The 57,286-nt window shown below is 69.0% G+C and carries 50 protein-coding genes and 1 riboswitch (2 of these 51 only partly in view); of the genes, 11 read left to right on the top strand and 39 right to left on the bottom strand.

The window, feature by feature from the left end; genetic code table 11:
- The 8 genes from hrcA to GS424_RS08260 all read right to left on the bottom strand — a co-directional run.
- Positions 1-150 carry the 5' end (the start) of a heat-inducible transcriptional repressor HrcA gene (gene hrcA, locus GS424_RS08295; RefSeq protein WP_160941591.1) on the bottom strand. Its footprint begins 864 nt before the window's first position, so only the first 150 of its 1,014 coding nucleotides appear in the window; the start codon lies at positions 148-150; its stop codon lies off the left edge, out of view.
- Positions 151-352: 202 nt separating this feature from the next.
- Positions 353-1,750 (bottom strand): hypothetical protein, encoded by a 1,398-nt coding sequence (locus GS424_RS08290; protein ID WP_160941592.1) that lies wholly within the window; start codon positions 1,748-1,750, stop codon positions 353-355.
- A 25-nt stretch (positions 1,751-1,775) separates the two neighbouring features.
- Complete coding sequence (gene hemW, locus GS424_RS08285; protein WP_160941593.1) at positions 1,776-2,885, bottom strand: radical SAM family heme chaperone HemW; 1,110 nt, start codon at positions 2,883-2,885, stop codon at positions 1,776-1,778.
- A gap of 14 nt (positions 2,886-2,899) precedes the next feature.
- Entirely contained in the window at positions 2,900-3,889 is a 990-nt protein-coding gene (dusB, locus tag GS424_RS08280) for a tRNA dihydrouridine synthase DusB (RefSeq protein WP_280527520.1), read from the bottom strand.
- A gap of 10 nt (positions 3,890-3,899) precedes the next feature.
- Entirely contained in the window at positions 3,900-4,421 is a 522-nt protein-coding gene (locus GS424_RS08275; protein ID WP_160941594.1) for a nitroreductase family protein, read from the bottom strand.
- A 21-nt stretch (positions 4,422-4,442) separates the two neighbouring features.
- Complete coding sequence (locus GS424_RS08270; RefSeq protein WP_160941595.1) at positions 4,443-4,628, bottom strand: hypothetical protein; 186 nt, start codon at positions 4,626-4,628, stop codon at positions 4,443-4,445.
- A gap of 18 nt (positions 4,629-4,646) precedes the next feature.
- Positions 4,647-6,452: a translation elongation factor 4 gene (gene lepA / locus GS424_RS08265; protein ID WP_160941596.1), complete on the bottom strand. Its 1,806-nt coding sequence runs from the start codon at positions 6,450-6,452 to the stop codon at positions 4,647-4,649.
- 100 nt (positions 6,453-6,552) lie between these two features.
- Positions 6,553-7,005 carry a hypothetical protein gene (locus GS424_RS08260; RefSeq protein ID WP_160941597.1) on the bottom strand — a complete coding sequence of 151 codons (453 nt, stop codon included), beginning with the start codon at positions 7,003-7,005 and terminating at the stop codon, positions 6,553-6,555.
- A gap of 376 nt (positions 7,006-7,381) precedes the next feature.
- Here GS424_RS08260 and rpsT point away from each other — a divergent pair, with 376 nt between their 5' ends.
- Positions 7,382-7,885 carry a 30S ribosomal protein S20 gene (gene rpsT, locus GS424_RS08255; RefSeq protein ID WP_160941598.1) on the top strand — a complete coding sequence of 168 codons (504 nt, stop codon included), beginning with the start codon at positions 7,382-7,384 and terminating at the stop codon, positions 7,883-7,885.
- 110 nt (positions 7,886-7,995) lie between these two features.
- On the opposite strand, the gene GS424_RS08250 is transcribed toward rpsT, so the two are convergent.
- From GS424_RS08250 to GS424_RS08215, 8 genes are all read right to left on the bottom strand, one after another.
- A complete protein-coding gene (locus GS424_RS08250) occupies positions 7,996-13,533 on the bottom strand; it encodes a hypothetical protein (RefSeq protein ID WP_160941599.1) in 5,538 nt (1,845 codons plus the stop codon).
- Entirely contained in the window at positions 13,530-14,222 is a 693-nt protein-coding gene (locus GS424_RS08245) for a hypothetical protein (RefSeq protein WP_160941600.1), read from the bottom strand. The genes GS424_RS08250 and GS424_RS08245 overlap by 4 nt, the downstream gene beginning before the upstream one ends.
- 68 nt (positions 14,223-14,290) lie before the next feature.
- Positions 14,291-14,854: a hypothetical protein gene (locus tag GS424_RS08240; RefSeq protein WP_160941601.1), complete on the bottom strand. Its 564-nt coding sequence runs from the start codon at positions 14,852-14,854 to the stop codon at positions 14,291-14,293.
- Positions 14,855-14,889: 35 nt separating this feature from the next.
- The gene (locus tag GS424_RS08235; protein ID WP_160941602.1) at positions 14,890-16,437 is read right to left on the bottom strand and encodes a carboxypeptidase-like regulatory domain-containing protein; all 1,548 of its coding nucleotides are present in this window, start codon (positions 16,435-16,437) and stop codon (positions 14,890-14,892) included.
- A gap of 85 nt (positions 16,438-16,522) precedes the next feature.
- Complete coding sequence (locus GS424_RS08230) at positions 16,523-17,101, bottom strand: hypothetical protein (RefSeq protein WP_160941603.1); 579 nt, start codon at positions 17,099-17,101, stop codon at positions 16,523-16,525.
- Positions 17,102-17,262: 161 nt separating this feature from the next.
- Positions 17,263-17,874, bottom strand: coding sequence for a signal peptidase I (locus GS424_RS08225; RefSeq protein WP_160941604.1), 612 nt, complete (start codon positions 17,872-17,874; stop codon positions 17,263-17,265).
- Between the two features lie 113 nt (positions 17,875-17,987).
- A riboswitch (cyclic di-GMP riboswitch) is annotated at positions 17,988-18,080 on the bottom strand.
- 237 nt (positions 18,081-18,317) lie between these two features.
- On the bottom strand, positions 18,318-19,166 hold the full coding sequence (locus tag GS424_RS08220; protein ID WP_218958894.1) for a tyrosine-type recombinase/integrase: 849 nt from the start codon (positions 19,164-19,166) through the stop codon (positions 18,318-18,320).
- 99 nt (positions 19,167-19,265) lie between these two features.
- Complete coding sequence (locus GS424_RS08215; protein ID WP_160941605.1) at positions 19,266-21,560, bottom strand: FAD-binding protein; 2,295 nt, start codon at positions 21,558-21,560, stop codon at positions 19,266-19,268.
- Positions 21,561-21,774: 214 nt separating this feature from the next.
- On the opposite strand from GS424_RS08215, the gene GS424_RS08210 reads away from it, so the two are divergent.
- Entirely contained in the window at positions 21,775-22,038 is a 264-nt protein-coding gene (locus GS424_RS08210) for a hypothetical protein (RefSeq protein WP_160941606.1), read from the top strand.
- A 102-nt stretch (positions 22,039-22,140) separates the two neighbouring features.
- The gene (locus GS424_RS08205) at positions 22,141-23,271 is read left to right on the top strand and encodes a helix-turn-helix transcriptional regulator (protein WP_160941607.1); all 1,131 of its coding nucleotides are present in this window, start codon (positions 22,141-22,143) and stop codon (positions 23,269-23,271) included.
- Positions 23,272-23,282: 11 nt separating this feature from the next.
- Here GS424_RS08205 and holA read toward each other — a convergent pair whose 3' ends face one another.
- From holA to GS424_RS08140, 13 genes are all read right to left on the bottom strand, one after another.
- Positions 23,283-24,260 (bottom strand): DNA polymerase III subunit delta, encoded by a 978-nt coding sequence (gene holA, locus GS424_RS08200; protein WP_160941608.1) that lies wholly within the window; start codon positions 24,258-24,260, stop codon positions 23,283-23,285.
- 10 nt (positions 24,261-24,270) lie between these two features.
- Entirely contained in the window at positions 24,271-26,628 is a 2,358-nt protein-coding gene (locus tag GS424_RS08195) for a DNA internalization-related competence protein ComEC/Rec2 (protein WP_160941609.1), read from the bottom strand.
- Positions 26,616-27,293, bottom strand: a complete 678-nt coding sequence (locus GS424_RS08190) for a ComEA family DNA-binding protein (RefSeq protein ID WP_160941610.1) — start codon at positions 27,291-27,293, stop codon at positions 26,616-26,618. The genes GS424_RS08195 and GS424_RS08190 overlap by 13 nt, the downstream gene beginning before the upstream one ends.
- Before the next feature lie 704 nt (positions 27,294-27,997).
- Positions 27,998-29,215 carry a tRNA uracil 4-sulfurtransferase ThiI gene (thiI, locus tag GS424_RS08185; protein WP_160941611.1) on the bottom strand — a complete coding sequence of 406 codons (1,218 nt, stop codon included), beginning with the start codon at positions 29,213-29,215 and terminating at the stop codon, positions 27,998-28,000.
- 99 nt (positions 29,216-29,314) lie between these two features.
- Positions 29,315-29,575 carry a DNA-directed RNA polymerase subunit omega gene (locus tag GS424_RS08180; RefSeq protein ID WP_101722567.1) on the bottom strand — a complete coding sequence of 87 codons (261 nt, stop codon included), beginning with the start codon at positions 29,573-29,575 and terminating at the stop codon, positions 29,315-29,317.
- Between the two features lie 7 nt (positions 29,576-29,582).
- The gene (gene gmk, locus GS424_RS08175) at positions 29,583-30,155 is read right to left on the bottom strand and encodes a guanylate kinase (protein ID WP_160941612.1); all 573 of its coding nucleotides are present in this window, start codon (positions 30,153-30,155) and stop codon (positions 29,583-29,585) included.
- An 8-nt stretch (positions 30,156-30,163) separates the two neighbouring features.
- Positions 30,164-30,472 carry an integration host factor, actinobacterial type gene (mihF, locus tag GS424_RS08170; protein ID WP_009307076.1) on the bottom strand — a complete coding sequence of 103 codons (309 nt, stop codon included), beginning with the start codon at positions 30,470-30,472 and terminating at the stop codon, positions 30,164-30,166.
- A gap of 194 nt (positions 30,473-30,666) precedes the next feature.
- Positions 30,667-31,392, bottom strand: a complete 726-nt coding sequence (gene pyrF, locus GS424_RS08165) for an orotidine-5'-phosphate decarboxylase (RefSeq protein ID WP_160941613.1) — start codon at positions 31,390-31,392, stop codon at positions 30,667-30,669.
- Positions 31,386-32,339 (bottom strand): dihydroorotate dehydrogenase, encoded by a 954-nt coding sequence (locus tag GS424_RS08160; protein ID WP_160941614.1) that lies wholly within the window; start codon positions 32,337-32,339, stop codon positions 31,386-31,388. The genes pyrF and GS424_RS08160 overlap by 7 nt, the downstream gene beginning before the upstream one ends.
- Entirely contained in the window at positions 32,340-33,146 is an 807-nt protein-coding gene (locus GS424_RS08155; RefSeq protein WP_160941615.1) for a dihydroorotate dehydrogenase electron transfer subunit, read from the bottom strand. It lies immediately after the preceding gene.
- Positions 33,147-33,327: 181 nt separating this feature from the next.
- Entirely contained in the window at positions 33,328-33,975 is a 648-nt protein-coding gene (locus GS424_RS08150) for a phosphatase PAP2 family protein (protein ID WP_160941616.1), read from the bottom strand.
- 144 nt (positions 33,976-34,119) lie between these two features.
- The gene (locus GS424_RS08145; protein ID WP_160941617.1) at positions 34,120-34,737 is read right to left on the bottom strand and encodes a helix-turn-helix domain-containing protein; all 618 of its coding nucleotides are present in this window, start codon (positions 34,735-34,737) and stop codon (positions 34,120-34,122) included.
- 67 nt (positions 34,738-34,804) lie between these two features.
- Positions 34,805-35,665: a class I SAM-dependent methyltransferase gene (locus GS424_RS08140; RefSeq protein ID WP_218958893.1), complete on the bottom strand. Its 861-nt coding sequence runs from the start codon at positions 35,663-35,665 to the stop codon at positions 34,805-34,807.
- 104 nt (positions 35,666-35,769) lie between these two features.
- On the opposite strand from GS424_RS08140, the gene GS424_RS08135 reads away from it, so the two are divergent.
- The 4 genes from GS424_RS08135 (at position 35,770) to GS424_RS08120 (ending at position 37,999) form a co-directional block, all read left to right on the top strand.
- Positions 35,770-36,255, top strand: coding sequence for a hypothetical protein (locus tag GS424_RS08135; protein ID WP_160941618.1), 486 nt, complete (start codon positions 35,770-35,772; stop codon positions 36,253-36,255).
- Positions 36,256-36,264: 9 nt separating this feature from the next.
- Positions 36,265-36,906 (top strand): DUF3267 domain-containing protein, encoded by a 642-nt coding sequence (locus GS424_RS08130; RefSeq protein ID WP_160941619.1) that lies wholly within the window; start codon positions 36,265-36,267, stop codon positions 36,904-36,906.
- Positions 36,907-37,150: 244 nt separating this feature from the next.
- A complete protein-coding gene (locus tag GS424_RS08125) occupies positions 37,151-37,561 on the top strand; it encodes a VOC family protein (RefSeq protein ID WP_160941620.1) in 411 nt (136 codons plus the stop codon).
- A 24-nt stretch (positions 37,562-37,585) separates the two neighbouring features.
- Positions 37,586-37,999, top strand: coding sequence for a VOC family protein (locus tag GS424_RS08120; protein ID WP_154331869.1), 414 nt, complete (start codon positions 37,586-37,588; stop codon positions 37,997-37,999).
- Here GS424_RS08120 and GS424_RS08115 read toward each other — a convergent pair.
- Entirely contained in the window at positions 37,983-38,816 is an 834-nt protein-coding gene (locus GS424_RS08115; protein ID WP_160941621.1) for a GNAT family N-acetyltransferase, read from the bottom strand. The genes GS424_RS08120 and GS424_RS08115 overlap by 17 nt on opposite strands.
- 119 nt (positions 38,817-38,935) lie before the next feature.
- Here GS424_RS08115 and GS424_RS08110 point away from each other — a divergent pair, with 119 nt between their 5' ends.
- Positions 38,936-39,688 carry a flavodoxin family protein gene (locus GS424_RS08110; protein WP_160941622.1) on the top strand — a complete coding sequence of 251 codons (753 nt, stop codon included), beginning with the start codon at positions 38,936-38,938 and terminating at the stop codon, positions 39,686-39,688.
- Here the strand turns inward: GS424_RS08110 and carB are convergent.
- The 7 genes from carB to GS424_RS08075 form a co-directional block, all read right to left on the bottom strand.
- Positions 39,639-42,875: a carbamoyl-phosphate synthase large subunit gene (carB, locus tag GS424_RS08105; protein ID WP_160941623.1), complete on the bottom strand. Its 3,237-nt coding sequence runs from the start codon at positions 42,873-42,875 to the stop codon at positions 39,639-39,641. The genes GS424_RS08110 and carB overlap by 50 nt on opposite strands.
- A complete protein-coding gene (gene carA, locus GS424_RS08100) occupies positions 42,868-44,220 on the bottom strand; it encodes a glutamine-hydrolyzing carbamoyl-phosphate synthase small subunit (protein ID WP_160941624.1) in 1,353 nt (450 codons plus the stop codon). Before carA ends, carB begins: the two co-directional genes overlap by 8 nt.
- A gap of 596 nt (positions 44,221-44,816) precedes the next feature.
- Positions 44,817-45,443, bottom strand: a complete 627-nt coding sequence (locus tag GS424_RS08095) for a molecular chaperone TorD family protein (protein ID WP_160941625.1) — start codon at positions 45,441-45,443, stop codon at positions 44,817-44,819.
- Positions 45,444-45,461: 18 nt separating this feature from the next.
- Positions 45,462-46,322, bottom strand: coding sequence for an NrfD/PsrC family molybdoenzyme membrane anchor subunit (gene nrfD / locus GS424_RS08090; protein ID WP_160941626.1), 861 nt, complete (start codon positions 46,320-46,322; stop codon positions 45,462-45,464).
- The gene (locus GS424_RS08085) at positions 46,322-46,951 is read right to left on the bottom strand and encodes a 4Fe-4S dicluster domain-containing protein (protein WP_154331863.1); all 630 of its coding nucleotides are present in this window, start codon (positions 46,949-46,951) and stop codon (positions 46,322-46,324) included. Before GS424_RS08085 ends, nrfD begins: the two co-directional genes overlap by 1 nt.
- Before the next feature lie 15 nt (positions 46,952-46,966).
- Positions 46,967-49,252, bottom strand: coding sequence for a molybdopterin dinucleotide binding domain-containing protein (locus tag GS424_RS08080; protein WP_160941627.1), 2,286 nt, complete (start codon positions 49,250-49,252; stop codon positions 46,967-46,969).
- 30 nt (positions 49,253-49,282) lie between these two features.
- Complete coding sequence (locus tag GS424_RS08075) at positions 49,283-50,056, bottom strand: molybdopterin-binding domain-containing protein (RefSeq protein WP_160941628.1); 774 nt, start codon at positions 50,054-50,056, stop codon at positions 49,283-49,285.
- Between the two features lie 236 nt (positions 50,057-50,292).
- Between GS424_RS08075 and GS424_RS08070 the strand changes: the two genes are divergently transcribed.
- A complete protein-coding gene (locus GS424_RS08070; RefSeq protein WP_160941629.1) occupies positions 50,293-51,813 on the top strand; it encodes a response regulator transcription factor in 1,521 nt (506 codons plus the stop codon).
- Positions 51,814-51,835: 22 nt separating this feature from the next.
- On the opposite strand, the gene GS424_RS08065 is transcribed toward GS424_RS08070, so the two are convergent.
- Positions 51,836-53,278: a helix-turn-helix transcriptional regulator gene (locus GS424_RS08065; protein WP_160941630.1), complete on the bottom strand. Its 1,443-nt coding sequence runs from the start codon at positions 53,276-53,278 to the stop codon at positions 51,836-51,838.
- 242 nt (positions 53,279-53,520) lie between these two features.
- On the opposite strand from GS424_RS08065, the gene GS424_RS08060 reads away from it, so the two are divergent.
- Complete coding sequence (locus GS424_RS08060; RefSeq protein ID WP_160941631.1) at positions 53,521-55,446, top strand: FAD-dependent oxidoreductase; 1,926 nt, start codon at positions 53,521-53,523, stop codon at positions 55,444-55,446.
- Between the two features lie 63 nt (positions 55,447-55,509).
- On the opposite strand, the gene GS424_RS08055 is transcribed toward GS424_RS08060, so the two are convergent.
- Positions 55,510-56,982 carry a LuxR C-terminal-related transcriptional regulator gene (locus tag GS424_RS08055; RefSeq protein WP_160941632.1) on the bottom strand — a complete coding sequence of 491 codons (1,473 nt, stop codon included), beginning with the start codon at positions 56,980-56,982 and terminating at the stop codon, positions 55,510-55,512.
- 299 nt (positions 56,983-57,281) lie between these two features.
- Between GS424_RS08055 and GS424_RS08050 the strand changes: the two genes are divergently transcribed.
- Positions 57,282-57,286: the 5' end (the start) of an oxidoreductase gene (locus GS424_RS08050; RefSeq protein WP_193666558.1), read on the top strand. It continues 2,224 nt past the right edge of the window; only the first 5 of its 2,229 coding nucleotides appear in the window; its start codon is at positions 57,282-57,284; the stop codon falls past the right edge of the window.

Raw genomic sequence — 57,286 nt, 5'->3', positions numbered from 1 at the left:
CTCGAGGACGGACAGCTCGTTGCGCACCGTGGCCGGGCTCACGCCCAGCTGGTAGCGCTCCGTCAGCGTGCGCGACCCCACGGGCAGAGCGCGCGCGACGTATTCTTCAATGAGGGCGCTCAGCACCCGTTGCCTTCGATCCGAAAGCACGCTCCTCCACCTGCCTCTCTCACCAGTCGGTATTCCCCGAACCCGAACCATAGTAACGCATCATATTAGCAGCCGAAAGTCGAGAGTGCTAACAACAGCTTGAAATTGTGAAGAAACTCGCTGTTTCGCCATAGTAGGTGCGCTCAAAAGTACGCACGCTGAGGCGCAATCTACCTTGTCGGGCCAAACGCGAGCATCGGTGTCAATTCCTGCTGTGAGCCATTTCGCCGCAGACGTCAGACAAAAGGTAAAGAGCCATGGACGCCGTTGTGCTCGGCATCGCATCGAACCACTTTCTCGCAACACATCCGCATTCGATTTCGTCGGCTCTACGGAACCTACCGAAGAACCCATCCGGAAACAACGCGAGGTCTTTTGGCTCCGTTTCATCTTGGCGAAGAAAGCGGAGCGAAAAGCCGTCGCACACGAGAGGGTTCCGGCTTTTGCGGCGAAGGGAGTCAAATTTCGCAGAGATCTGTTTTGCGGTAAGGACCGACGAATAGCTGAAGAGCAGCTGAGGTTTGCCCCCTTCAACCCAATCTCGATAGAAAGCAACCATATGATTCTGCGAAGTAGCGTAGGTACAATCGATCAGTTCGTCGGCCTCGATGCCAAGTTCGCCCTCAAGCTCTTTTTCGAGACCATCGAAAACATGTTCGAACCCGATCCTCTCACTTTCGAAACCCCTTAGCTTGTACGCAGCCATCATGCTGATGCCCAGCATGCTCTTTCCAATGGTCACATCCTTACCTCTTAAAACGAATACGTAGAATCCGTCTGAGGTCAGAATAATGCAATGCAATCCCAAATGATTCGAAAGAACCGACTCTCGTAAGGGCGTAAGCCTATTTGCATGGTTTTCTTTGATACGCAATGTAAGCCCCTTCGACAATTCAACATCGAGGGCGCGATTCGTTACGAGGGAATCAAAGTACGTAGTCCTGCTACTCGTAAAAATGATTTGATTTGGCCCGACCAAGCAACTGTCGATTCGCAGCATGGGCGCGTTAATCGTGAAAGAGGTCGAATGCGCATGGAAAAGATCGTCGAAATGAGCGTGTGCGTACTGGGGCAGAGCATACCAAACATCCGGGCGATCGATGATTCGGATCGAAACGTTCTTCGCTACGAGCCTGGCTTTGCATCGAGCGTCGTCTATCGAACGATTCAGGTACATTATTTCTTCGGGGAAAACGCTAATTCCGTCGTTGGATGCATAAAATGAAAGGTTTCCACAAAAATGTGAGAAAGCCCTGCTGTTATAGTAGACAAAGAAGTCCTCTTTAGAATACTCATATTTCGAGATGATCGATTCGTAATTCCTCGTCAGCTTGCAGGCATCTTCAAGACGGTTTCTCAACGTATCCATGACGAGTAGTGTCACGCTCGCACAAAGTGTTGCAGCAAGTACGCCGAGAAACACGCTGGCAATCTCCCTTGTAATGTTATCGAGCCAGCCTTCGTTGCACAGATAGCAAAAAGCCGAGAACAAAACGATCGCGAGAAGTATCCAGATTATTGATTTCGCAAGAACCGACCCACTCGCACGCAGAAAGAGAAGGCACAACGCTTCTTCGTTTTTCTTCGACAGAATAGCCATTGTTCGCTTCTCTCCCTGTCTAACGTTACGCCAGGTCGAACAGGTCGCCGTACAGCTCGTTGCCGCAGAGCCAGCCGCGTTCGGTGGGGCGCCAGCGGCCGCCTGCGTGCTCGACGAGGCCCCGCTCCTCGAGGGCGGCCAAAGTCGCGGGCGCTTCGGGCAGCAGCTCGGCGGCGCGGGCGGCGCGCTCGTCGGACACGCCGTCGGTCATGCGCATGCCCAGCATGAGGTCCTCGGCGGCCATCTGGCGCGGGTCGAGGTCGTCGGTGACCGCGCCGTCCTTGCACCGCATGCGGCGCTGCGCGTTCTGCGTCATCGTGGCGGCGGAGCGGCCGAGCCCCAGGTAGGGCACGCCCGTCCAGTACGCGATGTTGTGGCGGCACCGGTAGCCGGGGCGGGCGTAGCTGGCCACCTCGTAGCGCTCGAAGCCCTCCTCGGCCAGCACGTGCGCGGCGATCTCCATGTGCGCGGCCTCCACGTCGTCGTCGGGCTCCTCGAGCTCGCCCGCCAGCACCGCGGCGTCGAAGGGCGTGTGCGGCTCGATGGTCAACGGGTACACGCTCACGTGCGTCGCGCCGAGGCGCACCGCCTCGCGCACGCCGGCCTCGAAGCTGGCCGCGCTCTGCCCCGGGATGCCGCACATGAGGTCGAGGCTCACGTTGTCGAAGCGCGTGCGCGCCGCCTCGACGGCGCGGCGGGCGTCGTCGGAGGAATGCGCGCGGCCGAGCGTGCGCAGCACCTCGTCGTCGAAGCTCTGCACGCCGATGGACAGGCGGTTCACGCCGAGCGCCCAGATGTCGCGCACCATGCGCTCGGTGAGGCTCTCGGGGTTCGCCTCCATCGTGCACTCCACCTCGGGCGTGAGGTGCATCGACAGCGACAGCGTGTACAGCAGCATCGACAGGCCCGACAAGCCCACGTGGCTCGGGGTGCCGCCGCCGAGGTACACCGTCTCGAGCTCGCCCAGCTCGCCCTCCTTCGCCTTGCGGCGGATCTGCAGGCTGAGGTCCTCCACGTACGCGTCGATCTCAGGGCTTCCGGCGGGCACGGCCGCCGTGGCGAAGTCGCAGTAGGCGCAGCGCTTCACGCAGAACGGAAGATGCAGGTAGAGCGCCTTGTACGGATCGTGCGGCATGTGCTCCTCGCTTCTCACTCGTGAGCCGCGGCGTGCTCGCGCGCGCACGCCAGCAGCTCGTCGAACACCTCGTCGAAATCCTCCACCGACACGCAGCCGTTGATCTTGCCGCGCGCCGCGGCGGCGCCCGGCAGGCCCGACAGGTACCAGGCGGCGTGCTTACGCATGCGCACGATGTTCTTGCCCTCGCGCGCGCCGAGCAGCCGCGCATGGCGCCGCGCGAGCGCGATGCGCTCCTCCACGCCGGGCGCGTCGGGTTCGGGCTCTCCCGCAAGCGCGGCCTTGGCCTGCGCGAACAGCCACGGGTTGCCCTCGGCGCCGCGGGCGATCATCACGGCGTCGCAGCCCGTGCGGGCGACGAGGGCCGCGGCGTCGGCGCCGCGTTTCACGTCGCCGTTGCCGATGACGGGCACGGCCACGGCCTCCTTCACCCGCGCGACGGCGTCCCACTCGGCGCTGCCGCGGTACAGCTGCTCGGCGTAGCGCCCGTGCACGGCCATGGCCATCGCCCCCGCGTCCTCCATGCGGCGCGCGAACTCGGGCGCCGTCTCGACGCCCTCGGACCAGCCGCGGCGGAACTTCACCGTGACCGGGCAGTCCACGGCCCGCGCCACGGCGCGCACGATGGAGGCGGCCAGCGCGGGGTCCTTCATGAGCGCCGAGCCGTCGCCCTTCGACACGATCTTGCGCGCGGGGCAGCCCATGTTGACGTCGAGGTAGGCCAGCGACGCGCCCATCTCGCGCTCGATCCACGCGGCCTGGGCGGCCATCGTGTCGGGCTCGTGGCCGAACAGCTGCACGGCCACCCGGTCCTCCCCCGGCGCGAGGCGCAGCAGGTGCCGCGTCTTCTCGTTCGCGTAGGAAAGGCCCTTGGCCGACACCATCTCGGTATACGTGAGGTCGGCGCCCTGCTCGCGGCAGAGCGCGCGGAAGGCCTCGTCGCTCACGCCCGCCATCGGGGCCAGCAGCAGGCGGTGTGTTTGGAAGAACGCGTGCAGGTCCAAGCCGGGCGCCCTACCCGACCCAGACGACGTCGCTCGTGCGCTCGTGGGAGCGCCCCGCGGCGGCCGCGTAGCCCAGCGCGCAGACGCCGTGCACGACGCTGTCGGCGGGAACGCCCAGCTCGTCGAGCTCGGCGCGCACGGCGGGCTCGTCGCAGACGTCCTGCAGCTGGTTGATCCACACGCTGCCGATGCCCAGCGAGTGCGCGGCCAGCATCATGTTCTCCATCGCGCAGCCGTCGTCCTCGCGGCCGAACGGCGCGTCCTTCGCGTGCGCGACGATCACGATGCTCCGGGGCGCGTACATATCGTACGCTTTGCGGCCGAGCGTCAAGCGCACGGTCTCGGCCAGCCGGGCGATGCGGGCGCGGTCGTCCACGACGACGAACGTCTGCTCCTGGCGGTTGTTCGCCGACGGGGCCCACTGGCCGCAGGCCACGATGGCCTCGAGGTCCTCGCGCGCGATCGGCTCGTCCGAGAAGGCGCGAATGGAGCGGCGGGACAGGATGGCGTCGATGACGGCGTTGGTTTTCATGGAAGCTCCTTTCCCCGGCGCCTATGCGGCCAGGATGTCGATCATGTTGACGGCGGCGAACAGGAGCAGCACGACGATGCCCACGATCGCCAGCAGGCAACCGCAGCCCAGCGCGGCCTTCGCACCGCCGCCCATGCCTCCTTGGCGGCTCGCCTTCTTGTCGTCGAACGGGTCGTCCAACCAGTCGTAGTCGTCTTTACGTGCCATGCTCCAACCTATCCTATGCTAGTCGTCCACCTTCAGGATGGCCATGAACGCTTCCTGCGGGACCTCGACGTTGCCGATGTTCTTCATGCGCTTCTTACCGGCCTTCTGCTTCTCCAGCAGCTTGCGCTTGCGGCTGATGTCGCCGCCGTAGCACTTCGCCAGCACGTCCTTGCGCTTCGCCTTCACCGTCTCGCGGGCCAGCACGCGCCCGCCGATGGCGGCCTGGATGGGCACCTCGAACATCTGGCGCGGGATGATGCTGCGCAGCTTCTCCGTGAGGACGCGGCCGCGATCGTATGCCTTGTCCTTGTGGATGATGAACGACAGCGCGTCCACCGGCTTGCCCGACAGCAGGATGTCCAGCTTCACCAGCTTCGAGGGCTTGTAGTCGTCGAAGTCGTAGTCGAGCGAGGCGTAGCCCTTCGTGTTGGACTTAAGCTTATCGAAATAGTCCATGATGAGCTCCGACAACGGGATCTCCCACAGCATCTCCACCGTCGTCGGCGACAGGTAGTTCATGGTGACGAACGTGCCGCGGCGCGCCGTGGTCAGCTCCATGACCGCGCCCACGTAGTCGGGCGGGATGAGGATCTTCGCCTTGAGGAAGGGTTCCTCGATGCGCTCGATCTCGCCGGGATCGGGCATCTCCTGGGGCGAGTGCAGCGAGATCATCTCGCCGCCCTGGCGGTACACGTGGTACTCCACGCTGGGCGCCGTGGCCAGCAGGTCGAGGCCGAACTCGCGCTCGAGGCGCTCCTTGATGACCTCCATGTGCAGCAGGCCGAGGAAGCCCACGCGGAAGCCGAAGCCCAGCGCGTGCGACTTCTCCGGCTCCCAAGCCAGCGCCGGATCGTTGAGCGACAGCTTCTCGAGCGCCTCCTTGAGCGGCTCGTACTGGTCGCCCTCGATGGGGAACAGGCCCGTGAACACCATGGGCTTGGCCTCGCGGTAGCCCGGAAGCGGCTGCGACACGCCGCCCTTGACGGCGGTGATGGTGTCGCCCACCTTCACCTGGCGCACGTCTTTCAAGCCCGTGACCAGGTAGCCCACCTCTCCCACCGACAGCGTCGGCAGCGGGATCTCGGCCGGGCGGCGGGCGCCCACCTCCTCCACGAGCACCTCGGTGCCCGTGGCCATCATGAGCACGCGATCGCCCTTCTTCATGGAGCCGTCCACCACGCGCACGAGCGCCACCACGCCGCGGTACGGGTCGAAGTACGAGTCGAAGATGAGCGCGCGCAGGGGCGCGTCCGCGTCGCCCTCGGGGGCGGGGATGTTGTAGACCACGGCCTCCAGCAGGTCGTGCACGCCGACGCCCGTCTTGCCCGAGGCGAGCACGGCGTCGTCGGCGGGGATGGCGAGGCCCTCCTCGATCTCCTCGCGCACGCGATCGGGCTCGGCCGCGGGAAGGTCGATCTTGTTGATGAGCGGGACGATCTCGAGGTTCGCGTTCATGGCCATCATGGCGTTCGCCACGGTCTGCGCCTCGACGCCCTGGGTGGCGTCCACCACGAGCACGGCGCCCTCGCACGCGGCCAGCGAGCGGCTCACCTCGTAGGTGAAGTCCACGTGGCCCGGCGTGTCGATGAGGTTGAACTGGTAGGTCTGGCCGTCGTCGGCCGTGTAGTCCACACGCACCGCCTGGCTTTTGATGGTGATGCCGCGCTCGCGCTCGATGTCCATGCTGTCGAGCAGCTGCGCCTGCATGTCGCGGCTGGCCACGGTGCCCGTGAGCTCGAGGATGCGGTCGGACAGCGTCGACTTGCCATGATCGATGTGCGCGATGATGGAGAAGTTGCGGATGAAGTTCGGATCGGTGGTCATAGCCTGTCTTTCACGTCGTGCGCGCTCGCTGACGTGCGGGCGCTTCGGGGAAACGGAGCCTATTCTACCTCATTCGCGCACGGCGCAGGGGGTTTTCGCACTACAGTTCCACGACGGCGATCGCGTCGCTCGCCGAATCGACCCGCACGAGCTGCGCCCGGGCCGCGTCGCCGTCGTCCACGCAGAGCGCCCAAAGGCCGTCGTCGAGCTCGAGCACGGCCTCTCCCCCGCTCAAGGAGGCCGTCCTCACCTGGACGGGCACGAACCGCGCGCCGTCCTCGGACGTGAACAGGGGCTCGGCCACCACGACGGCCGCGGCGTCGGGGGCCTTGACGCGCACCTGGGTCCCGCTCTGCGCGGTCCCCGCGGGATCCTCCACGCGCTCGTAGGAGGGCTTCTCCTCGGAATGGCACGTCGCGCAGGCCTCGTTCGCGTCGATCACCTGGTGCTGGGACGCGCCGGAGCATCCGGCGAGCGCCGTTGCGGCGGCGAGGGACAGCGCGAGGGCCGGGGCGAGGGCGCGGATCGGCGAGCTGAGGGCGGCACGGGGCATGGCAGGCTCCTTTTCCCAGGTTGATGGAGAATCGCGCACGATTTTCCATTTGTGCGTGAAAAAGCGGTCAACGTTTGCTATTCTATCGCATTGTGTATCCGGCACGTACGTTCGCGCGATGGTTTCATCGCCGATCTGCAGACGTGGCTGCGCTTAGAGAATCGTAGTGTCGGTGACCGATTGGTCCGCGAAACAGAGAAATCCCGCCTGTTTCACCATGCATCGAAGGCTGCCCGCCTGCGCGGGCGCGCCATGCCCCTCGGGGCCCGCATGCGAGGCTGTCGTCACCGTGCCGCCGTATCTCGAACCGCAGAGCGCTTGCGCCGCCGGAAACGCACGGTATTCGATAGGTTTTCATATTGGAGGAACATCACCTATGGCGAACATCAAAAGCCAGAAGAAGCGCATCATCACCAACGAGAAGTCCCGCATGCGCAACCGCGCGGTCAAGAGCGAGCTCAAGACCGCGACCCGTCGCGTGAAGGACGCCGTCGCCGCCGGCAACGGTGCCGAGGCCTACGCCGCCGCGTGCGCCGCGTGCCGCCTCATGGACAAGGCCGCCTCGAAGGGCGTCATCCACAAGAACCAGGCCGCGAACCGCAAGAGCGGCATCATGGTCCTGGCCAACACGGTTGCCACCGACGCCGACCGCGCCGCGTACGTGGCGCCGGCCAAGAAGGAGCAGAAGACCGGCTCCAAGAAGGCCGAGCGCAAGGCTGCGCGCGTCGCCGAGATGGAAGCCGCTTCCAAGGAGAAGGCCAAGCGCCGCGAGAAGCAGCTCAAGGAAGAGGCCGCCGCTCAGAAGCGCAAGGCCAAGGAAGCCGAAGAGGCCGCCAAGGCCGAGGCTGCCGAAGGCGCCGAGGAAGCTGCCGCCGAATAACAACGATTGCGCATACGGCACTCGCCCCGCGATCCGTCCGCATATCAAGAGCGAGAAGGCCCCGGAAATCCGGGGCCTTCTCGCGTTCCGGGGCGCGCCGAAGCGGGCGGCTAGAGCTTCGCGACGACGACGTTGTAGGGAACCTCTCGGTCCCCCAGCTTGAAAAGCAGCCGGTAGGTGCCCGGTTCGAGCGGGGCGGGCGCGACGACGGAGATCGTCTGCGTGCCGGAAGATTCCGCGACGAGGGGGTCGTTGCCGGACGCGGTCCAGCCTTGAACGTTCTGGTAGCCCGCATCCGTCTTCCGCTGGGCGGACACGTCGATCCGCACCGGCTCCGCCGCAGCGCCCCGCACGGCGTAGGCGACGGAGAAGGAAAGCGCCCCTCCTGCCTCGACGATGCGGCTTTCCTCCGAATCCTGGGATACGGAGAGCGCGTACGAGGGGGCCTCCTCGACCGCGAAGCCGACCGCCGCCGTCAACGGGGCCGCATCCCCCGCGCTCGCCCCGGTGGGGAACACCTGGACGTCCAGCGCGTACGAACCCGCCGCCAAGCCGACGGCGAACGGGGCGTCCATCTCGATGGTCCATGCATCGCCGCCGCTCAAGGGGATGTACGCTTTGCCGCCGCTGGGATAGCTCGTTTCGCCGTCCAGGGAGAACGCCGTCCCTTCGGGGAAGCCCGCGCCGTCGGCCAGCGAGAGCACCGCGGTCGCTCCGCCGGAGAACCGCGTGTCGCTGCCTCGCGAAAGCGACAGCTCGAACGCGTGCGCGCCCTGCGACGACCCGCCGCCGACGCCGACGGAGGCTTTGGCGGCCGCGTTGTTCACGGTGAAGCCCGCGCCGACGCTGTCGGCGGTCCCCTCGTTGCGCAGCCGCAGGCTGTACTCCCCCAAGGCCAGCTTGGAGCTCGAGGAGCCGAAATCCACGATCACGGAGACGGAGCCGGCGACGTTGCCCGAAAGATGCCCTCCGCCGCTCATCGCGACGAAATCGCCGAGCTTGACGCGGCCGCCTTCCTCCGCGCCCGTCGCCTCGTAGCGGTAGAACCCCTCCCCGCTCGACAGCGTGAGCTCCGTGCCCTTGGGCAGGGCGACGGTGGAACCGCCGGCCTCGTCCCGCAGCTCCACCCACGACTGCGCCGCCGAAAGGGGGCTCGACAGCGAGAACGCGGCCGTCAGCGCGCTGTCCTGGGTGATGGCCAGCGCGCCTTCGGACGGCGTCAGCGCGTTGTGCTGCCGCCCCGCCCCCGCCTCGACCGACGCCACGGCGGACTGCTCCCAATGGATGCGGAGAACGACGGATACCGTCGAGCCTCCGGAGCTCGCGTCTTCGAGGGCAAGCGTCACGGTGTCCGCCTGGTCTTTCGGCGGGAACCCGGGAGCGTTCGTCAGGACGATGTCGATGGGGGCATCGTGGCGGCTGTCCGTGGTGCCGATCCGCACCGGGCTGCCAGCCGCGAAGGACCCCAGATCGCACGGGGCGTCCATGAGCCCCGACGATTGCCAGCCCTGGCTCTGCTTCGCTTGCAGGGAGAGCGAGAACCGGTTGTCGGAAAGCGACGAGCCTCCCGACACGAGCGAGGAGCCGTCGCTCGACGAGACGCCGACGAGCGTCAGCTGCCGGCTGGTCCCTGCGGGGATGTAGAGCTTGCCGGCGTAGCTGCCGCCTTGCGTGGCGTACAGGTCCATCTCCAGCGAGGAGAGGTTGGCGGCCCTCGTGACGATCTGGACGCTCGCCGTCGTGGTCTCCCGCACGGCGCCGCCGTGCGAGCGCTGGAGCACCACCGTGACCGTCCCCGGATCCTGGCTCGCGACGATGCCCTCGTTGTAGTAGGTCAGGTAGAACTCGATCTGGGGAACGGCGTCGCCGGACACCGTGCCGTCGATCGAGGACACGGTCGCGGAGGTTGTCACGACCGCGCCGGACGAACCCGGCGCGAACCCGGTTCCGGGCTTCATGAACAGGCCGAACGTAGTCAAAGGGCTGTCGGCGATGGCCGCCTTCTGCGCATCGGCGCCCGTCGGGTCGCCGCCCGACGCCTGCCACTCGGCAGCGCCGCCCTGCCCGGTTTTCGCGGCTCCCGCCAAAACCAGCCGGGCGTTCGACGTCTCGACGCTTTTCACGGCGTACGTGGAGCCGTCCTCCGCAGGGGGCAGCTCGATGACGCCTTTCGCCACCGCGTACCCGTCTTCGCCGTAGCCCGCGTCGCCCGATTCCAGCGTGCGGGCGGTCAGCACCGTCTGGCGCGTCACGTTGGCCTCGCCCCCGCCGCTCACCTTCCAGTACCGGTAGGAGGACTGCTCCGTGAACGCCATCTCCTTGCCGTCGCCGTCCACGAACCCGCCGTCCGACTCGCCGCCGGGCGCAATGCGGGCGTAGGCGTAGCCTTCCGCCGACTCGCCCGCCAGCAAGCGCGCGAAGCCCTTCACCGGACCGTACTGCTCGCCGTCGGCCGAGGAGCAGGAAACGCGCAGCAGCGTGCCGTTGTTCAGCAGAAGCGCGTTCGAAGCGGCTTCCGCAGCGGAGGTTGCGGTCGCCTCCTTGCCGTCGGCGTCCAGGCTGCGCAGCGCGGCCAGCTCGATGGCGGGCGCGTCCAGCACCAGCGTGCTGCCGCTCTGGAGCACCAGCCCTCCTCCCAGGCTCCCCAAGCCGTCGACCTCCCCATGGTCGCCGATGCGGTTGAGGGAGTACAAGGCCGTCTGGTCGGCGTTGGCCGCGTCCGACTGGCCGGAAAGCCGCACGTGCGCGTCGAGGAGCAGCACCCGGTCGGCGCGCTGGACGGCGGTCAGGGTGCGGGTCGCACCTGCGGCCGCGCCGCCGTCGCCCGCAACGGGCTCGCCATAGTTCGCGAGGGTGACCAGGCGCGTCTGGCCCGCATCGCAGGAGGCTCCGCTGCCGAACACGCCGCCCTCGACGGTCATGGAAGGAGCGCCGGACGCGCCGGAGCCGGTGTCGTAGCCGCCCCCGTCGACGTACACGTGCGAGGTGCCTATCACGGTGACGGCATCGTAGTCGCTCCCGTCGCCGCCGAAGTCGCCGCCCGCGTACACCGAGCCGCCGACGGTCAAGGACGACGCCGAGAGCGCGGGCTTCGCCTCGGCGCCCGCGCCGGCGTAATAGGAGCACGCGTCCAGCGCGCCCGTGCCGACGTGCAGGTGGGTGGAGCCGTTGACCGTGCCCCGATAGCCGCCGCCGAACACGTTGCCGCCCACCGTGCCGCCCACCAGGTTGACCACGATGAGGTCCGGAGCGGCTTCCCCTTCCGCGACGACGGCGCCGTCGTCGCTCAGCTCGCTGCCGCCGTACAGGTTGCCGCGCACCCAGCCGTCCGTCATGTTCACGGTGGAGCCGCCCGCAACCAGCACGCTGCCGGAAACGCCGTAGGCGCCGCCGTAGACCGAGCCGTTGACGGTTCCGCCATCGACGTCCACGCGCGTGGCGCCCCCGACCGCGCCTTGGAGGCTGCCGCCGTAGACGTTGCCCTGCACGGTGCCGCCCGATACGGCGACCGAGGCGGAACCGTCCACGCTGGCCGTCCGGCCGCCGCCGTAGACGTTGCCCTGCACGGTGCCTCCGGTCACCTCCACGCGGACTCGAGAGCCCTCCGTGACGCGCGCGCACCGCCCGTAGCCGTCGAGCTCGATCCCCTTGCCGCCGCCGTAGACGCTGCCGGTCACCGTGCCCCCGCTCACCCGGACGACCGCCTCGCCGTCCAAGTAGGCGTTGCTCTTGGTTCCCTCGTCAGGCGAGTCTCCCGAGCTGGAGACGTATCCCTGGCCGCTGGCGTACACGTCGCCGACCGTGCCGCCGTCCTCGACGGCGATCTCCACCGTTCCGGTCAAGCTGCCGAAGTCCACCGGATCGGTCCCCGCGGGAAAGCCTCCCCACATGTTTGTATCGTTCTTGATTCCCAAGCTGGAGGTGTCGTCCCATCCCTTGCCCGCCGCGAAGAGGCTGTCGACGCGGCCCTTGCCGGACACGGAGACGGACACGCGCGAAGCGTCGACCCCGTCGCTGATCACGTAGGCTGCGGAGCCGGCTCCGTACAGGTTCTCCACCTTCCCGCCGGTCACGTCGATGTCGAGATCCCCTCGATAGGTCGGAACGCTTTGGTTCCTGCCGGATCCCGCGCCGTAGAGGTTCTTCACCTGACCGCCGTCGACGTTGATCTTCGTCTTTCCGGTAAATGGGGAGGGGTTCGCACTGAAGCCCTGGTTCCCCCCGATTAACGTGCCGACGTACCCGCCTTCGACGTTGACGGTCACGTCGGCGTTCGAGACCGCGCCGCTGGCGCTCCCGGCGACGATCGCGTCCACGCTCGCCGTCCCCCCTACCGTCACGGTGGAGGACCGGCCGCCGCAATCAAGCGCGGGCGTGCTTCTCAGGTAGCCGACGATGCGCAGGATGCGGCCGCTCAGCGCCGTGACGCTCGCGGACGGCGACGAGCCGCCCAAAGCGTTTTGGCCGTAGCCGTACAGGTACAATCCCTTCGTCGTCACTCCTTCGCCGATGACGAGGTCGTGCCCGTTGCCGTAGACGTGGTCGATCCGCACCGTTTCGATGTTCTCCAGGCGGAAACCCGCACCCAAGTACAGAGGGTGGTCGCTGACGCCCGCCGCTTCTTTTTCAGGAGCCTGGAGAACGGCATCGCCGTCTGCGCCCGCCAGGGTGAAGGGCACCGCGGGCAGGTTCCTCTCGTCGGACGAGCGGGTGTACGTCCCTTGGACGAGGATGCGGTTGCCCTCCGTCGTCCCGCCGTCGGCGGCCGACGTCAGCAGCGCCGCCGCTCCGGCGAGCGTCGCCTTCGGCTCGTCGACCGTTCCGGGGTTCCCATCGGAGCCATCCAACTGGTTCACGTAGACGACCGTCGCGCCCTCGGCGGCGGCCAGGGCCGCGCCGGGCGCGTCGCCCTCCGAGGCGAGAGCCGCCCCTTCGTCCTGCAGCGCTTCGGGCTGCGCTTCCGCCTCCCGCCCCGCTTCGCCCGTCTCGACCGGCTCGGCCGCCTCCGCGTCCTCCGCGCCGCCCGCCCGCTCGTAGCCCGCAGTAAGCGCGGCTTCCAGGAAGGACCCGTTCTCGCTCGAGCAGGTCACCTCGCCAGCCTGGCCCGGGTAGAAGAGCGTTTCGGGATGCGCGATGTCCTGCTGCACGATGCGGTCGACCGCGTAGCCGTCGTCCGCCGAGCGCACGACCTCCCCCGATTCGAACAGGTTGCGAACGGCGGAGAAGCGCGGAGCCGTTTCCGAGCCGTTTCCGGAGAAGGCGCCGTCGCCTATGCCGACGACGCTGCCCGGCAGGGTCAGCTCGCCCTCCAACCCGCCCAAGCCGTAGAAGAGGCAGGAGCCGATGTAGGATACGCCCTCTTCGACGACCAGCGCGCGCACCTCCGACGCGTAGCCCGCGAACGGGGCGGCGTCGGCCGTGAAATCGTCGGTGTCGCCCGTGCCGGACAGGGTCAGGACGCCGTCGGACAGCACGGCGGTCACGCTGGGGCCCACCCGGAGCTCCACCTCATCGGCGCCCGTCGCGTACGCGGCGACGAGCCCGCCGTTGTACTGGCCCAGCAGCAGGCAGAGCGCCGTCAGCACGGCGAGGGCGCGCCGGGGGAAGGAGGGGGTGGCCGCATCGATGGTCCGAGCCGCAGGTCTCATAGCTGCTCCTTCAAGTCGATCCCGTCGGCGAAAGGCGTGCTTTGGCACGACAGGCTCTTCGCCGCGTCCGATTTCAGCAGCACGAGCGAGTAGGCGCCCGAACCGGACGCCTGGAACCGCCATCCGCCGCCGTCCGGCGTCACCCGGTCGTCGGTAGCGTCGGGCACCACGCCTGCGGGCAGCGTCAGGGAGACCGGGGCCCCGCTGTCGGTGCAGGTGAGGGTGAGCACGGCTGCGGCGTTGCCCGCGGCGTCCTCGACTTCGTAGCGGTTCCCCTGGGCCTTCTCGAACGTGGCGACGAGCTTCTCGGCGTAAGGGGACGTGGATCCCACTTCGATCGTGAACGAGCTCGCCGTCGGCGCGACGGCGAGCGTCGCGGTGCTCGCGACGCCGCCTTGCAAGGTGCCGCCCGCGGAATCCGCCACGTCCGCGCCCGTCGCGGCGACACGGTACGTTATATCCGCCGCGGCGAACCTCTGCGAGTCCGCGAAGTTGCGCAGCTCGATGGAGAAGCCGTCGGTTTGCGGATCGACGTAGTAGAAGGCGCCCTCGCCTTCCTCCCTCAGGTAATCGCTGGAGAAATGGAACGATTCGGCCGTCGCGACGCCCGCTTCCCGCTGCTGCAGCGCATAGCGCGCGACGGCGACGCCGGCGACCGCCAACAAGACGGCGATCGCTGCCATCGCCACAGCCGACGGCAGCCGCCTCCTGCCGGATGCGTGCCTGCGCGGACGAGCCATGGGCTTCTTCCCGCCCGTCATGAGGCCTCCCCCGCCATGGTCTGATGCGCGTCCACGCGCAGGACGACCAGATCGATCTCGTCGGCAAGGCTTTCATCGGCCCGCTCGGACGGCCAGGTAACCGTGAGCACGTAGGCGTGGGAGACCGAGCCGTAGGGGAGCAGGCCGCCGGTCCAGACGAGATCCGCGCCCGCGCCGTCAGCGCCGAGCTGCACGAGGCTCCCCTCGCCGGAAACGGGTTCCCCGGCCGCAAGCCCGTAGGACAGCGGCAGGTTCCCGGTGGTCTCGACGGAGACCGAGTACTCCTGCGCCACCTCGCTCGCCGCGCCGTCCCCGAAGCCGGCGACGGAGAACGCCACCGTGCGCGCATCGCCCGGCTTCATCCCCTTCAACCGCTCCGTCACGTCCAGCTTGCCCGAGCCGCCGGCCAAATCGAGCGCCACCGCGGCGACCGACGCCGCGCCGGCGCCCTGCACCTCTTGCACGTAGCGCGCGTACGAGACGCCGAGGATCGCGAGGCACGCGACGCCGAGGATCAGCGCGTAGCGGGCCACGCGCCCGAAACTCGGATGCCCCTCCATTCGGCGCGCCTCCTTTCCCTGTTCTGCGCGGCTGCTCATGCCTGCTCCGCGCGGATCGTCATGGACAGCAGGTAGGCGAGGCTCTCGCCGCTTCCCGCCGCCGTGTCCAGCGTGTCGTTGCCCTCGACCGGCCACGTCCAGTCCAACCGGTAGCCCGCAACGGCCTTCCCGGCGACGGCGGTTTCCAGAACCAGGCTGCCGTTCGACAACGTTCCCGAGACGGCCCGCCCCGTCTGTCGGCCGTCGGCGTCCACGGGGGTCAGCGTGAGCGCGAGGGGCAGGCAGACGTCCTCCTCGCTCAGCACGACCCTCACGCTCAACGCGGACGAAAGCGTGTTCTGCAGCTGGAAGCGATAGTACCCGGAAGACCCGGGCGCGATCTTCTCCCGTGCGCCCGCGCTGCGGTTGTAGAACAGGTCGATCGCGCCTCCCTGCGTCCAAGGGGCGAGCGCGCCGTCGCGGTCCCGCCCCCGCACGGAGAGGGAGCCGTCGGGGAGAGGGTCGTCGTCATCGCCGCCGGCCGGAGGGTCGTGCCGCTCGTCGGACGACGCGTCGCCGCCGGCCGGGGGACCGTCGCTTCCTGGAGAAGCGCTGCCGCCGCCGTTCGACGAAGGGGCATCGCTCGAAGGCGCGCCGCCGGACGGCAGCGGGATCGGCGAGGGGGAGGCGCTCTCCGAGGAGCCGCCTCCGATAGGCGTCACGGCATTGCCGCCCGAAAGGACGACGCCGCCCTCGCCGCAGCCGTGCTCCGCGCCGTCAGGCGTGAGAATCCGCCCTCCCGGCCGTATCGTGACGCCGTCCGGGAAGACCACCGTCCCGTCCGCCTCGACGACGTAGCCGCTCCCCTCCATCCCCCCGTCGAGGTAGACCACCGTGTCGTCCGACAAGATCGCCGCCGCGGCGCGCCCGTCGCTTCGGGGGATGACGATGACGCCGTCGGGCAGGCAGACGTGTCCCTTCGGCGTGACGATCGCCCCGTCGCCGACGAAGGCCGAGCCCGCGGGCGTGACGACCCGCCCGTCGGCGGTGGCGTAGGAACAGCCGGTCGACAGGACGTTGAGCACGTCCTCCCCCAGCCGAACCGTGACCTCCAACATCCTGACGTCCAGGGCGACGACGATGGCGCAGCCTCCGTCGCGCTTCCCCGCTATCGACACCCCCTGCTCGCCCTCGCTCCGGGAGATCGCAACGGCCTGCTCCGCCGCCACGGATCCGTCGGCGGCGAAGACCGTCAGGCGATGGTCGCCGAAAGGCACACCGGGGAGCAGGAACGCGCCCCGATCGTCGGTCGTCGCCGCGATCGGGTCGCTGTGCAGCTCGAGGTCCAACCCGGCTGCCGGGGAGCCGCCATCGTCCACCACCTGGCCGGCAAGGTGCACCGTCGTCCGGGCGGCCGCCTGCTGCGGGTCGAGCAGGACGGTGTCGGCGGCCTGGCCCAGAGGGCCGGTTGCGCTGCGGCCCACCAAGAAGCCCGCCATGCCGGTGGTGGCCAGCGCCAGCGCCAGCAGCAGGCCCGTGAGGACGCGGCGGCCCCTTCCGGAAGCCCCGTCGTTCCGCAAGGGGGCGTCGTTCGTGCGTTCCATATGGCCCCCTCCTTCCGGGAAGCTGGTTCTGCCGGCGGTCGGCGAGCCCCGCCCCGTGCGAAAGACGGCGGGACGGACGGTTCTATCAGGCGGCAGCCGCGTCGGTCTTCTGCGTGCCGGTGACGGTGACGGCGAAGGTTCCCGCCTTGGGGTCTTTGCCGGCGGCCGTGTCCTCGGCGTCGGCGCCCTCGGCCCATGCCCAGTAGACGGTCTCGGTGACCGACGTGCCCACATCGGCCAAGGCGATCGTGCCGTTCAAACCCTTATAGGTTCCCAGGTCGTCGATCGCGTTCTTCCTATCGCTATCCGAGTAGAACTTCAAGCCGTCGGGCATGTCGGTCAGCTTCGAGAACGCGATGGTGTAATCGACCGCCACTTCGCTTCCGTTTGCGTCGAGCTCGATGGCGAAGCTGCCCTTCGCGCCCGGAGCGATTCTGCCTTTGGCAACGCCCGTCTGAGTCTCATCGACCAGGCTGACGTCGAACTTATCCGTTGCCCCGTTCGCTGTGAAGCTCCATTTCGCGACCGTCGCGCTGCCGGTGCCGGTCACCTCGGTGGAGTACTTCGCCAGCGTGCCGCCCAGCAGGCAGGCGCTCACGAGGGCCAGCGCCAGGGCCAGCACGCCGACGCGCGCCACGTTCGATTTCCTCTTCGTCGCATTCATTGCATATCCTCGCCTTCTCTGTCGCGGGAACCGCGTTGGAGGTTCCGCCCCAGGCACGGCTCCCGTGCACCTGCGGCGCTTCTATCCCGAACGCCCCGAGGAACGTTCGGCCCTGCACGGCCCCTTGCGCGCATCCGCGGAAGGACGGCCGAAGATGCCGATCAGGGTTCGCCCTGCACCCGTCTGAGGGCCGCCAGCTCCGCTTCCAGCTGCGCGGTGCGGGCTTTCTCGGCCTTGTCCAGCCGACGTTGCCGCCAGATATCCCACGCGAAGAACAGCGCCAGCGGGCAGACGATGAACAGGACCATGCCCGGCGCGGTCTGCATGAACAGGATGGCGTTGCCCAGGCCTGCCACGCGCGCGCCGTTCCACACGCCCTGCACCTGGTCCGCCGACACCGCCAGGCGATCCTCGGCGTTGTTGGCGTCGCCTTGCGTGACGTAGCGCGGCTGCCCGTCCTCCCCCTCCGTCACGCTCGCGATGCGGTGGGTGACGGCCTTGCCCGAGGAGAGGTAGCACACCACGTCGCCCTCGCGCAACGCGGCCGGGTCGCAGCTTTCCACGAAGATCAGATCCCCCGTCTGGATCGCGGGCTCCATCGAGCCGGACAGCACCGCGACGGGCTTGATGCCGAACACGCCGGGCAGCTCGTCGGGATCGGCGAAGCTGCCCGCGATCAGGATCGCGTTGATCAGGATCACGGGGACGAACACGATGCAGAGCACGGCCCCCACCACGCCCGACGCGGCAACCCTGCCTCTTCCTCGACTCATGCGGACCCTCCTCCTGCAAGCTCCTCGCAGATCCCAACCGCCCGGAGAGGACCCGATCGAACGAAACGACCCGACACGACAAAACCAGCCCCGGGTGCAAAGCTGGCTTCGATTCGTGCAACTGGCTGGCTTTCCCCTTGCTCCGAAGGGGGCGGGCCCCTATAGCTTTGCGACGCTGCCTTCCGGCAGGTGTGCAATATGGGCGTTTGCCACATAATGAGCATTATGTGATAAACGCTGTTTTTAATGCTACCCGGGGTTCATTATGCACCCGAGCATGGGCTTTTGCAAGGTAGATTGCGCAAACGGCCCGTATCGCGACACGATCGAAGTGCGCGGGTCGCGCAGCGCGATCCCGATGGGGATGCGAAAGGCTCGCGCACGCGCCGACTCCCGCCGGGAGAGATAGCATCACATAATGCTCATTACGTGATGACCTCCCCTTACAACAGCAGGTTCAAGCGCATCAGGGAGCGGCGGCACTCCGCGTCGGTGGTCGATGTGTAGATGCGCGTGGTCTCGATGCTCGCATGGCCCAGGATGTCGGCCAGCCGAACCATGTCCCTTTCGAGCCGATAATAGGTGAGCGCGAAGAGATGCCGCAGGTTGTGGGGAAAGCACTTTCCCGCGTCGACGCCGGCAAAGGCGCACAGCGCTTTCATCTCCGCCCAGACGTTGCAGCGGTTCATCGGGTTCCCGTTCCTGGTCACGAAAACCGGGCCCGAAGCGATGCCCTTCCGACGGCAATACCTCAGCAACGCCTTGCAGAGCTTCTCAGGCAGGAAAACCGTCCTCTCCCTGCCCTTGTTCGCCACGCGCGCCGCACCCGCGCGGAGGGCCTCCACCGTGATGAAGCGATGCTCGCTCACCCGGATGCCCGTGCTGCAGATCGTCTGAAGCAGCAGGTCGAGACGATCTTTCTTCTTGGCCCGAGCGGCGCGCACAAGCCTTTCGTACTCGCCTTGCGTGAGCTCCCTGCGGCGGTCTCGAAACGTGAGCCGTTGCACTTTGACGAGTTTGACCCGCAGATCCTCCCTGCGGCAGAATCGGAAGAACCGGTTCAGCGCCACCAGCATGCTGTTCATGCTCGTGGATTTGTATTTTCCCGACAGCATCCTCTTGTAGTCGACGATCATGCCCTTCGAGAACGCCGTCTCTCCGGGATAGTAGGCGAACAGGGCCCGAACGTCCCTTACGTACTTCTCGATCGTGCTCGCCGAGCGCTCCTCGCCAACAAGGTACAGCCTGAACCGGTCCAACTGCTTCTCGTCTAAAGTAGATGCCCCCATCATGATCCTCCTCGGAAAACGGCGCGGTGTCGAGCGGGTCGCTCATCGCTACTTATACCACGCACCCCGCCTGCGGGCGGGGTGCGTGGCGAGGGAGGGCGCCTACTTCCCGAGGTACTCCTTGATGGAGCCGACCGCCATCATGCCGGTGGTCAGGGCGTAGCCGCAGGTTGCCCCCACGTAGTCGGTGTAGGGGTAGGAGAAGTACCCGCCGCTGTCCTGGCCGGCGACGAACAGGCCCCGCGGCGACGGGGCGTTCGCCTCGTCGAGCGCCTGCATGCGCTCGTTCACCTTGATGCCGTTGTACGTGCCGTCGATGGGCGACACGACGCGCACCGCGTAGAAGGGGCCCTCCTCGAGCGGATGCAGGAGCTCCGCCCGCTTCCCGAACAGGGCGTCCTCACCCGAGGCCACCACGGCTTGGTAGTCGGCCAGAGAGCGCGCGTACGTGTCGGCGTCGAACCCGGCCAGCTCGCCCAGCTCTTCCAGCGTGTCGGCCTTCCATGCCTGGCCGTGGGCCAGCGCCGCGTCCATCTCGGCCTGCAAGGTGTGGTACGACGGCACGAGGATGCGCTCGCGCATCTTGTACTCGGCGATGATGTCCTCGCCGAGGATCTCGTGCACGCCGCTGGTCAGCAGCTTGTCGAAATCGGCCTGCGTGAACACGATGTAGCTCGACCCCACGCGGCGCATGCCCGACGCGCCGCGCGCGAGGGCGTGCGTGATGCAGAACGACTCGTCCATGTACCGGTTGCCCGAGGGATCGAGCATGAGGAAGCCGGTCTGGTTCAGGAACTTCATGTACCCCGCGTAGAAATCGAGGACGTCGTTGCTGCAGAACTCGGCGAGGTGGGGCGACACGTCGGACGAGAGCGTCGCCCCTTCCTTGCGGCACATCGAGATGCCGTCGCCCGTGTTCGACGCGACGCCGTTGAGGTAGAAGTCGGACGATCCCAGGATGTCCCGCTGCATGGCGGCGTTGCCGCCGAACCCGCCCGTGCACACGAGCACCGTCTTCGCCTTCACGCTCACCGCGGTCCCGTCCTGCCGGGTGGCCGTCACGCCGGCCACCGCGCCGTCCTCCACGACGAGCGCGTCGGCGCGCGTGCTCATCAGCAACGTCGCACCGCCCGGGATGATGAAGGTGTCCCACAGCACCTGGAACTTCTCGCGGCCCTTGCCGTAGTCGTGCGCGATGCTCGTGCCCTCGGTGGCCTTCGGCGCGGAGAACCCCTTCTGCCCCGTCTGCTCCCAATGGTCTTGCAGCCAGTCGATCATCTCGCCGGAATGGGACAGCACGTTGTAGGTGAGGCTCGCGTCGGTGCGCCAATAGTAGTAGTCCATCATGTTCGAGAACACCTCGTCGACGGTCACGTGGTTGCCGACCGACTCGTCGAGCCTGCTTCCCACGGCCAGCGCGCCCGTCGCGCACGACCCCTCGCCCGAGATGCGGGCCGTCTTCTCGAGCACCACGACGGAGAGGCCCTCTTCGACGGCTTTGAGGGCGGCCGTCGTGCCCGCCGTGCCGGCGCCGACGATGCACAGATCGGCTTCGTAGGCCTCCGCGCCGTCGACGTGCGGCGTCGCCTTCGCGAAGCACGCCGTGTTGGCCCCCGCCTGCTCGAGCGCCTTGGCGCACGCCGCCGTGATGGCCGACGCCGTCAGCGTGGCGCCGGTGACCGTGTCCACGAACAGCGACTGCTGCTCGACGATGTCCTTCGGGGTGCGCTCCACGGCCGGCTCGAAGAACCCGGGCGTGTCCGAGCACGACAGCACCTCCACCGACAGGATGCTCGACGCGTCGACGGACACCTGGACGCGCACCGGCTCGATGTCCGCCGGGCACCCGAAGCGCTCGCCCTCGATGCTCCCCTTCTTCCACTTCCCGTACGCCTCGCCCTCGTACGTCCCCGGCGTCATGCTCTGCGAAAGCGCCGAGGCGTCGAACGGCGGCAGGTCCTTGGGCGACGCGCCCGCCTGCTTGACCGCATCCGACACGGCGTTGAGCACCGCTTGCGATGACAGCGTCGCGCCGGACACGGTGTCCACCTCGACGCTCTGCGATTCCACGATGGCGCGCGGCAGCACGGTGAGCGGCACGTAGCTGATGTCCTCGGTTTCGGAATGCCCGGTCACCTCGACGGCCTCGATGCGGTCGGCGGCGAACGTCACCTCCACGGTGACGTCGCCGTGCTTGCCCGCGGCCGATGCCGTATACGTTCCGGGATCGAACGACGCGGAGCCGCGCGCCGACGCCTGCTCCGGCGCGCACCCCGACAGCGCGGCCATGCCGCTCGCGCCCAGCAGGCCCAAGCCCGTGACGCCGACGACCCCCTGCAAAAAGCTCCTCCTGCTCAACGGGCTTCCCGTGCCCTCGTGCGCGATCGATTCCTCCATGATTGCTCCTCCTTGCCGAAACGGTTTCCCTACGCGCCGCATCATGGGGGATCGGCGGCGCGCGGGCCTCCCCTGCGATTGACGGATCGCCGCGAACCCCTCATCACTAACTGATGAATTCCCTTGCGGGCGGGGGTTTCGAAACCGTCGTCGACGTCGCCCGAGCGCGATCTGCGCTATAGTGGTACGCATCGAAGGAGGGGGCGTACCACCGATGCACGACATTCGCGAAACACCCGCCGAGGGCGGCGGGCGCCGGCCGGCGAGCCCGCACGGCCCGATGGCGGCCGTCGTCGTCGGCATGGCCTGCTTCTGGCAGCTCTTCAGGTACACGAACCTGAAGAGCATGCTGCCCCTCGACGCAGGGGCCTTCGCAGCGGGCCACCTCGAAGCCGCATCCCCCGTCACCGCGTTCTACGCCGTCATGCTGGCGCTCTCGCTCGTCGCGCTCGCAAGCGGGCGGCTGCTCGACGCGTGATCGCGGCCGCGGGCGGCGCTCATCGTCTGCGCTTCGTCCTCGCTGCTCTCCTCGGCCCTGATCCTGCTGAAAGGGGCCGGGTTCTCCCCTTCCGGTGCGTATATGCTGCTGGGAGGGATCGCCCTTCTGGCGGTCGCCCTGTCGTTCGTCGTGCTCGCCTCCGCGTGGGCGCGCGCGTGCGCCTCGCTGGCCGGCCCCGACCCGAAGCGCCTCGTGTTCGTCCTGTGCGCGTCCTCGCTCGTCAGCTTCGTCGTGTCCCTCGGGTTCTCCATCGGCGAGCCCAGCTTCGAGCTGCTCGTCGCCATCGCCCCGCTCTGCTCCGCCGCCTGCCTCGCGCTCTCCGTCGGAGGGGCGCCCCGCGCCGAGCCGGCGGGAAGCGCCTTCGACGAGCTGCCGCGGCACCTGCTGCCGGTGCTGATCGCGCTGCTGCTGATCATCGTGTGCGTCAAGGGGCTGGGCGACGTGCTCTACTCGACCGGCGCGGACTCCGCCTTGTACCTCAAGCACTTCATCACGGTGAGCGAGCTCGTCGCCATCATGTCGGTGTGCCTGTTCGCCTCGGGCATGAGCAGGTTCGCGCTCCTCGGCTGGGTCGTGCTCGTGGGCGGCGTGGTTTCCGGCCTCGGGCTGCTGTTCTTCTTCTCCAACTCGTCCTCCGCCTTCCAGTTCGGCCTGGGGACCATCGCCGCGGCGAAGACGTGCCTGGAGCTCTTCGTGTTCGCGCTGGTGGCATGCTTGGACGGCAAGCGGGCGCCGCGCTCGATCGTCGTGCTGCTGCTGGTTCCCGAAGGCGTCTCGTACATGCTGGGATGCGGGCTTCTGCCCCTGGCGGCGGCAGCGAGCGGCTCGTCGGCCTTCGAGTGGTTCGCGGTCCTGTCCCTGGGCGCGGGCATCGCCATCGCCGTGTCGGCGTTCCTGGTCATGAGCTCGCTGGCGCTCAAGGGGCTGGGCGACGACGGCCGGGGGCGCGAGGGGGCCGAGGAGGGCGCGAGCGCCGCGGACGCGAACGACGAGGCGCTGTTCGACGGTATCGCGGAGGAGTTCGGGCTGACGAAGCGCGAGCGGGAGACGGCGTACCTCTTCTTCAAGGGATACAGCACCAAGCGCATCGCGGAGCTGCACTTCGTCTCGCTCAACACGACGCAGAGCCACCTGCGCAGCACCTATCGCAAGATGGGGATACACAGCAGGCAGGACCTCATCGACCTGGTGGCGCGCACGTCGGGGGACTAGCGCCCGGCGCCCTACCCCCGCGCGGTGACGCGCAGCACCCAGTCGAGGAAGGCGCTTCGGGGGTCGGTGCCGCTCTTCATGGCGCGCTCCGTGTCGCGGGACGCGACGATGGCGCGGCGCAGCTCGGCGGCGGTGAAGCCGCGGGCCCAGTTCACGTGGTTCTTCACGCGCCAGTCGGGCGCCTTGAGGGCGGCCGCCACGCCGCGGGGGTTGCCGCGATCGGCCATCGAGCGCGCGCAGACGAGCTCGCGCAGGCGCGTGGTGCACATGGCGAGCAGCGCGTGGGGCGACACCGAGTCCATGCGGCCCAGGTACAGCAGGCACTTGCGCACGTCGCGCGCCGCGAAGGCGTCGACGAACTCCCAGGGCTTCACCTCGGCGGTGCGGCTGACCATCTCGACGATCTCGTGCTCGTTCACCGCGTCGGTGCCGCGATGCGCGAGCGCGATCTTCTTGATCTCGCTGTCGAGGTGCACCGTGTCCTCGCCCACGAGGTCCACGAGCTTGGCGGCCGCGCCTTCGGTGAGCGTGACGCCGTGGCCCACGGCCATCGAACGCACCGTCTTGGGCAGCTCGTAGCGCTTGAGCGGCGCGCAGTCGATGACGGCCGTCTTGCCGCAGGCGGCCACCGCCTTGTACAGGCGCGTGTTCTTCGCCAGCTTCTCGGCGACGAGCGCCAGCACGGTGGTCTCGTTCGGGGACCCCAGGTAGCCCACGAGCTCCTCGGCGTCGGCCTTCTTCAGCTTGTCGGCCGCCCGCACCTCCACGAGGCGCACGGGGCTCGCGAACGGCACGGTGTTGCAGGCCGTGACGATGTCGCCGCCGAGCGCGGTCTCGCCGTTGAACTCGTCGGCGTTGAACGACAGGTCGCCCATCGCGGACAGGCGCGCGCGGAGGCGCTTCATGACGGTATCGCGCTTGAGCGCATCCTCGCCCACGATGAGGTAGACGGGCAGCAGCGGCGCTTCTTGTTTTTTCTGGGTAGCCATGCCGTCCATTCTAGCGCAGCGTCCGGACGTCGATCCGGTCGTCGGCCAATTTGCATGAAACATCCCCCTGCTCGTCGGTGCGGTAGATGTGCGCGCCCGCCGCGTCGAGGCGCGCGAGGGTTTCGTCGGTCGGGTGGCCGTAGCGGTTGTTCGCGCCTGCGCTGACCAGCGCGATGCGCGGCGCGAGGACGGCCGCCTCCTCGTCGTCGAGGGCGTTCTTCGACCCATGGTGCCCCACCTTGTAGACGTCGACGGCCCCCACGAGCCCCGCGTCGATGAGCGCGCGCAGCTGCTCGTGCTCGGCGTCCCCGGTGAACAGCGCGCGCCAGTCGGGCACGCCGTCGTCGTCGAGGTCGGCGTCGGCGACGAGGCACACGCTGTCGGCGTTACCGCCCTCGTCGACGAACCGTTCGGGCCATACCACCCGAAGGTCGAACGCGCCCACCTCGAGCACGTCGCCCTGCCGCAGGCCGGCCACGCCCCCCTCGCCCGCGAGCGCGCGGGCGTCGGCGACCAGCCCTTCGCACGCCGCGCAGCCGCAGGCGAGCGCATCCTGCGCCACGAGCACGCGCCGCACGTCCACGATGCCCGCGAGCGAGGCGAGCGCGCCCATGTGGTCGTCGTCGCCGTGGGTGATCACCACCGCGTCGAGGCGGTACACGCCATGGCGGGCCAGCGCCTCGCGCAGCAGGCGCTCCTGGTTGCCCGTGTCGATGAGCACGGCCGCCCCGCGGCTGCGCACGACGAACGCGTCGCCCTGGCCCACGTCGAGCATGACGATCTCGTCGCCCGCGAGGCGCGGCGCCACGGCGACGGCGGCCGCCAGGGCGCTGGCCGTCGCCGCGACGACGGCCAGCGCGAGGCGGCGGCTCGGACGCGGCCAGGCGAGCCACAGCCCCGCCGCGCACGCCGCCGACGTCGCGAGCGCGGCGGCCAGCGGCACGGCCGCGGGAACGCTGGCGCAGGGAACGCTCGCGAGCGCCCGCACGACGGCGGTGAGCGCGGCGGCGGCGACCGACGCGAGCCCGATCAGCACCGGGGCCGCCGCGGGAACGGCGACGCCGCCCAGCACCGCCACGAGGCCGCCCGCGCACACGAGAGGGAACAGCGGGGCGGCCGCCACGTTGGCGAGCGGCGCCACGAGGGGCAGCTGCGAGAACAGCGACGCGGCGAGCGGCGTGGCCGCGAGGCTTGAGGCGGCCGTGAGCGCGAGCGCCTCCCGCGCGAGGCGCGGCGCGCGCGGGAGGCAGCGCGCGATCCACGCCTGGCAGAGCCCGGCGAACAGCACGATGCCGAGCGTCGAGAGCGCCGACAGCGCGAACGACACCGACAGCGCCGTGCGCGGGCCCAGGGCGATGCAGCCGATCATGCACACGGCGAGCGCGCTAAGCGCCGCCGGCCGGCGGCGCGCCGTGAACGCGAACATGCCGGCGAAGGCCATGACGGCCGCGCGCACGGCCGAGGGAGGGGCCGCCGCCAGCACGAGGAAGCACAGCAGGAGCGCCGCCTGCACCGCGATCCCCGCGCGTCGGGGGACGCGCAGCACGCGCAACAGCGCCGCCGCGCACCCGGCGACGATGGACAGGTGCGCGCCCGACACCGCCACGAGGTGCGCGAGCCCGCTCGCCTGGTACGCGGCGTACGCGTCCCCTTCGTCGAGCGCGCCGCGCCACCCGCACACGAGCGCCGCCAGCACGGCGCCGCCGTCGCCGCGCCCCTCCTCGGCGAGCAGGTCGATCGCCCGGTTCCGCAGCCCTGCGAGCGCGCCGAGCGCATCGGCCCGCTCGCAGGGCTGCGCCTGGCGCACGGTTCCCTCGAGCACCGCTCCTTGCCGCCAGCAGTACGACGCCGACGCGCCCGCGGGCGCGGAGAACGCGACGTCGGCTTCGAACACGTCGCCGTAGCGCGGCGCCTCCGCGTCCGCGTCGAAGCGCAGCCGCACGAGCGTCGCGCCGATGCCGGGCACATCGACGTTCGCGAAGCACGTCGCGCCGTAGAGGCCCGCCGAGCCGTCCGCCGCGGCCTCGAACCGCCATCGGCCCGAAACGCCGTCCCCCTGCAGCTGCGCCTCGTGCTGCACCGCCGCGCATCCGCCCGCGCAGGCGACGCCGAGCGCCGCGCCCAGCAGCGTCGCCCAGGCAAGCGGCGCCGGCAACCGCCACAGCGCGAGCGCGCATGCGACGCTCGCGAGCGCGCCCGCCGCCCCTGCGGCGACGCACGCGGGCGCGTCCCAGGATTCGGACGCGGCCAGCACCGCCGCGCACGACGCCCACAGCGCGAGCGCGCAACCCAGGACGGGGGGAAGGGCCGGGCGCGGGGGAAACGCGGCCGCCCCTTCCCCCGCGGCGCGCCGGCTCACCCCACGCATACGAGATCGGCCAGGTCGGCGAACTTCTTGTCCCCGATGCCCGAGACGCGCTTGAGGTCCTCCACCGTGCGGAAGGGCCCGTTCGCCTCGCGGTCGGCCACGATCTTCTCGGCCGTCGACGGGCCCACACCCGGCAGCGCGTCGAGCTCGGCGGCCGTCGCCCTGTTGAGGTTCACCTTGCCGCCGGCCGAGGACGCGCCGGTCGCGCCGCCTCCCCCGTCCGGCGCCGCGCCTGCGGCGGCGTCCGCCTCCTCCAGCGACGGCACGACGATCTGCTCGCCGTCCACGAGCACGCGCGCCAGGTTGAGCTCGTCGCGCGCCGCCCCCTCGGCGAACCCGCCGGCCGCGTCCACCGCGTCCTGCACGCGCGCGCCCTCCTCCAGCTCGCGCACGCCCGGCTCGGCCACGGCGCCGCCCACGTGCACGACGATCGTCGACGCGGGCTCGGATGCGCCCTCCCCCGCGCCGGCGTCGCCGTCGACCGCCAGCACGCCCTCGTCGCGCGACAGCGAGAACCCGTCCGCCGTCCCCGCCTTGACCAGCGCGGTGCCCGCCGCGATCAGCACGATCGCCGCGAGCGCCGTCACGCCCACGAGCACCGGGAGGCGCACGCCGCTCAGGTGCGCCTTCGCCCGCCACGATTCCGCCTGTTCCACGAACCCCATGCCGCCTCCCGCGCCGCCGCCGTCTCCTCCCTTCCATGATAGCGACCCGGTCTTACGCGCCGATGGCGCAGATCCAGCGAAACGCGCCGGGTTTTCGCACGCGCTTCCCACGCGCGTCCAACGCCGATCCCACGCGCCTCCGACGCCGATCCAACGCGGTTTCCACGTCCCGCACCGGCGGATCCCACGCGGATACCACGCGGATACCACGCGGATACCACGCGAAAGGATCGCCCCGGTCGGGCTCCCTGCGCGTCTCAAGGCATAAGAACAGATGTTTCACGTGAAACATCGCATCCCGCCATGTGGAATCCCACCGCGCAAACAAGGTGGAGGGAGAGAGGAAGAGGACTTCCTCGATCGCGTTGCGAAGATGCGCGACGGGACGTCAGCGCACGTCCGAGCGCCGCTTCCCAGAAGCTGCACGCCGAACGGCCGTCGATGGGCGCTGATCGTCATTGCGAACAGATGTTTCACGTGAAACATTCCGCGCCGGCGGCGCGGCGGGTCTTGCGCCGGCCGCGCGGCGCGTGTTGGCAAGCGCGAGATGATGCTCGCGAGATGCAGGGTGCGGAAACACGGCGCGCGAGGCGCGGGAGCACGAGATCGCGGGGCGCAGGAGCTCAGGAGCTCTCCGGGCGCAACGCAAGCGGCGCCCCGGGAGATCCCGGGGCGCCGCTTGCGAGCCTCTGCGATCCGCGCGCTTAAGAGGCGCGCTTCTTCTTCGGCTTGTAGGCGGGGCACGCGTAGTCGCGCACCTCGGCCGCATCGGCGATCTCGCCCACCCATCGCTCGATGGGCAGCGGCGCCTCGGCCTCGAGCACTACCGAAAGCTTGGCGTGCGTCTCGGGGCTGCGCGGCATGAACAGCGTGCAGCAGTCGGGCGCGTCCTGCGACGAGATCTCGAAGGTGCCCAGACGCTCGGCCTCCGCGATGATCTCCAGCTTGTCGGTGCCGATCAGCGGGCGGAAGACGGGCATGTCCACCGCCGCGTCGGTGCAGCGGATGTTGTCGAGCGTCTGCGAGGCCACCTGTCCCAGGCTCTCGCCGGTCACGAGCGCGCCGGCGCGCTCGCGGCGTCCCAGCTCCTCGGCCACCTTGAACATGAGGCGGCGGTACATGATGACGCGCAGCTCGGGCGGCACGGTCAGCGCGATCTCGCGCTGGTAGTCGCCGAACGGCACCGTGTACACGCGCGCGATGCAGCCCGTGCGTTCCAGCACCTGCGCGATGTCGTCCACGAGGTACTCGCTGGCGTCGGATGTTTGCGGGCGCCCCGAGAAGTGCACGCCGATGCACACCGCGCCGCGGCGCGCGAGCTTCCAGGTGGCCACCGGCGAGTCGATGCCCGACGACAGCAGGCTCATCACCAGCCCCGAGCTGCCCACCGGCAGGCCGCCCACGCCCGGCAGCGAGCGCGCGTACGCGTACGCCGCGTTCTGCACCACTTCCACGCCCACGGTCAGGTCGGGCTTCTTCATCTTCACGGCCTTATCGGGGTACGCCGCGCACAGCGCCGAGCCGATGATCTGGTTCATGTCCATCGAACCCGTGGCGAAATCGGTGTGGTTGCGCCGCGCCGCCACCTTGAACGTGTCGAACGGGCCCGCCTCGGCCATGGCGGCGAGCGCCGCCTCCGTCATGACGTCGAGGTCGCGCTCGCACTTGAACCCGCACGACACGCGCGCCACGCCCGGCACCTTGCCGATGACGTCGGCCGCCTCCTTCGCCGTCTCCCAATCGGTGCCCTCGCGCAGGAACACGCACAGGCGCCCCGCGATGCGGTGGATCGTGACCACAGGAAACGGCTTCAACAGCGCCTCGAGGTTCTTGAGCAGCCTCATCTCGAACGTGGAGCGGTTGTGGCCCTTGAGCCCGATCTCATGGTAATGGACCAGGCAGATGCGTTGGAATTCAGTCATGGACGGACCTTGTCTTTCCGGATGCGGACACAGCAAAGCCGCGCCGGGGTTCCCGGCGCGGCTGAATGACGCGATTCAGGCCGATCGGCGAGCGAGGGCCTAGTGGTAGTTGACGTCGATGGAGTTCGGATCGTACGACACCTCGCCGCGGGCGACCTCGTTGAAGGCGAGCGACAGCGGCTTCTTGTCGGCCGCGCGGGCGATCTCGACCGCCGTCTGCAGCTGGATGGCGCGGTCGCGCTGGCCGCGCATCATGTCGTTGATGTCGTGCGCGCGCTTCGAAGCGAGAGCGCACAGCAGGAAACGATCGTTGTCGGTCTCGTTCAGCAGGACGTCGATCTTCGGTTCGATAATGCTCATATGCGTGTTAACCTCGTATTTTCTCGGCTTGTTCGTTGACGTAGCCCACCAATGCGCGGACGGCTTCGTCCAAATCGTCGTTTACCAGCCGTATATCATACTCCATTTTGCGGGAAAGCTCCACCCGCGCCGTTTCCATGCGGGTCGCGATAGCCTCGTCGCTCTCGGTCCCGCGTCCGCGCAGGCGCGCTTCGAGCACGTCGAGCGAAGGCGGTTCGATGAAGACGAGGTGCGCCGCCGGGAACTTCTCGCGCACCTGGAACCCTCCCTGGACGTCGATTTCCAGGATGACCTGATCGCCGCGCGCGATGTGCTCCTCGACGGTGGCGCGGGGCGTGCCGTAGCAGTTGCCCCCGTACGTCGCCCATTCCAGCAGACCGTCGCATGCGACGAGCTGCTGGAACTCCTCCGAGGACGCGAAGCGGTAATGGACGCCGTCCACCTCGCCCTCGCGCGGCGCGCGCGTGGTCACCGACATGGACACCCATGCATCGGGGACCTCGCGCACAAGTCGGGCCACCAAGGTGCCTTTGCCGGCACCCGATGGCCCTGAAATGACGAACAGATTGCCGTGGCGCATGGACGCGATTAGCCCAAGCGCTCCAGCAGGGCGGTCTGCTGACGCTCGCCCAGACCGCGCAGACGGCGGCTCTCGGCGATCTGAAGCTCTTTCATGATCTTCTCAGCCTTGGCCTTGCCGTAGCCGGGAAGCGTCTCGATGAGGGTGGAGACCTTCATGCGACCCACAACCGGATCGTTCTTCATTTCAAGAACCTTCTCGAGCGTGAGCTTGCCGGACTTCAGGTCGTCGCGAACCTCGGCGCGCTTGATGCGAGCCGCCTTCGCCTTCTCCAAAGCCGCCTGACGCTCTTCAGGGCTGAGTTGAGGAATAGCCATCGTTTTCTCTCCTTCTGTTCCAAAAGCGATGTCGTGATACTATCACGCATTCGCCCACTTCACCTTGTCTTTTACCACAAATCCCAAAAATTTCAGCGCGCGGTCACACATTCTAGAAGCAGTTGGGCCCTTTGTCGATAGTTCGTCGCCTAACCGTCATTTTACCTGACCGGACGGGCAACGCCGACGAAAGCCTACAATTCCGCCACGATGGCCGCGAACGCGGCCGCCGGATCGGCCGCCTGCGTGATGGGGCGTCCGATGACGATGTGCGACGCGCCGTTCTCGAACGCCTGGGCCGGCGTGGCCACGCGGCTCTGGTCGCCCTTGTCGCTGCCTGCGGGGCGCACGCCCGGCGTGACGATGTAGGCGTCGGGACCCAGGATGTCGCGCAGGCGCGCGGCCTCCTGCGGCGAGGCGACCACGCCCGAGATGCCGGCGCGCTTCGCCTGCTCGGCCAGCACGACCACCTGGTCGGCCATGGCGCGGCTCACGCCCGTCTCGGCGAGCGCCGCGTCGTTCATGCTGGTGAGCACCGTGATGCCCAGCGTCGCCGGCACGCCGTGGCCGTACTCGGCCGCCGCGCGCTCCGCGCCCTTCTGGGCCGCCGCCATCATGTCGACGCCGCCCACCGTGTGCATGGTCAGCATGTCGGCCCCGCTGCCGGCGGCGGCGTACGCGGCGCCCTCCACCTGGTGCGGGATGTCGTGGAACTTGAGGTCGAGGAATACCTTGAAGCCGCGCTCCTTGAGCGCGTACACGATGGCCGGGCCGTTCGCGTAGAACAGCGTCATGCCCACCTTCATCCACGTCGCCTTGCCCTGCAGCTGGTCCGCGAGATCGAAGGCCTCCTCGATGCCGCAGTCGAGCGCCACGATCACGCGGTCGCGCGCGGGCACCTCTTCGAACGAACTCACCATTCCAAAGCTCCTATCAGTTGCCGCACGTCGTCAATGCCGTGCCTTTCGCAATACTGCGCTATTCCGTCGATGATTTCAACCGTGGCGTGCGGATTCACGAAATTCGCGGTGCCGACGGCAACCGCCGTGGCCCCGGCCAGCATGAACTCCACCGCGTCGGTTGCGCACGAGATGCCGCCCATGCCCAAGATGGGCACGTCGACGGCCTGATGGACCTCCCACACCATGCGCAGCGCCACGGGCTTGACGGCGGGGCCGGACAGCCCGCCCACGCCGCGCGCGAGCTGCGGGCGGCGGCGCTCCGCGTCGATGGCCATGCCCAGAAGCGTGTTGATGAGCGACAGCGCGTCGGCGCCGGCGCCCACGGCGGCGCGCGCGATCTCGGCGACGTCGGTGACGTTCGGCGTGAGCTTCACGATGAGCGGGCGCTTCGTGGCGGCGCGGCAGCGCGCCACCACGGCCTCCACGCTGTCCGTGCACGTGCCGATGGTCATGCCGCCCGCGTCCACGTTCGGGCACGAGATGTTCACCTCGTAGGCGTCCACCGGCGCGTCCTCGAGCGCCTCGATCACCTGGACGTACTCGTCGAAGCTGTGGCCCGACACGTTCACGACGACCGTCGCGCCGCGCTCGGCCAGCCACGGCAGGTCGCACTCCTTCAGGTGCGCGACGCCGGGGTTCTGCAGCCCGATGGAGTTGAGCATGCCCGAGGGCGTCTCGGCGATGCGGGGGCTGGCGTTGCCCTCCCAGCCCCTCAGCGACACGCCCTTCGTCGTGACGGCGCCCAAGCTGGCCACGTCCACGAAGTCGCCGTACTCGCGTCCGGCGGCGAACGTGCCCGACGCCACGGTCACGGGGTTCTTCATCTTGAGGCCGCCCAGGTTCACGGCGAGCGCCACGTTCGTCGGCGCCGTCGTGAGCGGCAGCGCGTTCTCGATCCCGGCCATCTACCACACCACCTTCCGCGCATCGAACACGGGGCCGTCGACGCACGCCCGCTGCTTGCCGTCCACCGTGTCCACCACGCACGACAGGCAGGCTCCGACGCCGCATGCCATGCGCTTCTCGAGGGAGACCTCGCAGGGCACGCCCGCCTCGGCAGCCATGCCGGCCACGATCTTCATGAGGGGTTCGGGACCGCACACGGCCAGGTAGCCGTAGGGCTCGCCCGCCTCGGCGGCCTCGGCCAGCGCCTCGGCGACGAGCGAGGTGCAGAAGCCCTCGCGGCCGAAGCTGCCGTCGTCGGTGGCGCAGCGCGGCGGCGCGTCGAGCAGCGCCTCGTAGCGCGCGCGGCACGTGAGCGCGGTCTCGGTCTGCGCGCCCAGCACGACGTCCGTGCGCACGCCTGCGCTCACGAGCGATTCGGCCAGCATGAACAGCGGGGCCGCGCCCACGCCGCCGCCCACGAGCAAGGCGCGCCGCGCGTCGGGCGCCGGCTGCCACGTGCGGCCCACCGGGCCGACGAGCTCGACGTCGCCGGCCAGCGGGCCGTCGGCCGCGAGGCCCGTCATGTGCGCGCTGCCGAAGCCCACCGCCTGGTAGAGGATCTCGAGCGTGCCGGCGTGCGCGTCGCGCGCGTACACCGAGAACGGGCGGCGCAGGATGTGCGCCTCCATGCCCGGCACCAGCATGTGCACGAACTGCCCCGGCTCGACGGAAGCCGCGATGCCGGGCGCGTCGAGCGTCATGAGGTAGAGGTTCGGGCCCACGCACGCGTTCCCCCGCATGCGCGCCCGTTCGTTGACGAGTGCCACGTTCCTGCCTTTCACTCCTCGCCGCCGCCCTCGCGAGCGGCGCCGCGCGTTTTCGTCTCTCGGCCGTCGATTGTATCATCTGCGCGCGCGACGCACGGCTGACAAGCCAAAATGCAAGGAATGTGCACGCCGGGGGCGCGGATGCGCCCGCCGGCGCGACGGACGGCGCGAACGGCAGCCCCTACCGCCTGCGGCGCACGGGGGCGCAGGCGTGGCGAGGGCGCGCGGCTCGGCGCTCCTCGTGCCAGCGGAACGCGAGCGATACGAGCAGCCACGCCGCGACGGCCGCGAGCGCGCCCACGAGGAAGCCGGCCAGCACGTCGGAGGGATAGTGCGCCACGAGGTAGCAGCGGGCCGCGCCCATGACCAGCATGACGAGCGAGCCGCCCAGCACCGTCTTCCAGGTTCGGCGCACCAGCATGAGCGCCACCATCGCCGCCGAGGCCGCGGTCATGTGCCCGGAGGGGAACGAGAACCCGTCCTCGGGCGCGGCGCCGGCGAAGCGCCACCAGTCGAGGAGGAGCGCGGACGACTCGAACGGCCGCGGCCGCGCGACGAGGTCCTTGAGCACGATGTTCGTGGCGAGCGCGCCCAGGCAGATGGCGACGAACATGACCGCGCCTGCACGTCGCGTGCGCCTTAACGCCATGAGCGCGAGGGCCAGCGCGAAGAAGCACGCGCCCTTCTCGCCCACAAAGCTCACCGCCTCGAACAGCGGCGTGAGCGCGAAGCCCCCGCATTCTGCGAGCGCGTGCAGCGCCCCCAAGATCGTCGTATCGAACGCGGCGAACGCATCGTTCAGCCACGCGGCCATCAGGGTCGTTTCCATCGAGCCGTCCTTTCGTCTCACGGATGTCGCGGGGGTCCTTGCGGGCCCCGCCGAGCCTCCATGAAACGATGCGCGCCGCCCGGCGGCAAGCCACGATGCGTCGCACGGGCGACACGGTGCGTGGCCTCCGCCGCCGACCAGGGGTTACGAGCGCAGGATACGGTAGCCGACGACGGCCTTCGCCAGGAACAGCGCGAACGCGAGCGTGGTTGCGTAGGGCTGCATGGTGGAAACGAACAGATCGACGGCGACCGCCTGCACCGCGAACCCGACGAGGGCGACGACGCGCGCCGCGCGGCGCGGCCCCGCGACGGCCAGCGCGACCTCCACCGCGCCCACGAGCACGAGCGAGACGATGGCCGACGCCATGACGGCGAACGACACGCCGAAATCCACGGACGCGCCGTAGTCGGCCAAGCTCGCCATGCGCACGAACGAGCCGTCGTCCACGCCGTACAGCGGCAGGAACGCAAACACGACGGCCAGCATGTCGAGCAGGCCGAACGACAGCATGCCGCCGCTGCGCGCCGACGAGCGGCGCTCGTCGCGGGCGAGCACGATGAGGTCGTCGGTGGACAGGAGGTCGTCCACCGACACGTCGAACAGGCGCGCGACGGCCTGCAGCGAGTCGAGGTTGGGCGAGCCGCCGCCCGTCTCCCACTTCGACACGGCCGTGCGCGACACGTACAGCTTGGCGGCAAGCTGCTCCTGGGTCAGGCCGCGCTCGGTGCGCAGCGCTTTCAGCTTCTCTCCGAAATCCACGGGACGCGCCCCCTTTCAGGCTCCCAAGATGGCGGAGCCGCGGCGCTCCGGCAAGACACGATTCGTGTCATCGCCCGTCCTCGCTGGTCGCAGGCTTGCGCGCGACCGCGCAGATCGTCGGGCTCGCATCGTCGAAGGGCGCGCCCGCCGCGTCGCCGACCAGCTCCGCCACCTCGAAACCGGCCGCCTCGAGCTCAGCCGAGAGCGTCGCGGGCGCGAAGTACGTGTTCCACAGATGATAGGCCGTCGCGCCTTCGGGCGCGATCACCGCGATCTGCTCGAGCGACACGGCGTCGGAGAAGCGGACGCATCGCTGCACCTCGAGGTGCGGGCCCGGGTTCCAGAACCCGCCTGCGGGATGCTCCTCCCACGTCGTGCGCTCCTCGAAGACCTCGAGCTTGCGCTGCGAGAACACGTCGAGCACGAGCGCGCCGCCCGGCCGCAAACGCTCGCGGACACGGCACAGCGCGACGCGGCGCTCGTCGGCCGACAGCGCGCCGTAGTCGCAGTAGATCATGACGGCGATGTCGAAGGTCCCGTCCAGATCGAGCTCAAGGTAATTCCGGCATCGGTAGTCGATGGCGAGACCCTGCTCGTCCGCGGAGCCTCGCGCATGGCCGAGCGAGCGCGGCGAGAGGTCGACGCCCGTCACCGCGTAGCCCGCGCGCGCGAAGCGCTCGGCGTACAGCCCGGGCCCGCAGCCCAGGTCGAGCAGGCGCGGATGCGTCGCCGGAGGCGCCGTGGCGCGTATCCAGTCGACGGAGCGGTCCATGAACGCGAAGCTGCGGCTGGCACCCTCGAACGCGGAATCGAGATGCGCCGCCAGCATGCCGCGCGAGATATGCTCGTCGTCCCAGAACGCCGCGCCGGTACGTTCGTACAGCTCGGGCGTTCTCATCAGGTCGTGCAGGTCGTCGTACAGCGTCACGGGCGCTCCTTCTTCGGCGGTTGCTTCGACGTTCGTCGTGCCATTCTATCATCTGGTATCATGCTGCCCCTGAGAGCATGACGCACCGCGACCGAAGGAGTTCCGTGGAGAAGCTGCCGCCCATCGAGAAAGTGTACGAGGCCCTGAGCGCCGTCGCCGACGGCCGCGTGACGCTGCACCCCGACGAGCGGCAGGCGACCGTCGTCTCGTCGAACGGCGCGAAGGCCTACACGGTCGCCTGGAGCGAGGACGGCTCGACCTACTCCTCGAACGACAACGCCACGTACTGGCAGGGCTATGCGGGCTACCCCGTCATCGCCGTGCTCATGGAGCAAGGCCGCCTGCCGCTCGACCGCGCCGTGGCCGACGGGTTCGCTCACGTGAACTGGACCGAGCTCAACGAGCGCTGCCGGCGCGACTACGCGCGCGCCGTGCGCGCCGTCGTCGACGAGCGCGGTCTCGACGCCGCCCGGGCAGAGGCCGCAGCCCGCTCGGTCCACGACGCACTCGCGGGGCTCGGCCTCTCCGTCAAGCGCGGATCGGCCAAGCCGCCGAAGTCCCCCAAGTCCTCGAAACCCCCGAAGGCGTAAGGAGGCGGCATGGCCGACCAGGAGCGCAAGCTGACGAAAGCCGAGCTGGCCCGCAAGGAAGCGTTCGAGCGGGCGAAGGCCGATTTCGAGGCGCAGGGGTTCCGCACGCAGCCGCTGACCCTCGGCGTGGCGTCGGCCAACGTCCAGGCCCTCGTGCTGGGGCTCCCCCTCGCCGTCGTGCTGGGCGCGGGGTTCTTCCTGCTGCATCCGACCCTCAGCTTCTCGTTCGACCTCGTCGGCACGCTGCTCGTGCTGGCCGCGTTCTTCGCGCTCGTCGTGCTCCACGAGCTCGTCCACGGCATCGCGTGGAGCGCATGCGCGAAGGGCGGCTGGAAATCGGTCTCGTTCGGCGTGATATGGCAGTACCTGACGCCGTACTGCACGTGCGACGAACCCCTGTCGAGGCGCGCCTACGTCGTGGGCGCGCTCGCTCCCACCGTGGTGCTGGGCCTGCTCCCCGTGATCGCGGCGTACGCGAGCGGATCGGCGGGATTGCTGGCCGTCGGGCTGCTCATGACCCTGAGCGGAGGCGGCGACCTCGCCATCGTGCTCAAGATGCTGCGCTTCAAGCCCGACGGCGAGGTGCGCTTCCTCGACCACCCCTATGAATGCGGCCTCGTGGCGTTCGTGCGCGACGAGGCGACCGGCTGAGCAACGGCTCGGCGATGAAGGCCCTGAGCTCGTCCGCCGTCGCCTCCGTGGACACGTAGTTCGGATCGCCGTCGAGCTGGCCAGGCCGGCGTTTCCGGTTTATGGCGGCCCGGCGCTCGTTCGCTGACGGGCAGCCAACAACGCCTCGATCGTCGGGGCGCGGCGATCGAGGCGCACGATCATGGAGGCAGACCGGTTCGCGCGCGGCCGCAACCGCGCGCCCGAACGAGAAAGGCGGTGCGCCATGCACCTTCCCACCCAGCGTCTCAGCACGTTCCTCACGTTCAACGGCAACGCCCGGGAGGCGATGGAGTTCTACGCGGCCGTCGTTCCCGGAGCGCGCATCGAATCGCTTGCGCTGTTCGGCGAAGGCGCGCCGAACGGGGACGAGGGCACCGTCTTGAACGGCTCCCTTTCGATCGGCGATGCGAACCTGCTGTTCATGGACATGCAGGCCGCGAGCCCCGCGCCTGCGTTCAGCTGGGCGACGTCGCTGTTCCTCGCATGCGCCGACGAAGACGAGTTCGACCGCGCGTTCGCCGGGCTGTCGCAGGACGGAGCCGTGATGATGGGTCCCGAGCCGGTGATGGATCTGCGCAAGGTCGCCTGGGTGACCGATCGGTTCGGCGTGACCTGGCAGATGGTATGGGATTAGAAGGTACGGGAAAGGAGCTTCATCATGGGATTCTCACTGTTCATCAACTTCGACGGGAACTGCAGGCAAGCCGTCGACTTCTACGCGCACGTGTTCGATTCGGAAGTGCAAGGGCTCATGACGTTCAGCGAGATGCCGCCCGACCCAACCTATGTCGTCTCCGAGGAGGATCGCGACAAGATCATGTACTGCAGCATGATGATCGGCGGCACGAACGTCATGTTCAGCGACGTGCCGAGCGGCATGCCGTTCACGCAGGGAAACAACATCAGCCCCGTGGTGAGTCTGAAGAAGGACGCCGACGTGAGCCGCGCCTTCGACCGGCTCAAGGCGGGCGGAACGGTGGACATGGAACTGCAGACGACGTTCTGGAGCCCGCTGTACGGCATGGTGACCGACCGCTTCGGCGTGTCCTGGCAGCTCATGATCGACGAGTGAGGCCGCGCACGTACCTGACCTCGCGCAAGGGGCTTCCGCCTACCTCGACCTCCATGACGTCGCCGTTCGGCGCGAACCCGCGGCGCTCGTAGAAGGCGCGGGCGCCGCGGTTGTCCTCGAGCACCCAGAGGTAGGCGCGCTCGAACCCCTCGGCCGCCAGCGCGTCGAGCGCGGCATCCAGCAAGCGCGATCCGATGCCGCGCCCTCCGCGTTCGGGCAGCACGTACAGCGACACGACCTCGCCCCAGCCGGCGAGCGCCTCGTCGCGCGCCGGCCCGTACGTGCACACGCCCGCCACGCCGCCGTCCGCGTACGCCGCCCACGTCCGACCCGCGCGCTCCTCGAGCGACGCCGCCCACGCGCCCGGCTCCAGCGCGTCGAGGAACGCCTGCTCGACGATGCCCGCGTACGCCGCCCGCCACGTGCGCACGTACACCTGCGCCACCGCCGTCCGGTCGTCGTCGGGCGCGAGCCTCCGCACCTCGACGCCGCCCCTCGCGCGGCTCCCGGCCCACGAGACGAGCGCCTCCAGCGAGGGCTCGAGGGCGCGGCCGGCCGGCGAGAGGGCGTACTCCACCCGCGGCGGCACCTCGGGATATTCGGTGCGCTCGACGAGGCCGTCGGCTTCCAGCTCGCGCAGCGCCCGCGTGAGCGCCGTGTTCGTCACGCCGCGCACGAGGCGCTTCAGCTCGTTGTAGCGCACGGGGCCCGCCGCGAGCCGCCACAGGATGGGGAGCTTCCAGCGTCCGGCGATCGCGTCGAGCGCCGCCACGACCTCGCACGACCCGTCGTACAGGCTTCCCGCTTCCGATTCCATGGCCTCCCCTTTCGACGCGCGCTCCCAGGGCACGGAATTGTGCGTACTTGCCGCGACGCCCGCGCCCGGCGACAATCATAGCATCCGCGCAGGGGTCGGCACAGGGAGGGATGACGGGGATGAAAGCGCTCGCGATCAACGGGAGCCCGCGACGAGGCGCGAACACGGCGACCATGCTTCGCCACGCGCTCGCGGGCGCGGCGTCGCGCGGGGCGGAGACGAAGCTCGTGCACCTGCGGGACCTCTCCTTCTCGGGATGCGCGAGCTGCTTCGCCTGCAAGCGGAAGGGCGCGCGCACCGAGGGGCGCTGCGCCCTGCGCGACGGCGCGACGCCGCTGCTCGACGAGGCGCTGGGAAGCGACGTGGTGGTGCTGGGGTCGCCGATGTACCTGGGCGGCGTGACCGGGACGATGAAGTCGCTGCTCGAGCGGCTCGTGTTCCCGAGCCTCTCCTACGACGTCGCCGACCGCCGCTGCTTCGAGGGGCGCATCGCCACGGGCTTCGCCTACACGATGGGGATGCCGCACGACCTGGTGGAACGGGCCGGCTACCCCGCCCTGTTCGAGGCGAACCGCTCGTACCTGGAGCTGCTGGGCGGCCCGTCCGCGTACGTCGTCGCGGCGGACGCGTACCAGTTCGACGACTACGCGCGCTACGCGGCCTCGAACTTCGACGAGCGCGAGAAGGCGCGCGTGCGCGCCGAGCGCTTCCCCCGGGAATGCGAGGAAGCGTACGCCATGGCCGTGGCGCTGTGCGAGAGCTCGGAGGTTCGGCCGCTCGGGCCGGTTCGCGCGTCGAACCGGCCCGGGATGCAACGCCCCTCTACCCTACGGGCTCCCATTGAGGGAGGTCCTGGAGGGCCACAGCCGTGAGGCCGTTCGCGCGGGCCACCTCCATGCCGGCCACCATGGCCTGGGCGCCGGCGAGGTTCGTGACGTGGGTCACCCCGTGCTTCACGGCCTCGAGGCGCAGCTCGTAGCCGTCGGCGCGCGTGGCATGGCCGAAGGGCGTGTTGATCATGAGCGAGACGTCGCCCGCGGCGATCATGTCGCGCACGTTGTCCTCGCCCTCGTGGATCTTCTTGACCTGCTCGCACGCCACGCCGGCCGCCCGCAGCGCGCGGGCCGTGCCGCCCGTGGCCACGATGCGGAAGCCCAGGCGCGCGATGTCGCGGGCGATGGACACGATGGCGCGCTTGTCGCGGTCGCACACGCTGATGAACACCGTGCCGCCCTCGGGCAGCGCGTAGCTGATGGCCAGCTGGGTCTTCGCGAACGCCGCCGGGAAGGTGCGGGCGATGCCCATGACCTCGCCGGTGGACTTCATCTCGGGGCCGAGCACCGTGTCGGCGCCGGGGAAGCGGCCGAAGGGCATGACGGCCTCCTTCACGCTGAAGTGCTCGAGCCGGCGGTCGGCCTCGGGCAGCCCCAAGTCGGCCAGCTTCTCCCCCGCCATGATGCGGGCGGCCGCCTTCGCCAGCGGCACGCCCGTGGCCTTCGAGGTGAAGGGCACCGTGCGGCTGGCGCGCGGGTTCGCCTCGATGATGTAGATGACCTGGTCTTTGATGGCGAACTGGATGTTGATGAGCCCCACCACGCCCAGGCGCAGCGCCAAGCGGCGCGCGATGGCGCGCAGCTGCGCCTGCACGGCCTCGGACAGCGCGAACGGCGGGGTGCAGCAGGCCGAGTCGCCCGAGTGGATGCCCGCCATCTCGATGTGCTCGAGCACGCCGCCCACGTACACCCGGTCGCCGTCGCAGAGCGCGTCGAGGTCCACTTCGACCGCCCCTTCGAGGAAGCGGTCGAGGTACACCGGATGGTCGGGCGATATCTTCGCGGCCTCGGCCATGTACTTCTCCAGCTGGGCGCCGTCGTAGACGATGCCCATGCCGCGCCCGCCCAGCACGTAGCTGGGGCGCACGAGCAGCGGGAAGCCGATCTGGTCGGCCACGACGCAGGCCTCCTGATAGGTGGAGGCCATGCCGGCGGCCGGGTAGACGATGCCCAGCTCGTCCAAGACGGCCGAGAAGCGGTCGCGGTCCTCGGCCAGGTCGATGGCCTCCGGCGAGGTGCCCATGATGGGCACGCCGGCCGCCGCCAGCGCGTTCGCCAGCTTGAGCGGCGTCTGCCCGCCGAGCGTGACCACCACGCCGTCGGGCTGCTCGACGTCCACGATGTCCATGACGTCCTCGAACGTGAGCGGCTCGAAGTACAGCTTGTCGGACGTGTCGTAGTCGGTGGACACGGTCTCGGGGTTGCAGTTCACCATGACGGTCTCGAAGCCGGCCTCGGCAAGCGCGTAGCTCGCGTGCACGCAGCAGTAGTCGAACTCGATGCCCTGGCCGATGCGGTTCGGCCCGGCGCCCAGGATCATGGCGCGCCGGCGCGTCTTCGGCGCGACCTCCGTCTCGTCGGCGTCGTAGGTCTTGTAGTGGTAGGCCGTCGCGCTGGGGAACTCGGCCGCGCAGGTGTCCACGGTCTTGAACGCCGGCACCACGTGGAGCATCTTGCGGCACGTGCGCACGGTGAGCTCGTCGGAGCCCGTGAGGTGCGCGATTTGCGCGTCGGCCATCCCCATGCGCTTGAGCAGGCGGAACGCGTCGGCATCAAGCTCGTCGAGCGGCGTGCCGCGCAGGTTCTCCTGCACGCGCACGATGTCGGCCATGCGCGCGACGAAGAAGGGGTCCACGCGGCTCACCGCGCTCGCGCGCTCCACCGTCCAGCCGCGGCGCAGCGCCTCGGCGAGGTAGAAGATGCGCTCGGCCGTGGGGCGCGCCACGAGGTCCTCGAGCGCCTCGTCGCCCGCGGCGGCCTCGTCGCCCTTGCCGTCGCCGCCGAGGCCCGCGCGCCCGTTCTCGAGCGAGCGCATGGCCTTGCCGAGCGCCTCCTCGAACGTGCGGCCGATGGCCATGATCTCGCCGACGGCCTTCATGCGCGTGGACAGCGTGTCGTCGGTGCCCTGGAACTTCTCGAACGCGAAGCGCGGCACCTTCACCACGCAGTAGTCGATGGACGGCTCGAAGCAGGCCGGCGTGGCCTTCGTGATGTCGTTCACGATCTCGTCGAGCGTGTAGCCTACGGCCAGCTTCGCCGCCGCCTTCGCGATGGGGAAGCCGGTGGCCTTCGACGCGAGCGCCGAGGAGCGCGACACGCGCGGGTTCATCTCGATGACGATCATGCGGCCGTTGTCGGGGTTGATGGAGAACTGCACGTTGGAGCCGCCCGTCTCCACGCCGATCTTCTCGAGGATGGCCAGCGACGCCGCGCGCATGCGCTGGTACTCCACGTCGGTGAGCGTCTGCGCAGGCGCCACCGTGATGGAGTCGCCCGTGTGCACGCCCATGGCGTCGAAGTTCTCGATGGAGCACACGATGATGCCGTTGCCGGCATGGTCGCGCATGACCTCCATCTCGTACTCCTTCCAGCCCTCGATGCTCTCCTCCACGAGCACCTCGGCCGCCGGCGACAGCTCCAGGCCCTGGCCCACGATCTCGCGCAGCTCGGCCGCGTCGTGCGCGATGCCGCCGCCCGCGCCGCCCAGCGTGAACGAGGGGCGCAGCACCACGGGGTAGCCGAGCTCGGCCACGATGGCCTCGGCGTCGGCCAGCGAGTAGGCGTAGCCCGAGCGCGCCGTCTCGATGCCCAGCTCGGCCATGCAGTCGTTGAACAGCTTGCGGTCCTCGCCGCGCTCGATGGCCTCGAGGTCGCAGCCGATCATCTCCACGCCGTACTTGTCCAGGATGCCGGCGCGCGCGAGCTCGACGGCCGTGTTGAGGCCGGTCTGGCCGCCCAGCGTGGGCAGCAGCGCGTCGGGGCGCTCCTTCGCGATGACCTGCTCGACGAACTCGACGGTGATGGGCTCGACGTAGGTGCGGTCGGCCAGCCCCGGGTCGGTCATGATGGTGGCGGGGTTGCTGTTCACGAGCACCACGCGGTAGCCGTCGGCCTTCAGCACCTTGCACGCCTGCGCGCCCGAGTAGTCGAACTCGCACGCCTGCCCGATGACGATGGGGCCGCTGCCGATGACGAGGATGGTGTCGATGTCGGTGCGCTTAGGCATGGGAGGCCTCCTTCCGCCCCGCGAACGACCAGCCGGCCAGGCGATCCTCGGCGATGTCGATATCGAGGTAGTCGGCGCGTCCCTCCATGAGCCGCGCGAACGCCGTGAACAGGTAGTGGGCGTCGGTGGGCCCGGGCGAGGCCTCGGGATGGTACTGCACGGAGAACGCGGGGATGTCGAGGAACGCGACGCCCTCGGCCGTGCCGTCGTTGAGGTTCCCGTGCGTGAGCTGGATGCGTCCGAAGCGCTCGTTCTCGACGACGGGGGCGACGCCGCGCTCCACCCAGCAGCGCAGGTCGTCCTCGTGCGCGGCGACGCCGCCCGACAGCTCCGGCACGAGCGCGCCCAGGCTGGGGAACACGAGCCCGAAGCCGTGGTTCTGCGCGGTGATCTCCACACGGCGCGTGCGCAGGTTCATGACGGGGTGGTTGCCGCCGCGGTGGCCGAACTTGAGCTTCTCGATGCCCGCGCCCGCCGCCTTGGCGATCATCTGGTGCCCCAGGCAGATGCCGAACACGGGCACCTTGCCCAGCAACTGCTCCACCTGGGTGAACGTGCCCTCGACGGCTTCGGGGTCGCCCGGGCCGTTCGACAGGAACACGCCGTCGGGGGCCAGCGCCAGCACGTCGGCGGCCGGGGTGTCCCACGGCACGCAGGTCACGTCGCACCCGGCGCGCACGAGGTTCTCGAGGATGGAGCGCTTGGCGCCGCAGTCGTAGGCCGCCACCTTGAACCGGGGCGCGGGAGGCGCGGCGAGCGCGAACGCCTGCGAGGCCGGCAGCCGGTCGGCCGCGAAGCGGTACGGGCTCGCGCACGACACCGTGGCCGCGAGGTTCTGCCCGACGAGCGAAGCGCTCTCGCGCACCTTGCGCAGGAGGCTGGCCTCGTCGACGTCGACGGTGGACAGCACGGCGCGCTGCGCGCCGCGGTCGCGCACGTGGCGCACGAGCGCGCGGGTGTCCACGCCCTCGACGGCCACCACGCCGTGCGCGCGCAGGTAGTCGGGCAGGCTCTGCGCGCTGCGCCAGTTCGACGGCGTCGTGCACAGGTCGCGCACGACGAGGCCGCGCAGGGCGGGCTCGTCGGACTGCGCGTCGTCCTCGTTCACGCCGTAGTTGCCGATCTGGGGGTACGTCATCGCGATGATCTGGCCCGCGTACGACGGGTCGGTGATCACCTCGAGGTAGCCCTCGAGCGACGTGTTGAAGCAGATCTCGCCGAACACCTCCCCCGCTGCCGCGCACGACGTGCCGCGGAACACGGCGCCGTCCTCGAGCACGAGGGCCGCCGGCGCGCCCACGGGCTTCGACGTCCCCTTCATCAGCCGCTTCGATATCTCGCTCAAGCTTCCATCCTTCCGTGTGTGCAGCGCACGCGTACAAAAAAGCACCCCGTCCCTCGACGGAGTGCTGGAAATGCGGAAAGGTGCGCTACCTGCCTTGTCGGTCTCTCCGTACCGCCTTAAAGGTTGTTCGGTAGTATACGCCTATTGCGAGTTTTCTGAACAAGAAATGCAGTATTTTCGACATTTGGAATACAAATATGCAGTTTTCTCGCTTATGCAGGTTCTTCCGTCGCGAGACTGCCGGGAAAAGTGCCCTGCGGTCGCGGCGGCGGATCGCGAGCGTCCTCCCATATCGCCGCACACAAGCGTTTCTGCTGAAAATTTCAACTTATGAACGATTTCTGCACACCTTTTTATGCGAACAGGGAGGGCGTCATGCAAAATGCCTGGTAAATCAACCGTACTCTTTAGCATCCTCATATAAGATCGTTCATAAGTTGAAATTTTCAGCAGAAACGCGCTTCAACCGCGATTTCGCCCCGAGAGGGGCCCGCTTTTCCAAGGATCGCGGCGCCAGTCGAGACGAGCACAGGGCGAGATGCGCGAACAACCTCGCATAGCGAGGGCCGGGACGATCCCGGCCCTCGCCCTATCCCTCACTGCGCCCAGACGTCCGCCGCTTCGGCGGCGAGGGCGCACACGCCGGCGTAGAAATCGTCGTCGACGCGGCGCAGGACCTCGGCGGCCGCCCCGAACCAGCCGGCGTGCTCGCGCGCGAACCGGCGCAGCAGCTCGACGCTGCGTGCAGCCGCAGCGTCGTCGCCGCCCTCGCAGGCGCATCGCGCGAGCGAGGCCATGAACGCCAGCTCGCACGCCATCGAGTCGGGCCGCAGCTGCGCCACGGCGGGCGCGAAGCCCTCGAGCGCCCGGTAGTCGAACCCAACCGCCCGGTAGCAGCGCAGCGCATGGTCGGCCGCCGGGCCGCCCGCGACGCCGAACGAGCGGCGCCCGTCCTGCACCTGCGCCCCGCGCACGCAGCTTTCCACGAGGGGCGCGAACAGCGGGCCGGCCGACACGAAGAACCGGTCGTAGTAGCGCTGCCGGAGGGCAGCACCGGGCTCCACGCGGTCGAACCGCGTCATGCCCAGCGCCCGCGCCACGCGGCGCACGTCGCGCACCACGTCGGAGGACGGCTCGTTCACCAGGGCCCGGGCGCACGCCTCGGCCACGGCGGCGAACCCGCGCAGCTCATCCTCCAAGCAAGGGGACCCCGTATCGCCCATGGCAATCCCTCCGCTTCCCTAGCCGAATATCGGCGCCGCGGCCACCACGACCGCGTAGCGGAACGCGAACCCGCCGACGAGGATGCACGCCCACTCGACGACGCCCATCCACGCGGGGGCCGCCGCGCCCCGGCGGCCGCGCACGACCGCCAGCGCGAGCGGCGCGACGAGGCCGACGGCCACCGTCCCGCCCCAGAACGCCAACGCGCACGAACCGCCGAGCAGGTTCGCCACCGACGCCGCCGCAGCCTCGGCGCCGCTGCCCTGCGTGCCCGACACCACCGCGACGAGCGCCGCGAGCGCGACCGCCTCGAGCACCGGCAGCACGACGGCCGCCCGGCCGAACCAGGCCGGCAGCGCGTCGCCCTTCGGCGCGGCGAAGCGCGCGATGAGCGCGTAGGCCGCATAGCCCGTGTAGGCCGCCGACACCACGAACGCGGCCGGCAGCACCGCGATGTTCCACAGCGGGAAGGCCGGCGAGGTGCTGAGCAGCACGCCCGTGTACAACGACACGCCCACCGCCAGCACCGCCGTCGCCGCCTCGAGCGCCCGGGGAGCGGAGCGCTTCATCAGCAGCAACAAGCCGCACGCGAAGGAGCCCACCAGAAACAGGCTGATGAGAATCACGCCCCAGGTCATCACCGACCCGAGGTTGCCCAGCAGGTTGAGGTAGCGCAGCGGGTTCAACAGGCCGCCCCGCGCGTCCACCGCCAGGATGAGCGCGCCGAGCGCCACGAGCGCGAACGCCGCGACGACGCCGACGAGCTTCGCCGTGCGGCGCGCCTCGTCCCTGCCCGCCGACAGCACGGTGAAGATGAACGTCCAAGCGCCCAGGCCCGCGCAGAACAGGTCGCAGGCGACGATTCCGTCCCAAACCATTACTGCCTCCCCTCGTACGGCGTGAGCACGTTGCCGCCCTTGTGCACGGCGGACACGCGCTTGAGCGCCATCGTCTCTTCCAAATCGACGTAGCGCACCGAGGGCTCCATGCCCATGTCGGCCAGCAGCACCTCGCCGCCGCCCGCCTCGGCCAACAGCTTCGACACGTCGCTGTCGGGGTCGTTCAGATCGCCGAACACGCGGGCCTTCGTCACGCACGTCCCCACGCACGCGGGCAGCAGCCCGTTGCTGGAGCGATGGTGGCAGAACGTGCACTTGTGCACGTCGCCCGTCTCCTCGACGAGGTAGCGCACGCCGTAAGGGCACGCGGCCATGCAGTACTTGCAGCCGATGCACTTGCCGGTGTCGATCTGCACCGAGCCGTCCGCGTCCACGTAGCTGGCGCCCGTGGGGCACACGCTCACGCACGCCGGGTTCGCGCAGTGGTTGCACAGCTTGGGAACGCTTGCGCGACGCACGTCGCCGTCCCTGTCCACGTCCCAGCTTTCCACCCACGTGTTGAAGTGGCCCAGCCCCACGCCGTTCTCCATCTTGCAGGCTACGGCGCAGGCGTTGCATCCAATGCAGAGGGCCAGGTCAATCGCCATGCCCAATCGTTGTTCGCTCATAATCCCACACCTCCCTTATGCCTTCTCGATTTTGAACATGCCGCCGCAGCGCCCGGGGCTCGACGCGTCGTGGTCGGCCAGGATGCTGTACACGCCGTCCTTCGAGACGAGCGGGTCGAGCATCATCTTCGTGCGCACGCCCGCCGCGATGGCCGGGTTGCCCTCGACGCGCTGGCCGTCCACCTCGACGTCCTGCGCGCCGTAGTTGTCGTGGCCGTAGCCGAACGACAGGCTGAACGCGCCCTTCACCTGGCCGCCGCGCACCATGGCCACGCCTTCGGTCACCTCGCCGGTGGGCGTGGTCGCCCGCACGGCGTCGCCGTCGGCGATGCCGAGGGCCGCCGCGTCCTCGTCGTTGATCTCCACGTAGTTGTGCGCGCACAGGTCCCGCATGATGGGGCTGTTCGACAGCATGGAGACGGAGCGGAAGCGCGGCTTGTGCTCGGACACCGTGAACGGGAACTCCTCGGCCGAGTAGTGGTCGGTCATGGGCGACAGGTCGCCGAACGCCTGCGGGTTGTAGCCCAGCGTGGCGGGGAGGCGCTTGCCGGAGTAGCAGTTCGTGGCCAGCGCGCGCTTCTCGTTGTAGATGTACGTCTCGAACGGCTTGAGGAACGCGTAGCGTCCGTCCTCGCCGCGGATCTTCTCGGACGTCCAGTAGCGGCCGCCGCGCGACAGCACATGCTGCACCTTCGGCCACTCCTCGGCGCTCACCGCGGCCTCGAAGTCGGCAGGCAGCTCGTCGAGCCCCTGCAGCCTCGCCTCCTCGGCCGAGATGTCGTCCACCGGCGTCTCGGCGTAGGCGAGGTTCGCGACCGCCTTCAGGTAGAAGTCGGCCGACGTGTCGAACGGGTGCAGGTTGCCCTCGGCGTCGGGGATGGCGTCCGCGCCCCAGCCGGGCAGGTCGCACGCCTTGGCGACGTCGATGAGGAACGTCTCCCAGCACGCGTAGCGCCCGTCGTCCGTCTGCACGGTCTCGGGCGTCTTCGCCTGCCAGCGCACCGTGGTGCCCCAGGCGCCGCTCGACGGCAGGCCGAAGCTCTCGTACTGCGTCACGTCGGGCACGATGTAGTCGGCCACCTGCGCCATCTCTCCGATCACGACGTCGCACACGATGTGCAGCGGCAGCACCGACGGGTCCTTCAGGCGCTCGACCACCTCGTCGCGCATGGCGCCGGGCGTTCCCTGGATGACGTTGCACATCCAGGTGAGCATGATCTTGCACTGGTAGGGGTACTGGTTGACCGCGGACATGAGCGCCTGGCTGTCCGACTGCGGGGCGTTCGTGAACCAGGGCATCTTCGGCTTGGGGTCCTTCTCGCCCGCCGCCACGCGGTTGGCGTACTCCTTGGTCTTCTCCCAAGCCCGGCTGCCGCGCGAGATCATCGCGGCGTTCTTCGTGGTGACGTCGGGGGCGCCCTTGACCGTGGCCAGGTCGTAGCGCACGCCCTTGCCGTCGGTCACCGGGGAGCCGGTGGGGAACGATCCGCCCCGCATCTGGTTCGAGCCGATGAGCGCGCGCAGCACCTCGCGGCCGTTCGGCGTGTCGAAGCCGTTGACGCCGGCCGTGGAGGCGGCGGCCGCGTTCACCGTGGCCTTCACGCCGTGGGAGGCGTACTCCTTCGCCATGCGCTCGATCTCGGATGCGGGGATGCCGGTGATCTCGGCGTACTCCTCGACGGTGCGGCTGCCGACGGTGTCCTTCATGCACGAGAACCCCGAGCGCACCTTGACGCCGTTCACCTCGCCTTCGAAGTCGAACACGCCGCGCTCGCACGCGTCGTGCGCCGCGGGCTCGTTGGTGGCGGCGTCGATGACCACGTAATGCTGCGTCGGCATCGCACCCTCGGCGACTTCTTCCTCGGGCACCTCGATGCCGGCGTCGGCCGCGCGCATGAGCTTGCGGTGGTTCGGATGGCCCTCGTCGACGATCACGAGGTAGCTCGCGTTCGTGAACGCGCCGTAGCCCGCCGCCTCCGCCGCCTTCTGCGTGGTGAACGACAGCACGTCGGCATCGTAGGTTTCGTCGCGCATCATGATCTGCGCGATGGCGGCGTACAGGGCGCCGTTGGTGGTGGGTTTGATGGGCACCCAGGTGATGCCCGGCATCGTCGGGGTGACGGCTCCGCTGGAAAGCGTGGGATCGACCACGTCGATCTTGAGCTTGCCCGTGCGCAGCCTCTCCGTGACGTGCTTGCTGATGTACTGGAAGTTCGACCCGTTCCCGCCCGGGAACGCACCGCTCCAGAGGATGTACTCCGCCTCGTCGATGTCGACGCTGCAGCCGTTCTTAGCGTTCATGTAGAGCGAACTCGCTCCGCCGGCAGCGCCTCAACTGGAGTTGTGGCTGAATATGTTCACGCTCCCGAAGCTCTGGCCGAAACGAGTGTTCAGCAGGCGCCGCCCATCGGCGCGCGTGTTCCACACGATGATCTGGTTCGACTTGGGTCCCAAGTCGGGCTGCTCGGGGTTCATCGGCGTCTCGGGATCGTGCACCGCTTTGAAGCCCTCGATGACGGTGTCCTCCCCGATGTCGGCGAACAGCTTGCCGCCCTCGGTCACCTCCTTGATAAGCTGGTCCCAGCCGATGGGCTTCCACTTCCCCTCGCCGCGCTTGCCGGCGCGCTTGAGCGGCACCGTGATGCGCTCGGGCTGGCTGACGGCGTCGAGCGTACCGTTGCCGCGCCCGCACACCGTGCCGCGCGTGACGTTGCCGCCGTTCGCGTAGCTCATCGAGCGGTACGCGTCCTCGAGCGGCGCGCCGAACTCGAGCGGCGAGCTCGCGCACGCAGGGTTGTACGGGTTGCCGCCCACGCCCAGCACGCTGCCCGTCTCGCGGTCGAGCTTGATGCGGTTGCCGCAGGCGCTGTAGCAGCCCACGCAGCCCGAGTACCGCACGATCACGTCCTCGTTGACGGACACCGCGCCCGTCTTGGGATCGACCGCGGCCTCGATGGGCTTGCCCGTCCGGGGCGCCGGGAACTCCGACTCCGCGGCCACCGCCACGGACGGCAGGGCCCCTGCGCCCGCGCCGGCGACCGACAGGGCGCCCAGGGCGCCGAGCGCCCCGACGAACGTCCGTCGATCCATGTTCGCTTGTCCCATATCCTCCTCCTTGCTTTCCTCTCGTCTGGAAACGCGACGGGGAAAGCGTACGGGCCGGAGGCGCTCCGATCATCACCTGATCAAGGCGTTTTCCCGTCCCGCAACCGGGAAAAGCGTCTCACCTTAATCCGGTGAAATTTGCGTATGCCCAGGTCAACGATCAGGTGAGACGTAACTATGACCGGCGCGCCCCACCGGTCGCACGCTATACTGGTTACCCGTACGAGGGAGGGCGTATGATCGATCATTTCCGGCAGAACCTGTCGACCCATTGGCGCGAGACCGTCGGCTTCGCCCTGTTCTTGGCGTGGGTGTACTGCGCGCTGTTCGGGTGCGGCCTGGCCACCGTCGACGAGACGCTCATGTGCGCGCCTTCGTCGTACGGCCTGGAGTACATCTGGATGATGTGCGGGCTGTTCGAGGCCGTCGGCGCCATCGCGGGCATCGTCGTCGCGCGCAAGCTGCCCCAGGCCGACGAGCTACTGCAACGGCGCCATGTCGCGCTCGCGGCCGCCGTCCTCGCGGCGGCGGGCGCCTTCTTCATCTGGCTCGCCTGGTACGACCGCGTCGTGCTGTTCGACCGCGTGTTCGTGGTGGGCAGCGCGCTCACCGGCTTCGCCATCGTGCTGTTCACCGTCATCTGGAGCGCGCGCCTGCGCCGCCTCAACGAGGCGCGGCTCGAGTTCGTCATCCCCTGCTCGTTCACCATCTCGTTCCTGCTGTATTTCGTCATCCTCCTGACCAAGGAGAGCGGGCTCGTGGTGCTGGCGCTCGTCATCGTCATGAACTTCGCCTCGATGCGGCTCGCCCGCACGGACGCGCCCGCGCCGTCCGCCGAGGCCGCCGAGCCCTGCGCCGGGAAGGCGCCCTGCGGCAACCCGGGGATGCGCTCGTTCGTCATCCTCGCGTTCGCCTCGTGGGTGCAGATCGCGTTCTTCCGCGTGATCTCGACGCCGGCGCTGTCGGGCAACCGGTTCACCCACTACCTCATCCCGTTCTCGTTCGCGTGCGTGCTGTCGCTGGCCATGCTGCTGCTGTGCATCCGCATGTCGCGCTACCTGAACGTGTCGCTGGCCTACCGGTGGAGCCTGCCGCTGTTCATGCTGAGCTACGTGCCCATCATCGTCGACTACGGCAACCCCGGCCTGCGCATCCTGGCCTACGCCATCAACTTCCTCGGAATGTTCGGGGTGCAGTTCGGCTGCTGGATCGGGGCGTGCAAGTACCTGCGCCGCATGGGGTGCAAAACGACGGACCTGTTCAGCCGCTACGCGCTGGGCGAGGGCGCGGGCATCTTCGTCGGCAGCCTCATCGGCCTCGTCGCCGTGAAGGCGCTCGACGGGCAGGGCATCATGACCCTGTCGTTCGTGCTCATGTCGCTCGTGGTGTTCGTGGCCATGGCCACCGGCTTCAACCCCAGCTGGGTGTTCTACCGCAGCCCCTCGGCGCGCCGCCGGCGGGCCGAGGGGCCGGAGGAGGGCGCGAACCCGTGCGCCGACCTCGAGGCCATCTTCCAAGGGGAGGCCGCCGACCTCCAGAGCCGCTTCGGGCTGACCGAGCGCGAGACCGACGTGGCGGCGCTGCTGCTGGCGGGCCGCAGCCGCCCGTTCATCCGCGACGAGCTGACGGTGTCCATCAACACGGTGAGCTCGCACGTACGCAGCATCTTCTCGAAGTGCGACGTTCACTCCCAGCAGGAGCTCATCGACCTCGCCCGCGGAGGCGCCGCCCCCAAGCCCGCCCCCGCGGCGGAGTGAAGCGCCTCCGCCGGCCGGCCGCTCAGGCGCGGGAGGGCGGTTCGCCTGCGCCTTCCTCAACGGGCTCAACGGGCGCAACCATCTCGAGGAGCTCCTCGCGGCTGTGCACGTCGAGTTTCTGGTAGATGCGCCGCGTGTGCGACTTGAGCGTGCCGTTGGCGATGCACAGCTCGCGCTCGATGTAGGCCGACCCCTTCCCCGCCGCGAGCAGCTGCAGCACCTCGCGCTCGCGCGGACTGAGGCCGCGCTTGCGGCCAACCTCGTCGCAGCGCTCCGCCAGCGAGTCGTCGTGCGGTTTCTCGTGCAGGCCGAAGAACGTGGCGCCCCATTCGCGCGAGCGGCGCTCCCCCGACAGCAACGCGACCGTCGCCAGCACCACCAGGATGGCCAGCACGCCCGTCACCAGCGGGTCGTTCAGCGAAACGGGCAGCAAGCCCTCGTTCATCGCCTCCGCCGTCGCATGCCCTCCGACGATGCTGAGCGTGGTGAGCTCCTGGACGCCGCACAGCACGAGCACCGACGTGCCGTAGCGGTGCGAGAGGTCGCACAGCAATATGGTGAGCACGAGGAACATGAGCGCGTACCCGGCCGAGATGCAGAAGCCCGCCACGGCGCTGCCCACCGAGAACGCGAGCAACTCCATGAGCAGCCCGCAGGTGACCAGCACGAACGGCGTGCGGAACAGTGCGGTGAAGTCGAAGCGGTGCGAAAGAAAGTACACCGCCGCGAACAGCGCCGCCGACACCGCCATGGTGCCCCCGATCAGCATGCCGCCCTCGAACGACGCCGAACCCCCGCGCAGCCCGAACACGAACTGGTAGATGCCGAGCACGACGATCAGCCCCCAAGGAAAGCGCACCGTGCTCCACGAGCGCTTGGGCAGGTCGATAACCGGGATCTTGCGGAACCCCGCCTTCATGCAGGCGAGCGAGAGCAGGGGCAGGAGCAGCAGAACCGCTGCGGAGCGGACGGGATCGAGGCCGATGCAGAGCCATCCGAGAACCGACCCCAGGAAAAAGGACCCCGACACGTACAGCACCATATGGAACGGGTCGAAGCAGCTTTGCAGCTCGGCCCACAACAGGATGGACAGCGCCGCGCCGACGCCGCCCGCAACGACGGCCGCGACGGCGAGCGCCTCGTGCGCGCCGGGAACCGCCGTCGCGGCGAACGACGCCGCGGTGGACGCCGTCAAAGCGCCTACGGAGAGGTTCACGAGCGCGCGTCGACGGTACAGCGGCGCGATCCTGCGCGCCAACACCACGCCCGGCAGGAACACGGCCAGCACCATCACGAGGATGAACAAGTCCTTGCCCACGAGCGCGCTGGCGGGGAACAGCTGGGCGAACCGGAAGAACGCGACGTCGTCCCATGCCCGGATGAACGCGAACCCGAAGAAGCACAGCGAGAGATAGCGCAGCTCGGCGACGCGACGGCGGCCCTTGAACGCGCCCTCGTCGTCCATCCCCTGCCTGCTCTGTCCCCGATCGCCGTAGCCCATGCGGCCATAGTAGCAGACCGAGCGCGCGGCGCGGCGCGGGAGCGAGGGTGAAATCGCCCGCGATCCGACGGGTTACAGGGCAGGTTACAACAATACCCTCGAAATCGAGGCGCGGTGGATGCGGAGGGATCGGCGGGATGCGCATACTGGGCGCGGCATCGAACGCCGGGCACGACGCCGTGCCCCAAGGAAAGGGAGGAACCATCATGAACCAGGCACCGATCTCGCGCCGCGCCTTCGTCAGGACGGCCACGATCGCCGGCATCACCGTCGCCGCCTTCGGCATCGCGGGCTGCGCGCCCAAGGCCGAGGGGGCCGAAGGGGCGTACCGGGCCGGCACCTACTCGGCCAGCGGGCAAGGGAAGTTCGGGCCCGTCGAAGTCGAGGTCGCGTTCTCGGACAAGGCGATCGAGAAGGTCGACGTGGTGAAGCTCGAGGAGACGAAGTACATCTGCGACCGCGCCGTCGCCGACGTGCCGGCGCGCATCGTGGAGCACCAGTCGCTCGGCGTGGACACCGTCACGGGCGCGACGCTCACGAGCACGGCGATCCTCGCCGCCGTCGAGGACTGCGTGAAGCAGGCGGGGGGCAACGCCGGCAAGCTCAAGGGGAACTACACCCCGGCGCCGCGCTCCGCCGAGACCAGGGAGCTGGAAGCGGATCTCGTGGTGGTGGGCGCAGGCGCGGCCGGCATGGTGGCGGCCGTAGGCGCGGCCCAGCGCGGGGCGAACGTCGTCGTGCTCGAGAAGAGCTGCAACGTCGGCGGCAACGGGTTGGTGTGCGGCGGCTACCTCGAGTACGCAGGCTCGCCCGCAGACCTGCGGCCCGACATGACCGACATGCAGATCCAGGAACTCGAGGAGAAGCTGGCCGCCGGGGACGGATCGGCCGTGGACCCGTCGTATCTGGCCGCGCTCAAGCAGGAATGGGCCGACTGGCAGGCAAGCGGGACGAAGAAGGTGTTCGATTCGAAGTACCTCCAACCGCTCGAGTACACGCTGCCGTCCGGCGAGGGCTACGAGGGCTCGCTGCGCGTCTGCCAGCGCGAGGTCGACTTCGGCGATTGGCTGATCGCCGAGGGCTTCTCGTTCAAGGAAGTGGTCGGCATCGTCGGGTTCCCGTGGCCGCGCTGGGCCGTGCCGGCCGAGGGCGTGTGCGGGCAGAGCTACTTCGAGCTGTACAACGACATGATCGACCGGAACGGCTATCCCGTGGAGGTCCTGCTGAACACCCCGGCGACCGAGCTCGTCGTCGAAGACGGCCGAGTGACGGGCGTCGTGGCGCAGGCCGAGGACGGCACCGTGTACCGGGTGAGGGGAACGCAGGGCGTCGCGTTGGCGACCGGCGGGTTTTCCGGCAACCCCGACATGCTGCGCGCGTACAACAAGATATGGAACTGGCCCGAGAACAGCGCCATCCCCACCACGAACGCCTACGGTCACCACGGCGACGGCATCACGATGGGCCTTGCGGTGGGAGCCGCCGTGGGGAACATGCACCTGCAGATGCCCTTCCCCTTCGCCGACTGCAAGAACGCGACCGACGAGACCACCGTGGGAGACGACATCGACTGCGTCATCGTGAACAAGGAAGGCAAGCGCTTCATGAACGAGGTGCTCGACCGCTACACCATGACCGAGAACATCATGGCGCAGACCGACCAGATGATGTTCATGATCAGCGACCAGGACACGAGCCGCGTGAACGGCGACGTCAACCGCTACGGCCATAATCTGCAAAGCCTCATCGACCAGGGGCAGCTCTACCGCGCCGACACCATCGAGGAGCTGGGCGAGCAGATCGGCTGCGGCGGCGCGGCGCTCAAGGAGACGGTCGAGCGCTACAACGAGATCGCGCGGACCGGCGAGGATCCCGACTTCGGCCGCACGAACTTCTCGGAGCTGAGCCCCATCGAGAACCCGCCGTTCTACGCGAGCCCCCGCACCTGGGCCATGCACATCACCTCGGGCGGCCTCGTGAACGACCCGGCCGACAACTACGTCGTGCTGCGCGAGGACGGCACGCCCATCGAGGGCCTCTACGCCATCGGCGAGACGGCGAAGGGGCCGGCCGGCGTGGCCGTCATGTCGCAGGGCCTCGCCCTGGCCCAAGGGCTGTTCCCGGAAGCGTAACGACAGCGGGCGACCGCGCCCTCCCCTGCGCTGCCGATCGCGCCCTTCCCGGTCGGCAGCGCCCTACCCGCGGTCGACCGGGACGGTCTCGAGGAGGTCGAGCAGCTCCTGCTTCGAGTGGATCTTCAGCTTCCGGTAGATGCTCTTGCTGTGCGAGCGGACGGTGTTCTCGGAGATGTACAGCTGCTTGGCGATGCTGGGGACGTCCCTGCCTCGCGCCAGCACCAGCAGGATGTCGCGCTCGCGCTTCGTGAGCCCCGCCTCCTGCGCCAGGAAGGCGCATCGCTGCGCGACCTCGTCGACGACGGTGGGGACGGCGGCGGGCCCCTGCGTCCCGTCGCCCGCCGCAGCGCGACCCCCCGCGCGCTCGTCGAGGCCCCTCCTGCGCGCCTGGATCGCCGCGTAGGACATCGCCAGGATGTAGAACACCACGAGCACGATCACCGGGAGCGTGGCCGCGCCGAAGCTTCGCGGGTAGTACACCCACGCGCCCAGCGCCGTCGCGCCCGCGAACGCGAAGTAGGTCGCGCCCGCGAACGCCCCGTACACGTAGGGCGACCACAGCCCGTAGCGCCGCGCGATGGTGACGCTGGTCGACATCATGAATACCGCGACGAACGAGAACAGCACGTACGCCAGGGTGGCCACGGGAAGGGCGAGCGCGTCCCCCGCTATCGAAAGCGCGAGGAGCGCGGTCACGACGACGGGGAAGAACATGCGGTACATCCCCAGTATGCTCAGCTTCCTGAAGACGGACCGCTTCCCGCCGGGCACGTACCAGGCCGCGTACAGGATCAGCGAGGCGGCGATGATGCACCCGCTGGCGACGAGGTTGATCGCGTCGGAGTTCTCGATCCCGTCGAGCGTGATGGTCCTCGTCAGGGCGACCGCGAACGCGATGGCGCACACGCAGATCAGCGGGCTGCCGACCTCCTTCGCCAAATCCCGCAGCCCGGCTCCCCGCCAGCCCTGCCGCACGCCGTCGTCGGCAGGGGCGGCCGGAGCGCGCAACGCGAGCAGGCACAGGACGACCGCCGCAACGACGAGCGCGGGAAACGCGGTCCAGAGGCGCCCGCCGAGGATCGCGAACAGGAGCAGGTACTCGGCCGACCCCATGGCCAAGGAGAGCAGCAGGGTCTTGGTCATGTCGTCGAACGAGAGCCGCGAGAGCACGTGCTGCCACAGCAGCGAGAACAGGCCGTAGCCGATTCCCGCGAGGACGGAGGAGGCCACCGCGGCGATCGTCCGATCGAGCGCGCCCGGCCCGAGGAGGAGCAGCGCGTAGCCGCCGCCCACGAAGGCGCCCGCCGCCACCGCGGCCGCGGCGAGGAAGCGCGCCGTGGGGCGGCCCCGCTTCAGCAGAGCCGCGCTCAACGCGAGCCCGAGCGCGATGGACAGGGGGATGGACCAGCACTTCAGTATCTCCGACAGCCCCAGCTGCGTCAGCGCGCCCAGCGGCAACCCGCCCCAGATGGTCAGCACCCCGATCAGCAGAACCGAGGACAGGCCGAGGCATCTGATCACACGATCCTTCACGCTACCCCCTCCGCCCCTGCCGCACGGCCTTGACAGGCATCCGGCACCGTGCACGCACCAAGCGATCCTCCCCTTCTCCTTCGTTCGCCCCATTGTAGCGCCTCTTCCCAAAATCGCCCGCGCCATGTGGCAAATCGGAGGCCCGTTTCCCGCATTTCACATGGCGTATGTGAGGCGTTTCCCCCTCCCGTTCCGTAGCCTTTCCCTATCGCCATCGGGCGAAGGAGCGCCGCCGGCGACCATCGGCACGACGCGAGGGCGATCGGGGCGCTCGAGGGACCACGACAAGAGGAGGACGTATGGG

The sequence above is a fragment of the Eggerthella guodeyinii genome (assembly GCF_009834925.2).
GTDB lineage: Bacteria > Actinomycetota > Coriobacteriia > Coriobacteriales > Eggerthellaceae > Eggerthella > Eggerthella guodeyinii.
Note: the sequence above shows the minus strand (reverse complement) of the source record. Positions and strands in the feature narration are given on the sequence as shown.

What these genes read in the sequence shown, in the direction of transcription:
- GS424_RS08290 (WP_160941592.1), bottom strand. Translation starts at nt 1,750, where the DNA reads ATGGCTATTCTGTCGAAGAAAAACGAAGAAGCGTTGTGCCTTCTCTTT.
- hemW (WP_160941593.1), bottom strand. Translation starts at nt 2,885, where the DNA reads ATGCCGCACGATCCGTACAAGGCGCTCTACCTGCATCTTCCGTTCTGC.
- GS424_RS08275 (WP_160941594.1), bottom strand. Translation starts at nt 4,421, where the DNA reads ATGAAAACCAACGCCGTCATCGACGCCATCCTGTCCCGCCGCTCCATT.
- GS424_RS08270 (WP_160941595.1), bottom strand. Translation starts at nt 4,628, where the DNA reads ATGGCACGTAAAGACGACTACGACTGGTTGGACGACCCGTTCGACGAC.
- lepA (WP_160941596.1), bottom strand. Translation starts at nt 6,452, where the DNA reads ATGACCACCGATCCGAACTTCATCCGCAACTTCTCCATCATCGCGCAC.
- GS424_RS08260 (WP_160941597.1), bottom strand. Translation starts at nt 7,005, where the DNA reads ATGCCCCGTGCCGCCCTCAGCTCGCCGATCCGCGCCCTCGCCCCGGCC.
- rpsT (WP_160941598.1), top strand. Translation starts at nt 7,382, where the DNA reads ATGGCGAACATCAAAAGCCAGAAGAAGCGCATCATCACCAACGAGAAG.
- GS424_RS08250 (WP_160941599.1), bottom strand. Translation starts at nt 13,533, where the DNA reads ATGAGACCTGCGGCTCGGACCATCGATGCGGCCACCCCCTCCTTCCCC.
- GS424_RS08240 (WP_160941601.1), bottom strand. Translation starts at nt 14,854, where the DNA reads ATGGAGGGGCATCCGAGTTTCGGGCGCGTGGCCCGCTACGCGCTGATC.
- GS424_RS08235 (WP_160941602.1), bottom strand. Translation starts at nt 16,437, where the DNA reads ATGGAACGCACGAACGACGCCCCCTTGCGGAACGACGGGGCTTCCGGA.
- GS424_RS08230 (WP_160941603.1), bottom strand. Translation starts at nt 17,101, where the DNA reads ATGAATGCGACGAAGAGGAAATCGAACGTGGCGCGCGTCGGCGTGCTG.
- GS424_RS08225 (WP_160941604.1), bottom strand. Translation starts at nt 17,874, where the DNA reads ATGAGTCGAGGAAGAGGCAGGGTTGCCGCGTCGGGCGTGGTGGGGGCC.
- GS424_RS08220 (WP_218958894.1), bottom strand. Translation starts at nt 19,166, where the DNA reads ATGATGGGGGCATCTACTTTAGACGAGAAGCAGTTGGACCGGTTCAGG.
- GS424_RS08215 (WP_160941605.1), bottom strand. Translation starts at nt 21,560, where the DNA reads ATGGAGGAATCGATCGCGCACGAGGGCACGGGAAGCCCGTTGAGCAGG.
- GS424_RS08210 (WP_160941606.1), top strand. Translation starts at nt 21,775, where the DNA reads ATGCACGACATTCGCGAAACACCCGCCGAGGGCGGCGGGCGCCGGCCG.
- GS424_RS08205 (WP_160941607.1), top strand. Translation starts at nt 22,141, where the DNA reads ATGCTGCTGGGAGGGATCGCCCTTCTGGCGGTCGCCCTGTCGTTCGTC.
- holA (WP_160941608.1), bottom strand. Translation starts at nt 24,260, where the DNA reads ATGGCTACCCAGAAAAAACAAGAAGCGCCGCTGCTGCCCGTCTACCTC.
- GS424_RS08195 (WP_160941609.1), bottom strand. Translation starts at nt 26,628, where the DNA reads ATGCGTGGGGTGAGCCGGCGCGCCGCGGGGGAAGGGGCGGCCGCGTTT.
- GS424_RS08190 (WP_160941610.1), bottom strand. Translation starts at nt 27,293, where the DNA reads ATGGGGTTCGTGGAACAGGCGGAATCGTGGCGGGCGAAGGCGCACCTG.
- thiI (WP_160941611.1), bottom strand. Translation starts at nt 29,215, where the DNA reads ATGACTGAATTCCAACGCATCTGCCTGGTCCATTACCATGAGATCGGG.
- GS424_RS08180 (WP_101722567.1), bottom strand. Translation starts at nt 29,575, where the DNA reads ATGAGCATTATCGAACCGAAGATCGACGTCCTGCTGAACGAGACCGAC.
- gmk (WP_160941612.1), bottom strand. Translation starts at nt 30,155, where the DNA reads ATGCGCCACGGCAATCTGTTCGTCATTTCAGGGCCATCGGGTGCCGGC.
- mihF (WP_009307076.1), bottom strand. Translation starts at nt 30,472, where the DNA reads ATGGCTATTCCTCAACTCAGCCCTGAAGAGCGTCAGGCGGCTTTGGAG.
- pyrF (WP_160941613.1), bottom strand. Translation starts at nt 31,392, where the DNA reads ATGGTGAGTTCGTTCGAAGAGGTGCCCGCGCGCGACCGCGTGATCGTG.
- GS424_RS08160 (WP_160941614.1), bottom strand. Translation starts at nt 32,339, where the DNA reads ATGGCCGGGATCGAGAACGCGCTGCCGCTCACGACGGCGCCGACGAAC.
- GS424_RS08150 (WP_160941616.1), bottom strand. Translation starts at nt 33,975, where the DNA reads ATGGAAACGACCCTGATGGCCGCGTGGCTGAACGATGCGTTCGCCGCG.
- GS424_RS08130 (WP_160941619.1), top strand. Translation starts at nt 36,265, where the DNA reads ATGGCCGACCAGGAGCGCAAGCTGACGAAAGCCGAGCTGGCCCGCAAG.
- GS424_RS08125 (WP_160941620.1), top strand. Translation starts at nt 37,151, where the DNA reads ATGCACCTTCCCACCCAGCGTCTCAGCACGTTCCTCACGTTCAACGGC.
- GS424_RS08120 (WP_154331869.1), top strand. Translation starts at nt 37,586, where the DNA reads ATGGGATTCTCACTGTTCATCAACTTCGACGGGAACTGCAGGCAAGCC.
- GS424_RS08115 (WP_160941621.1), bottom strand. Translation starts at nt 38,816, where the DNA reads ATGGAATCGGAAGCGGGAAGCCTGTACGACGGGTCGTGCGAGGTCGTG.
- GS424_RS08110 (WP_160941622.1), top strand. Translation starts at nt 38,936, where the DNA reads ATGAAAGCGCTCGCGATCAACGGGAGCCCGCGACGAGGCGCGAACACG.
- carB (WP_160941623.1), bottom strand. Translation starts at nt 42,875, where the DNA reads ATGCCTAAGCGCACCGACATCGACACCATCCTCGTCATCGGCAGCGGC.
- GS424_RS08095 (WP_160941625.1), bottom strand. Translation starts at nt 45,443, where the DNA reads ATGGGCGATACGGGGTCCCCTTGCTTGGAGGATGAGCTGCGCGGGTTC.
- nrfD (WP_160941626.1), bottom strand. Translation starts at nt 46,322, where the DNA reads ATGGTTTGGGACGGAATCGTCGCCTGCGACCTGTTCTGCGCGGGCCTG.
- GS424_RS08085 (WP_154331863.1), bottom strand. Translation starts at nt 46,951, where the DNA reads ATGAGCGAACAACGATTGGGCATGGCGATTGACCTGGCCCTCTGCATT.
- GS424_RS08080 (WP_160941627.1), bottom strand. Translation starts at nt 49,252, where the DNA reads ATGAACGCTAAGAACGGCTGCAGCGTCGACATCGACGAGGCGGAGTAC.
- GS424_RS08075 (WP_160941628.1), bottom strand. Translation starts at nt 50,056, where the DNA reads ATGGGACAAGCGAACATGGATCGACGGACGTTCGTCGGGGCGCTCGGC.
- GS424_RS08070 (WP_160941629.1), top strand. Translation starts at nt 50,293, where the DNA reads ATGATCGATCATTTCCGGCAGAACCTGTCGACCCATTGGCGCGAGACC.
- GS424_RS08065 (WP_160941630.1), bottom strand. Translation starts at nt 53,278, where the DNA reads ATGGACGACGAGGGCGCGTTCAAGGGCCGCCGTCGCGTCGCCGAGCTG.
- GS424_RS08060 (WP_160941631.1), top strand. Translation starts at nt 53,521, where the DNA reads ATGAACCAGGCACCGATCTCGCGCCGCGCCTTCGTCAGGACGGCCACG.